The organism is Chitinophaga oryzae (genome assembly GCF_012516375.2).
Classification (GTDB): domain Bacteria; phylum Bacteroidota; class Bacteroidia; order Chitinophagales; family Chitinophagaceae; genus Chitinophaga; species Chitinophaga oryzae.
In genome coordinates this window covers 4,670,409-4,728,079 of the sequence record NZ_CP051204.2, presented here as the reverse complement: position 1 = coordinate 4,728,079, position 57,671 = coordinate 4,670,409, and the positions used below count along the sequence as shown (strand labels likewise).

The 57,671-nt window shown below is 52.4% G+C and carries 48 protein-coding genes (2 of these 48 cut by a window edge); 18 read left to right on the top strand and 30 right to left on the bottom strand.

Annotated features, from left to right (window positions below; genetic code table 11):
• Window positions 1-606: the 5' end (the start) of an AMP-dependent synthetase/ligase gene (locus HF324_RS19320; RefSeq protein ID WP_168860569.1), read on the bottom strand. Its footprint begins 1,200 nt before the window's first position; 606 of the gene's 1,806 nt are visible here — the first part of the coding sequence; the start codon lies at window positions 604-606; the stop codon falls past the left edge of the window.
• Between the two features lie 346 nt (window positions 607-952).
• On the opposite strand from HF324_RS19320, the gene nagA reads away from it, so the two are divergent.
• On the top strand, window positions 953-2,056 hold the full coding sequence (nagA, locus tag HF324_RS19315; protein ID WP_168860568.1) for an N-acetylglucosamine-6-phosphate deacetylase: 1,104 nt from the start codon (window positions 953-955) through the stop codon (window positions 2,054-2,056).
• Between the two features lie 27 nt (window positions 2,057-2,083).
• Complete coding sequence (locus tag HF324_RS19310; RefSeq protein WP_168860567.1) at window positions 2,084-4,597, top strand: bifunctional glycoside hydrolase family 9 protein/polysaccharide deacetylase; 2,514 nt, start codon at window positions 2,084-2,086, stop codon at window positions 4,595-4,597.
• 36 nt (window positions 4,598-4,633) lie between these two features.
• Here HF324_RS19310 and HF324_RS19305 read toward each other — a convergent pair whose 3' ends face one another.
• Window positions 4,634-5,299, bottom strand: coding sequence for a DNA-3-methyladenine glycosylase (locus HF324_RS19305; protein WP_168860566.1), 666 nt, complete (start codon window positions 5,297-5,299; stop codon window positions 4,634-4,636).
• Window positions 5,300-5,675: 376 nt separating this feature from the next.
• Between HF324_RS19305 and HF324_RS19300 the strand changes: the two genes are divergently transcribed.
• Window positions 5,676-6,299 (top strand): hypothetical protein, encoded by a 624-nt coding sequence (locus tag HF324_RS19300; RefSeq protein WP_168804049.1) that lies wholly within the window; start codon window positions 5,676-5,678, stop codon window positions 6,297-6,299.
• On the opposite strand, the gene HF324_RS19295 is transcribed toward HF324_RS19300, so the two are convergent.
• From HF324_RS19295 to HF324_RS19275, 5 genes are all read right to left on the bottom strand, one after another.
• Complete coding sequence (locus HF324_RS19295) at window positions 6,283-7,518, bottom strand: RNA polymerase sigma factor (protein ID WP_168804048.1); 1,236 nt, start codon at window positions 7,516-7,518, stop codon at window positions 6,283-6,285. The genes HF324_RS19300 and HF324_RS19295 overlap by 17 nt on opposite strands.
• A gap of 115 nt (window positions 7,519-7,633) precedes the next feature.
• Complete coding sequence (locus HF324_RS19290) at window positions 7,634-7,975, bottom strand: YciI family protein (protein ID WP_168804047.1); 342 nt, start codon at window positions 7,973-7,975, stop codon at window positions 7,634-7,636.
• Between the two features lie 142 nt (window positions 7,976-8,117).
• Complete coding sequence (locus HF324_RS19285; RefSeq protein ID WP_168860565.1) at window positions 8,118-8,483, bottom strand: VOC family protein; 366 nt, start codon at window positions 8,481-8,483, stop codon at window positions 8,118-8,120.
• Between the two features lie 158 nt (window positions 8,484-8,641).
• A complete protein-coding gene (locus HF324_RS19280) occupies window positions 8,642-9,988 on the bottom strand; it encodes an alpha/beta hydrolase family protein (RefSeq protein WP_168860564.1) in 1,347 nt (448 codons plus the stop codon).
• Between the two features lie 19 nt (window positions 9,989-10,007).
• Entirely contained in the window at window positions 10,008-10,517 is a 510-nt protein-coding gene (locus tag HF324_RS19275; protein WP_168860563.1) for a GNAT family N-acetyltransferase, read from the bottom strand.
• 79 nt (window positions 10,518-10,596) lie between these two features.
• Here HF324_RS19275 and HF324_RS19270 point away from each other — a divergent pair, with 79 nt between their 5' ends.
• The 3 genes from HF324_RS19270 (at window position 10,597) to HF324_RS19260 (ending at window position 13,908) form a co-directional block, all read left to right on the top strand.
• The gene (locus HF324_RS19270; RefSeq protein WP_168860562.1) at window positions 10,597-12,021 is read left to right on the top strand and encodes an aminotransferase-like domain-containing protein; all 1,425 of its coding nucleotides are present in this window, start codon (window positions 10,597-10,599) and stop codon (window positions 12,019-12,021) included.
• A 98-nt stretch (window positions 12,022-12,119) separates the two neighbouring features.
• Entirely contained in the window at window positions 12,120-13,100 is a 981-nt protein-coding gene (locus tag HF324_RS19265) for a GlxA family transcriptional regulator (RefSeq protein WP_168804042.1), read from the top strand.
• Between the two features lie 82 nt (window positions 13,101-13,182).
• The gene (locus tag HF324_RS19260) at window positions 13,183-13,908 is read left to right on the top strand and encodes a metallophosphoesterase family protein (RefSeq protein ID WP_168860561.1); all 726 of its coding nucleotides are present in this window, start codon (window positions 13,183-13,185) and stop codon (window positions 13,906-13,908) included.
• 5 nt (window positions 13,909-13,913) lie between these two features.
• Here the strand turns inward: HF324_RS19260 and msrB are convergent, their stop codons facing one another.
• Both msrB and HF324_RS19250 read right to left on the bottom strand, forming a co-directional pair.
• Window positions 13,914-14,432: a peptide-methionine (R)-S-oxide reductase MsrB gene (msrB, locus tag HF324_RS19255; protein ID WP_168860560.1), complete on the bottom strand. Its 519-nt coding sequence runs from the start codon at window positions 14,430-14,432 to the stop codon at window positions 13,914-13,916.
• A gap of 57 nt (window positions 14,433-14,489) precedes the next feature.
• Window positions 14,490-15,734 carry a Na+/H+ antiporter gene (locus HF324_RS19250; protein ID WP_168860559.1) on the bottom strand — a complete coding sequence of 415 codons (1,245 nt, stop codon included), beginning with the start codon at window positions 15,732-15,734 and terminating at the stop codon, window positions 14,490-14,492.
• Window positions 15,735-16,108: 374 nt separating this feature from the next.
• Here HF324_RS19250 and HF324_RS19245 point away from each other — a divergent pair, with 374 nt between their 5' ends.
• From HF324_RS19245 to HF324_RS19225, 5 genes are all read left to right on the top strand, one after another.
• Window positions 16,109-16,792: a response regulator transcription factor gene (locus tag HF324_RS19245; protein WP_168804038.1), complete on the top strand. Its 684-nt coding sequence runs from the start codon at window positions 16,109-16,111 to the stop codon at window positions 16,790-16,792.
• Complete coding sequence (locus HF324_RS19240) at window positions 16,789-18,099, top strand: sensor histidine kinase (RefSeq protein WP_168860558.1); 1,311 nt, start codon at window positions 16,789-16,791, stop codon at window positions 18,097-18,099. The genes HF324_RS19245 and HF324_RS19240 overlap by 4 nt, the downstream gene beginning before the upstream one ends.
• A 179-nt stretch (window positions 18,100-18,278) precedes the next feature.
• Entirely contained in the window at window positions 18,279-19,673 is a 1,395-nt protein-coding gene (locus tag HF324_RS19235) for a TolC family protein (protein WP_168804036.1), read from the top strand.
• Window positions 19,674-19,739: 66 nt separating this feature from the next.
• Window positions 19,740-23,012 carry an efflux RND transporter permease subunit gene (locus HF324_RS19230; protein ID WP_168860557.1) on the top strand — a complete coding sequence of 1,091 codons (3,273 nt, stop codon included), beginning with the start codon at window positions 19,740-19,742 and terminating at the stop codon, window positions 23,010-23,012.
• 61 nt (window positions 23,013-23,073) lie between these two features.
• Window positions 23,074-24,210, top strand: coding sequence for an efflux RND transporter periplasmic adaptor subunit (locus HF324_RS19225; protein WP_246269594.1), 1,137 nt, complete (start codon window positions 23,074-23,076; stop codon window positions 24,208-24,210).
• A 55-nt stretch (window positions 24,211-24,265) separates the two neighbouring features.
• On the opposite strand, the gene HF324_RS19220 is transcribed toward HF324_RS19225, so the two are convergent.
• The 3 genes from HF324_RS19220 to HF324_RS19210 form a co-directional block, all read right to left on the bottom strand.
• A complete protein-coding gene (locus HF324_RS19220; protein ID WP_220101200.1) occupies window positions 24,266-24,976 on the bottom strand; it encodes a hypothetical protein in 711 nt (236 codons plus the stop codon).
• A 130-nt stretch (window positions 24,977-25,106) separates the two neighbouring features.
• Window positions 25,107-25,652, bottom strand: a complete 546-nt coding sequence (locus HF324_RS19215; RefSeq protein WP_168860555.1) for a glycosyltransferase family protein — start codon at window positions 25,650-25,652, stop codon at window positions 25,107-25,109.
• Between the two features lie 14 nt (window positions 25,653-25,666).
• Entirely contained in the window at window positions 25,667-26,110 is a 444-nt protein-coding gene (locus HF324_RS19210; protein ID WP_168860554.1) for a hypothetical protein, read from the bottom strand.
• Between the two features lie 277 nt (window positions 26,111-26,387).
• Here HF324_RS19210 and HF324_RS19205 point away from each other — a divergent pair, with 277 nt between their 5' ends.
• Entirely contained in the window at window positions 26,388-28,199 is a 1,812-nt protein-coding gene (locus HF324_RS19205) for a type VI secretion system Vgr family protein (RefSeq protein ID WP_168804030.1), read from the top strand.
• Window positions 28,200-28,268: 69 nt separating this feature from the next.
• Here the strand turns inward: HF324_RS19205 and HF324_RS19200 are convergent, their stop codons facing one another.
• The 4 genes from HF324_RS19200 to HF324_RS19185 form a co-directional block, all read right to left on the bottom strand.
• Entirely contained in the window at window positions 28,269-28,760 is a 492-nt protein-coding gene (locus tag HF324_RS19200; protein WP_168804029.1) for a MarR family winged helix-turn-helix transcriptional regulator, read from the bottom strand.
• A 19-nt stretch (window positions 28,761-28,779) separates the two neighbouring features.
• Window positions 28,780-31,167 (bottom strand): outer membrane beta-barrel family protein, encoded by a 2,388-nt coding sequence (locus HF324_RS19195; protein ID WP_168804028.1) that lies wholly within the window; start codon window positions 31,165-31,167, stop codon window positions 28,780-28,782.
• Window positions 31,168-31,415: 248 nt separating this feature from the next.
• Window positions 31,416-31,892 carry a hypothetical protein gene (locus HF324_RS19190; RefSeq protein WP_168804027.1) on the bottom strand — a complete coding sequence of 159 codons (477 nt, stop codon included), beginning with the start codon at window positions 31,890-31,892 and terminating at the stop codon, window positions 31,416-31,418.
• Window positions 31,893-31,912: 20 nt separating this feature from the next.
• Window positions 31,913-32,821: a LysR family transcriptional regulator gene (locus HF324_RS19185; RefSeq protein WP_168804026.1), complete on the bottom strand. Its 909-nt coding sequence runs from the start codon at window positions 32,819-32,821 to the stop codon at window positions 31,913-31,915.
• Window positions 32,822-32,907: 86 nt separating this feature from the next.
• On the opposite strand from HF324_RS19185, the gene HF324_RS19180 reads away from it, so the two are divergent.
• Entirely contained in the window at window positions 32,908-33,498 is a 591-nt protein-coding gene (locus HF324_RS19180) for a thioredoxin family protein (RefSeq protein WP_168860553.1), read from the top strand.
• Between the two features lie 76 nt (window positions 33,499-33,574).
• Here the strand turns inward: HF324_RS19180 and HF324_RS19175 are convergent, their stop codons facing one another.
• From HF324_RS19175 to HF324_RS19145, 7 genes are all read right to left on the bottom strand, one after another.
• Entirely contained in the window at window positions 33,575-34,705 is a 1,131-nt protein-coding gene (locus HF324_RS19175) for a cytochrome-c peroxidase (RefSeq protein WP_168804024.1), read from the bottom strand.
• Window positions 34,706-34,722: 17 nt separating this feature from the next.
• Entirely contained in the window at window positions 34,723-36,282 is a 1,560-nt protein-coding gene (locus HF324_RS19170) for a DUF6850 family outer membrane beta-barrel protein (RefSeq protein ID WP_168860552.1), read from the bottom strand.
• A 20-nt stretch (window positions 36,283-36,302) separates the two neighbouring features.
• Complete coding sequence (locus HF324_RS19165; protein ID WP_168804022.1) at window positions 36,303-37,640, bottom strand: DUF4876 domain-containing protein; 1,338 nt, start codon at window positions 37,638-37,640, stop codon at window positions 36,303-36,305.
• A 10-nt stretch (window positions 37,641-37,650) separates the two neighbouring features.
• Window positions 37,651-40,653, bottom strand: coding sequence for a TonB-dependent receptor domain-containing protein (locus HF324_RS19160; protein ID WP_168860551.1), 3,003 nt, complete (start codon window positions 40,651-40,653; stop codon window positions 37,651-37,653).
• Window positions 40,654-40,657: 4 nt separating this feature from the next.
• The gene (locus HF324_RS19155) at window positions 40,658-41,647 is read right to left on the bottom strand and encodes a FecR family protein (RefSeq protein WP_168804020.1); all 990 of its coding nucleotides are present in this window, start codon (window positions 41,645-41,647) and stop codon (window positions 40,658-40,660) included.
• An 84-nt stretch (window positions 41,648-41,731) separates the two neighbouring features.
• Complete coding sequence (locus HF324_RS19150) at window positions 41,732-42,334, bottom strand: RNA polymerase sigma factor (protein ID WP_168804019.1); 603 nt, start codon at window positions 42,332-42,334, stop codon at window positions 41,732-41,734.
• A gap of 157 nt (window positions 42,335-42,491) precedes the next feature.
• On the bottom strand, window positions 42,492-43,460 hold the full coding sequence (locus tag HF324_RS19145) for a hypothetical protein (protein ID WP_168860550.1): 969 nt from the start codon (window positions 43,458-43,460) through the stop codon (window positions 42,492-42,494).
• Window positions 43,461-43,788: 328 nt separating this feature from the next.
• On the opposite strand from HF324_RS19145, the gene HF324_RS19140 reads away from it, so the two are divergent.
• Window positions 43,789-44,925 carry a cytochrome P450 gene (locus HF324_RS19140; RefSeq protein ID WP_168804017.1) on the top strand — a complete coding sequence of 379 codons (1,137 nt, stop codon included), beginning with the start codon at window positions 43,789-43,791 and terminating at the stop codon, window positions 44,923-44,925.
• On the opposite strand, the gene HF324_RS19135 is transcribed toward HF324_RS19140, so the two are convergent.
• The 7 genes from HF324_RS19135 to HF324_RS19105 all read right to left on the bottom strand — a co-directional run bounded on the left by HF324_RS19135 (window position 44,919) and on the right by HF324_RS19105 (window position 53,644).
• Window positions 44,919-45,896, bottom strand: a complete 978-nt coding sequence (locus HF324_RS19135) for a terpene synthase family protein (RefSeq protein ID WP_168804016.1) — start codon at window positions 45,894-45,896, stop codon at window positions 44,919-44,921. The two genes, HF324_RS19140 and HF324_RS19135, sit on opposite strands and share 7 nt — an antisense overlap.
• 99 nt (window positions 45,897-45,995) lie before the next feature.
• On the bottom strand, window positions 45,996-47,813 hold the full coding sequence (locus tag HF324_RS19130) for a hybrid sensor histidine kinase/response regulator (RefSeq protein ID WP_168804015.1): 1,818 nt from the start codon (window positions 47,811-47,813) through the stop codon (window positions 45,996-45,998).
• Between the two features lie 327 nt (window positions 47,814-48,140).
• Window positions 48,141-48,959, bottom strand: coding sequence for a PhzF family phenazine biosynthesis protein (locus HF324_RS19125; RefSeq protein ID WP_168860549.1), 819 nt, complete (start codon window positions 48,957-48,959; stop codon window positions 48,141-48,143).
• Between the two features lie 23 nt (window positions 48,960-48,982).
• Window positions 48,983-49,768, bottom strand: a complete 786-nt coding sequence (locus HF324_RS19120; protein WP_168860548.1) for a hypothetical protein — start codon at window positions 49,766-49,768, stop codon at window positions 48,983-48,985.
• 196 nt (window positions 49,769-49,964) lie between these two features.
• Window positions 49,965-51,860 (bottom strand): tetratricopeptide repeat-containing sensor histidine kinase, encoded by a 1,896-nt coding sequence (locus HF324_RS19115; RefSeq protein WP_168860547.1) that lies wholly within the window; start codon window positions 51,858-51,860, stop codon window positions 49,965-49,967.
• A 6-nt stretch (window positions 51,861-51,866) separates the two neighbouring features.
• Window positions 51,867-52,613, bottom strand: a complete 747-nt coding sequence (locus HF324_RS19110) for a LytR/AlgR family response regulator transcription factor (protein ID WP_168804011.1) — start codon at window positions 52,611-52,613, stop codon at window positions 51,867-51,869.
• A gap of 455 nt (window positions 52,614-53,068) precedes the next feature.
• The gene (locus tag HF324_RS19105) at window positions 53,069-53,644 is read right to left on the bottom strand and encodes a DUF1579 domain-containing protein (protein WP_168804010.1); all 576 of its coding nucleotides are present in this window, start codon (window positions 53,642-53,644) and stop codon (window positions 53,069-53,071) included.
• Window positions 53,645-53,779: 135 nt separating this feature from the next.
• Here HF324_RS19105 and HF324_RS19100 point away from each other — a divergent pair, with 135 nt between their 5' ends.
• From HF324_RS19100 to HF324_RS19085, 4 genes are all read left to right on the top strand, one after another.
• A complete protein-coding gene (locus HF324_RS19100) occupies window positions 53,780-54,268 on the top strand; it encodes a hypothetical protein (RefSeq protein WP_168804009.1) in 489 nt (162 codons plus the stop codon).
• A 155-nt stretch (window positions 54,269-54,423) separates the two neighbouring features.
• Window positions 54,424-55,317 (top strand): sugar phosphate isomerase/epimerase family protein, encoded by an 894-nt coding sequence (locus HF324_RS19095; protein ID WP_168860546.1) that lies wholly within the window; start codon window positions 54,424-54,426, stop codon window positions 55,315-55,317.
• 12 nt (window positions 55,318-55,329) lie between these two features.
• On the top strand, window positions 55,330-56,694 hold the full coding sequence (locus HF324_RS19090; RefSeq protein WP_168860545.1) for a Gfo/Idh/MocA family protein: 1,365 nt from the start codon (window positions 55,330-55,332) through the stop codon (window positions 56,692-56,694).
• Window positions 56,694-57,671 carry the 5' portion of a Gfo/Idh/MocA family protein gene (locus tag HF324_RS19085; RefSeq protein WP_168860544.1) on the top strand. The gene runs 120 nt beyond the window's last position, so the window shows 978 of its 1,098 coding nt (coding positions 1-978); it begins with the start codon at window positions 56,694-56,696; the stop codon falls past the right edge of the window. Before HF324_RS19090 ends, HF324_RS19085 begins: the two co-directional genes overlap by 1 nt.

Genomic DNA, 57,671 nt, shown 5'->3' with positions numbered 1-57,671 from the left:
ATGGGTGAGCATCACTCCTTTGGGCGTGCCGGTCGTACCGGAGGTGTAGATGATGGTAGCCAGATGTTCCGGATCAATTCCCGCTTTAACGGATTCCACTTGTTCCAGCAGCGCAGGCGTAGCCATGTCCGTAATGGCGCTCCAGTGGGTGGCACCGGGGATCTGGTCAAATGAATAGATCTCCTTCAGCGTAGGGACGGCCCCACGGAGGGCCTGGATTTTTTCCAGCATCTCTTTGCTGCTGACGAAGATATACTTCACGGCGGCATCGTTCAGGATAAATTGTATTTCAGCCGGGTTGGTGGTAGGGTAGAGGGGCACCAGCACGGCGCCGGTCTGCTGTACCGCCAGGTCGGTAAACACCCATTCCGGCCGGTTGTTACTGATAATAGCGATTTTGTCGGCGCCTTCCGGCGTAAAGTCATTGCCGCCTACACCCAGCTGTAACAAGCCGGCGCTGAAGCGGTTCACTGTTTCACTGACACTGGCGGTACTGAAAGTCTTCCAGCTGCCATTGATCTTGGCGGCCAGCATGTCCTGTTTGGGGAATTTCTCCAGCTGAAACTTTACTGCGTCGAATAGCCTGTGCCTCGGGAGCGTACTCATAAGGTAGATTTAGTGATGTAATAGGTACCAGTTCGTATTAAATATACTAAAAAATATATGTCAGTAAAGCTGAAATTAACCTTTCAGCCGCAGGCGGCGGAAAGCATTGCTTTGCTGAAAATGACATCGTTTCCATGGCACTACCATCATCGTCCATACAGGCACTAACGGGAGTCTTGGCATATGGGTCATTGGTTCTGTTCCCTACAATATAATCAATTTTCGGGCGTGACAAACACCGGGAATGTTAAAGTTATCGCTGTTGTGCATTGCTTTTATGCTGATCTTTTCCTATTTTTTCCGCTTTACCGGACCATAAACGGCCAGCCGGCCTTAAAGTATCATTATGCTTACTGCTCTTACAAACGGAACGATCTACACCGGTGCACAGGTGATCAGGAATAAGGCACTTTTAACGGAACAGGGGAAAATAGCGGCGCTGGTCAATCCTGCGGAAGTCCCTGCACACGCGGCGGTGACAGATTGCACCGGAAGTATTATCGCACCGGGACTGCTGGACCTTCAGATCTATGGCGGCGGCGGTTACCTTTTCTCTGCTAAACGATCGCCGGAAGCGCTCAACGCTATGGCGCAGGCGCTGGTTAAAAGCGGCACGACCGGTTTTCTGCTTACACTGGCGACCGACAGTATGGAGGTGTTCCACGAGTGTATCCGCATTGTGCGCGACCACCCGCATCCGGCGGTGCTGGGCATGCACCTGGAAGGGCCATACATCAATCCCGCTAAAAAAGGGGCGCACCCCGTACAGCATATCAAACGCCCGGCGCGTGACGAAGTGGAGGGCCTCCTGGCTGCTGCCGGCGGTGTAGTGAAGATGATCACCGTGGCCCCGGAAATGTGCGATCCGGCTATCCTCCGCTGGCTCGATGCGCAGGGGATCGTCCTCTCTGCCGGTCATAGCAACGCCACCTTCGCGGAAGCCATGGACGGTTTCCAGAATGGCGTACGGGCCGTGACGCACCTGTTCAACGCCATGTCGTCCCTGCATCACCGCGATACCGGCCTCCCCGGCGCCACCTTCCGCGACCGCAGCGTTTACGCCAGTATCATCGCAGATAATATTCACGTAGATGACAATGCGCTGATCATCAGTAAAAAGGTAATGGGCCACCGCCTGTTCCTGATCACCGACGCAGTGGAGGCCAACGATACCTGGCCGGCGCATCATGTGGCGCAGGAAGACCGCTTCACGCTGCCCGACGGTACTCTCTCCGGCTCACGGCTGACACTCCTGCGCGCCGTGCAGCGCTGCGTGGAGCATGCAGGCATCCCACTGGAAGAAGCACTGCGCATGGCTACCGTATATCCCGCTACGTTAATGGGCCTGAAAGACCGTGGCCGCATTGAGCCTGGCTGCCGGGCCGACCTGGTAGTGTTTGATCCCCAGTACAAAGTGCAAAAAGTATTTGTCGCAGGCACACAACAGTGAACTGCCGGAACATGTTAATACAGGAAGATGAAAAACAGCTGTCTGACTATTATAATCACCTTATGGCTGACGGCCCTCTGCGGGTCCGGCGCTATTGCGGCCACGGAATCCTGGATACGGATCAACCAGCTCGGGTATCTGCCCCAGGGCATTAAAGCGGCCGTATGGGCGGGTAAACACACGGAAGCACCCGCCAGGTTCCGGCTGGTGGATTCCGCCAGTGGTAAGACCGTCTTCACCGGTACGGCCAAATCTTTCGGGCAATACGGTCCATTCAGTTCCACCGCCCGGCTCGACTTCAGCAGCTGGAGACAAACAGGCACCTTTTACCTGGTGGCGGGAGACGCGAAGTCGCCTTGTTTTCGTATCGGCCCCAACGTTTATGCCGGCGCGGCGGACTTCGCCCTGCGGTATATGCGCCAGCAACGGTCGTTTTTTAACCCTTTTCTCAAAGACTCCTGCCATACCCGTGACGGCTATACGCTATACGGACCCATGCCCGACAGCACCCGCATCGATGTTGCCGGCGGATGGCATGATGCGAGCGACTACCTCCAGTATTCCACCACATCGGCTAACGCTACATACCACCTGCTGGCGGCCTACCGCGATTTTCCGCAGGTGTTCGGCGACCGGTACGCGGCCAACGGCCTCGAAGGCGGCAACAAAATACCGGATATCCTCGATGAAGCGCGCTGGGGACTCGACTGGCTGTCGAAAATGCATCCGCAAGACAACTGGATGTTCAACCAGATCGCCGATGACCGCGATCACAACGGGATGCGGCTGCCTAAAGAAGATCCTTTTTATGGCAGAGGTTTTGAACGACCGGTATATTTCTGCTCCGGCCAGCCACAGGTACGGGGCAAATTCATGAACCAAACCACCGGCGTGGCTTCCACGGCAGGCAAATTCGCCGGTGCTTTCGCGCTGGGATATGACCTGCTGAAAGATAAAGATGCCGCCTACGCCGGTATCCTCCGTCAAAAAGCCCTCACCGCTTACAATATGGGCCGCTGGCAACCGGGCGTCTGCCAGACCGCCTCGGTAAAATCGCCCTATATCTATGCAGAAGACAACTGGACGGATGATATGGAACTGGCTGCCGCCTCACTGTACCGGCTACACGGAAACGACGCCTACCGGCAACAGGCGCTGGACTATGCCGGGCAGGAGAAAATAACGCCCTGGCTCGGAAAAGACACCGCCCATCACTACCAATGGTATCCCTTTATTAACCTGGGACACTATGAACTGGCGCGGCAACTGAAAGGCGCCGACCGGCAAACCATCACCGGTTACTACCGGGAAGGCATCGATAAAGTATGGCAACAGGCGAAGAACAATGCGTTCTACCGTTATATTCCCTTTATCTGGTGCAGCAACAACCTCACTGCCGCCTTTGCTATCCAGTGTTACTGGTACCGGCAGCTGAGTGGCAGCGATGCCTATGCAGCGCTGGAACAGGCTAACGTCGACTGGCTCTTTGGCTGCAATCCATGGGGTACCAGTATGGTGTATGGCTTGCCCGCTACCGGCGACACACCGGAAGATCCGCACTCGGCTTTCACCCACCTGGGCCACTACCCGTTGGACGGTGCGCTGGTAGACGGTCCCGTCTATACGAACATCTACAAAAACCTGATCGGTATACAGCTGTCTAAACCGGACGCCTACGCAGCGTTCCAAAGCGATCTTGCCGTGTATCATGACGATTTCGGGGACTATAGCACCAATGAGCCTACCATGGACGGAACGGCGTCGCTGATCTACCTGCTGGCTGCCATGGACCACGAAGGCATGGGCCATCCTGCTGCTACGCCGGGTAACGGCAGCGGTTACACGTACACTGCCGGCGCCGTTATCCGCGGTGACACCAGCCGTAAAACACTAACCCTCGTTTTTACCGGCGACGAATTTGCGGACGGGGGGCAGACGATACGCCGCGTGTTGCAGCAGCAAAAAGTGCCGGCTGCTTTCTTCCTCACCGGGAAATTCTATGCCAATCCTGCTTTTCAGCCGCTGATCAAACAACTCAAAGCAGATGGTCACTACCTCGGCCCGCATTCCGACCAGCATCCGCTGTACTGCGACTGGCAAAAACGCGACAGCCTTTTGATCACACGTGAAGCTTTCAATAAAGATCTCGCTGCCAACTACCGCAGGATGAAGGCCCTTGGTATCAACAAAAGCGCAGCGCCGTATTTTCTCCCGCCCTACGAATGGTACAATGATACCATCGCCGCGTGGACAAAAGCGGCAGGCCTGCAGCTGGTGAACTTTACCCCGGGCACGCGCTCCAATGCAGACTACACCACACCGGCCATGAAAAGTTATCGTTCTTCGGAAGAAATTTACCGGTCTGTTCTGCAATATGCGGATACACAGCCAGCCGGACTGAATGGCTTTATGCTGTTGCTGCACATCGGCACAGACCCGGCCCGCACGGATAAATTCTACAACCACCTGGACCAACTGGTCACAGACCTCAAAAAGAGAGGCTACCGCTTTGTTGCCATCAACCAGCTACTGCGCAGGTAAATAAAAAATCCCCGGGCAGAAGCCCGGGGAGCTGTATTACCACAATCTGCCGCTCGCGTAGGCATCGTATTCAACAGGTGATAGGGGATCTTCCGGGTGATGTATCAGGTACCGGCGTGCTTTCTCACTCTCCTTATGCGGCAAGTAGAGGAAGCTGAGAAAGCGGTATGGACGGCCGCAAAAAATTTCTTCGGGATCTTTGGCGGTGTTCAGCGCCACACGCGGTACAGCAAACAACCGCGCTTTATCAATGCTGTTATGTGTCCTGACAGTGGAGATGTTCTCCAGTCCAAAGTACAATGGCTCCTCCCGCAATACGCTGCCAAATTGTTTAAATATCTCTCTGCACACTTTCAACGGGCCCGCTATCGTGCCTGCCCGGGAGGGCAGCTGCTGGCTGTCCGCCACTGGCGCAATGCCGCGGATCATTATACCGCCAAAGGCATGGGCGGTGGAAAGGGTAATGTCCATCCCCGTGCCGTGGAAATACCATTCTCCGTTACTGCTTTGAATATGCTCGTGCGCATGGGCGTAAGGATCGTTGTGCGTATCACTGCAATAGTAAAACTCACAGTCTACGATCCGGTAGCGGTTGTCTCCCGCCCGCAACAGATGGTCGTTCATGATAGTGTCTGCAATCTTCCGGAACGAAGCGATACAGGTGTCACTATCCCTGTCGTCTATATGAAGAAAGTCTGTCATGTTTTCTTTTTTGGTGCAAAGAAAACACAGGAAAGCATACGATGATCACCTATCAAAAATGTTGATGTGAATCGGATTGTAATGCTGACAGGGTAAGGGTTGCGTCGGATTTTGATAATATTTTTATGATAGTGGTTTTGTCGGAAGTATTAATCCTGTACATGAGATCAGGCAACGTTCTTTGCTGGTTCATATCAACTATTGCGTTCCATACACGAAGCCATCGCCAACTATTTTTGTAATTTTTTTTGGAGAGGGATGTATACCCTGAATTGTACGCCTTTGTAGTAATTATTCTCCGGCACATCCCTCCCGAAAGTGCATTAAGTGCGTGATAACTTGAGGTGCGCGCGAAATATATTTACTTTGTACAACGATGGACCACGAAGAACAAATAAAACAATTACGGGAACAGGTGCCTGTGGGCCTGCGCCATGCCGCGCTGTTACTGGAAAAAGCAGGGGGCGACGTTATGGTGGCCCGCCAGTTATTTATACAGGAAGCGGAGGCAATTGTATTCGGCAAAACTGCGGCCCCGCGCGAATTAGTACTGTCGCTGCTGGAACAGCACCACTATGATATACCGCGTACGCTGAACGCGATAGAAGCGGAATTATATACAGTAACGGAAAGGATACTACGAAAAATAAAAAACAATCCGGAGGCTGCTATCGGTAAAATAGCATTGGCGGTGGAAGCAGCCACACCATTGCACCGCAACTACTGGCTCCCCCTGGATACCATGGTACTTCCCAATGGCAGTCAGCACTCTTTTATGGTGGTGTATGAATGGCTTTCCTACGAGGACTACGAAGGATTTGACATTGCGCTGTATTTTCACCGGGAGCTCGTCAGCACTACCCTCCGGGAGAGGCTTTCATGCCCCGGAGCGGCAACCGCCATCCTGGATGGTGACGCCGCCGCTTTTAGCCTGCACCGGGAATCGGTGATACGGCAATTGTACCAGCTGGTGGTGAGCAACATCAGTCAGTTTCCGTAAGTTGTTGTATTTTTTGGTCGATGACTTTTTTGTCGGCCGCTGAATGGCTTAAGGCAAATGCTTTTTCAAGAGAACTGCGTGCGGCGCGGTTGTCAACCCCGGCATACAATTCTCCCAGCAGCAGATGATACTGGTAGTGGTCATTAAGAGATAACTTTTTTGCTTCCTGCAAAGCAGCCTCCTTACCGTTGGCCCTCGAAAGGGCGTAAGTCCTGTTAAGCGCAGCAACAGGAGAGTACTCAACGGTCAGCAGCTGGTTATACAGCTGCAGTATATTTTCCCATTTCTCGGGCGTATCTGCCTTGATGGTATGCCAATAGGCGATACCTGCTTCATAATGATATTTGGATGCAACGGTCCCTTTGGAAGCCAGGTTCAGGAAATGCTCTCCCTGCTGCACCAGGTCGTCATCCCATAGACTCGTGTCCTGGTCGTCATATAAAACGGTATCTCCGCTGGCGTTTGTACGTGCTTCAAAACGGGACGCCTGAAAGCTCATCAGTGCTATCAGGGCATTTACCGCCGGTGTATTGGTGGCTTCGTATTCGGTCAGCAGAAAAGTGAGCCGCATGGCTTCGAGGCAAAGGTCCTTACGCAGGGAATGGTCATGACTGGCAGAGAAATATCCCTCGTTGAACAGCAGGTAAAGTGTACGCAGCACTGCTTCGAGCCGGTTGGAGATTTCGGCGGCGGCCGGAAACGCAATGGCGATATTTTCTTCCCGCAGCTTTTCCTTGGCCCGTAACAGCCGTTTGTTGATCGTATCTTTACTGGTGAGGAAAGCGTCCGCTATCTCTTCTATGCCGAAGCCGCACAATACGCGGAGCGCCAGCCCTATCTGCGATTCCAGGGAGATGGCAGGGTGGCAGACGGCAAACATCATCTGCAGCTGGCTGTCCTTAATATTCCGTGCGGACAGGTCCAGCTCCGGCACTTCGCTGGTGGCAGCCTGACTTAATTGTACAGATACTTTTTGCTGAAATACTGCCCGGTGTTTCAGATGGTTTTTCGCTTTGTTCTTCGCCACGGTATACAACCACGCGGCAGGGTTCTCCGGCAGTCCTTTCAGTCCCCACAGCTCGGAGGCCGACAGAAAGGTCTCGCTGGCGATGTCTTCGGCAACATCCAGGTGTTCAAACCCCAGCAGCTTACACAATACAGCCGTGATCTTGCTGTATTCCGTTCTGAACAGGTGGGGGAGCAGTTCTTTATCTTCCATAATGTGAAATTACGAATTACGAATTACGAATTGAGGGCTCCTTTATAGAGCGGGTATTTAATAACCGTTCCAAAAGGGGGCCCTCAATTCGTAATTCGTAATTCGTAATTCGTAATTATAATACGCTGATTTCCCTGATTTCCACATTACCGCCAAAGGCCAGTATGGGACAGCCCTGCGCCAGTTCAGCCGCTTCTTCGAGAGAGCTGGCCTGTACTACGGTGTAGCCGCCGAGCGTTTCCTTAATTTCTGTGAAAGGGCCGTCGGTCACCACATTGTTGGGCCTGACTACCTTGCCGGTCTGTTCCAGGCGGTTGCCGCGATCGGCCAGTTTGTTCTGTGCAGCAATACCACCGATCCAGTCCATCCACATTTTAGTGTTGTTCTGCATTTCTTCCGGTGAACGCTTGGCTGTAGAGGAGAAATCTGATCTGAAGAGAAATAAGAAATTTTTCATGGCAATAAATTTAGTTGTTTATAGCTTAATAACAACCTGGCTGTCATGAATAAGACAGTTTTCCGCCATTTTTTTTACATTTTTTATATGATATTTAAAATCAATCTTTTGGGAGATGCTGGAGCAGGAGTGCGACGCGCTTTTAATAACTGAATTCATGGATGCTTAACCCGTTGAGATCGGGGTCCTGTAAAAAGAAAACCTTTCCGAAAGCGGATTCGCTGATGGCCGAAACATTGACTCCTTCCCGGTGTAGCCGTTCCCTCTCCCTTATGATGTTGTCCGTCTCCAGCACCAGTCCCTGTAAGGCGCCTGCCTGCATCCGGCCGTAAGGCCATTGCCGCACCAGCGAAATGGTGGTGACCTGGTTCCGGAATCCCAGCTGAATCCAGGCGTCGCCGTCGGGCAACATTACTTCCGCCAGCAGCTCAAAGCCCAGCAGCAGGTAAAATTGTTTGGACAGCTGTTGATCGGTGACCGGTACCGCAATGTTTTCAATGGCTCTCATGGAAAATGAACTCTTGCAGCAAAGGTAGCCCTGCAGCTGTAAACAGGAGAGGAGGTCTGCGACAATCGCCAAGGGGTATTCCGACAATCAATTACGAATTACGAATTGAGGGCCCCCTTTTGGAAAGGTTATTAATGAACCGCTCTATAAGATAACCCTCAATTCGTAATTCGTAATTCGTCATTCGTAATTGACTCACCGTACCGTTTGCTGACCTGGTGGCGCAGGATCCAGTCACGCAGGAGATCAAAATAGCCGGCGGAATATTGCAGCAGTACCGGACCGTCCGGACTATCCTGTACATCAATGATGCCATGGTCGGCATGGGGGAAAATCACTACGTCAACATTTTTACGGGTGGCGACCGCGTCTTTTAACACATCGATGGTGCCGCCGTTCGGGGCCTCCGTGTCTTTCCCGGCAATCACCCAGAGCATAGGGGCTTTTACGCGCCGGAACGCAGGCACGGGGTCATAATCCAGAGGAACATCTGTCGGGAAAATCTGTTTCAGGGTGTCCAGCTGCGCACGGCTGGCCTGCAGCACAGGGCCGGTATAATCTCCCTGTAAAGCCTTAAACCATGGCTCCCTGCCATACAGTGCCCTGAGAGAGTCTACCGCTTCGAGGCCGCCGTTGAAGCCGGTCCGCACCACCTGGTCGGTGGCCGCTACAACCTGCATCGCCTTTGCGATATCTGCGTCACTATAATGTCCTTCCTGCAGATCGTGTAGTGCTTCCTGGCGGTTCTCTTCCCGCGGCGGGATAAGCAGACTGTAACTGGCGATGACAAAATCAACCGGCGTCAGGGTAGCGGTCAGCGGTACGATCCACCCGCCCTGGCTTTCGCCCATCAGCCCCGTAGGAATGCCACGGACGGCCGGCTGCTTTTTCACCACCTTTACGATGGTGGCCATATCCTGGGCCAGCAGGTGAAAATTGGCGGACAGTTTCCCGGTGGACTTGCCCGTGCCTCTTTTATCATATACCAGTACGGCAATATGGTTAAGCGGCAACATGTACTGGAGAAAGTGCGTAGCCACAGCAGAGGCGCCGCCCGAGCCAAAATGCAGCACCACCAGCGCCTGCGGCTTACGGTCTGCCGGCAGGAACAGCTCTCCGTAAACAGCGGCGTCCTTTACATCAAAGCGGAGGGGGATAACGGGCAGGGGTATACGTTTACCGGTCAGCATTTTACCGTCCTGCCGGAAAAAAAGGGAATCATGGGGGCAGCCGCTAAAACGCGCGAATATGTTCGGGTTGTTGGCATTGGCCCAGCCGGGCCCCGACAGGTAACTACTGTCGGCCTGTAAGTAAAGGCGTCCGGTGCTGCCGTCCAGGCGGCGGTAACGGAGGTCGTTGTCCTGGGAAGGACTGATGATCAGCTGGCTGCCGTCGCTCATGGCATAGGCGCCGTTCCTGCAGCTGGCGGAAGCCGCCACCTGTTGGGCAGAAGCCGCGCCGGCAATAACCGTGGCCGTGAGCAGTGATAGAAGGTGTGTTTTCATATAGTCGTAAAGGTAGGTGTCAGAGTACAAGCTCAAAAGTGGCAAAGCCGCCATCCCGGTAGTGGGCAGGCAATCCCTCCGGATCGGGAATGGAGACTACGCCGAGGTAGGTAAAGCCGCAGCTGACATAGTAGTTGTTCAGCTTCTCATTACCGGCGCCGGTGTCCAGCCGCAGATACTGCCGGCCGTTTTCCCTTCCGTACTGTTTTGCCCAGTCAACAATCTGTTTCACAAATCCGCGGCCCCGGTATTCCGGATGGGTGGCGATACGGTGAAGATACAGGGAAGGCGTCTCGTCTTTCTCTCCCCATATCAACGGATCACTGAAGGTAGTGACAAATACACAAACTGTCTTGTTGTCCACCACCAGTTTCCACTGCCGCTTTTGTTCGATCTCCTGTTCTACTACAGATCGCTCAAATCCTTTCCAGTAAAGGTTTGTTCCCTGCTGTCGCTGGTATTTGGTGCCCTCGTCATAAAGGTAAAAGATATCGTCAATGTCTGTAACGGTGCTGTTGATTATTTCCATGGCTCAATTATTTCCCCCAAAATTATTTACTTTGTAGCTACTGTAACAGATACAGATTTTGAATATTTTAGTATAACAGATGAAAGACTTTCAATACATAGAGATAGCCAACCGGATAGAAGCCATGATTAACAATGGGACTTATCCGCTGGGCGAGAAACTGCCTTCGCTGCGCGCGGTGAGCGGGCATTTCGGGGTAAGCGTGGGCACTTCGCTGAAAGCCTATTCTCTATTAATAGATAAAGGATTACTGGCCTCCAGGGAGAAATCGGGCTATGTGCCCCTGCGCAAATCCACGGGGCATACAGAACAGCCGGTGGCCACCACAGCGGCCCCTGCCATCCGCGAGGTGAACGTGAGCCGCATCATCAGCAAAATGCCCGTGGATGCAGGTCCCTATCCACCCGGGTTTATCTCTTTTTTTAATGCTTCGCTGGAAACGCACATGGTGCCGTTTAATGCGGTGCGGCGCAGCTTGCAGAAAGCCTCCCGAGATCTTACCGGGGCGCATCTGCAATATGAGTCGACCCTTGGCAACGGCCTGTTACGGGAGCAGATCGCGCGGCTCTCTTTTTACTGGAACGGCAGCCTCTCGGCCAACGATGTCCTGGTCACCAACGGTACCCTCGAAGCGCTGAGCCTGTGCCTGCGGGCCGTCACCAACCCCGGCGACGCCGTGGTGGTGGTATCGCCCTGTTACTATGGCATCCTGCAATGCCTCGAACAACTGAAGCTGAAAGTGATAGAGCTGCCCTGTGACCCGGAAGAGGGCATCAGTCTGCGCCAGCTGGAAGAGACCGTAGACACCTACGACATCGCCGCCTGCCTGTTCATCTCTAATTTCAATAACCCCAACGGGGTCGTGTTGTCTGACGAAAAGAAAAAATGGATTGCCGAGATGGCCTGGAAACGCCAGCTGCCGGTCATTGAAGACGATGTCTACGGCGAACTGCATTTCGGTCCCACCCGGCCCTCCACCATTAAAACGTATGACAGGCATGGGTGGGTGATGTTATGTACTTCGTTCTCCAAAACAGTGGCCTCCGGCTTCCGCATCGGCTGGTGCGCCCCCGGACGTTTCATGGAAAAAGTAGCGCAGCTGAAAGCCACCACCAACGTGGCCACCGCTTCGGTGCTGCAGCTCTCGCTGGCCGACCTGCTGGCCAGCGGCACCTATCAGCGGCATCTGCGTAAACTGCGGCCGCTCATACATAAACAGGTGCTGCTGACTACCCAGTATATCGAACAGTATTTCCCTTCCGGCGTAAGGATCAGCCAGCCCGATGGCGGTATGGTGCTCTGGGTGGAACTGCCCAGGCAGGTGGATGCCCTGAAACTGCAGAAGCTGGCGCTGGAACATCATATCAACATCGCACCGGGACCGCTCTTTTCCAGCACCGGCGGCTATCGTAACTATATCCGCGTCAGCTGCAACAAACACTGGAACCGGCAGGTGGAGCAGGCCGTACGTAAACTGGGAAACCTCGTCAGAAGTATGTGCTGACAACCGGTTTCCGTCCATGGAACAAGGCTTTCATCATTCTGATAAATATTTTATCTTGTGATGGAATGAGAAACCTGCAAACTTTATAACGCTGTCTTATGAAGCACGTATCTATTGTGATTCCACTCGGTGCCGCTATGACCGGTATTGAAGTCGCCCGCCATGTCTTTACAGAAGTAAATGATTTCCTCGTCAGCCAGGGCAAAGCGCCTTTGTTCGAAGTGAAGCTGGTAGGCGCCTGGCGCGCGGTCCAGCTGAACAACGGGCTGTTTACCATCCAAACGGACGCAGTTGTCCAGGAACTGCATAAAACGGACCTTATTATTATCCCGGCGTTACATAAAAACGTGGAGGACAACCTGGCGAGAAACGGGGAGCTGATTACCTGGATACGTGAACAATATGAAAAAGGCGCCGAAGTGGCCAGTCTTTGTATAGGCGCTTTCCTGCTGGCGCAAACGGGACTGCTGATAGGGAAAAAATGCACTACGCATTGGAAAGCGGCGGATTTGTTCCGCGATATGTTTCCCGAAGTGAACCTCGTGAAGGAAAAAGTCATCACCGATGAAAACGGTATCTATTCCAGCGGTGGCGGTCTTTCACTGGTAAACCTGTTGGTGTACCTCGTGGAGAAATACGCCGGCCGCGACGCCGCTATTTACAGCGCCAAATTTTTCCAGGTGGACCTGGAACGCTCTGCCCAGCTGCCTTTTATCATTTTTCAGGCGCAGAAAGAACATGATGACGAACCGGTGAAACAGGCGCAGGAATTTATCGAGAACAACTTCCAGCAAAAAATCAGGGTAGACGCACTCGCGGAAATGCTGGCCATTGGCCGCAGAAGCCTGGAACGGCGCTTCAAGAAAGCCACCTCCAATACTATGAATGAATATATCCAGCGCGTGAAAATCGAGGCTGCCAAAAAACACCTGGAAGACGGCGACCGTAAAATCAATGATATCATGTACGAGGTTGGTTACTCGGATACCAAAACCTTCCGCAATTCCTTCAAACTGTTGACAGGCCTGCTGCCACATGAATACCGCAACCGGTACAATAAAAAGCTGGCTGAAGTATAATAACGTATAACCGTTGCCGTATTTTGACATTGGGGTGACCGGATTAAACGCTATATTCAGGCGGTAAAAACTTTACCTCAATATGACCCGTTCATTCGCTTTTGTCACCGATATGCATCTGGATGATGCATTTACCCGCGGCCAACAGGTGCCGGCGCGTGAAAACCTGCTATTGCTCTTACAGGAAATTGCCGGCAAAGGCATCCGGGAAGTGGTGATAGGAGGGGATATCGGGGAACCGTCTGCGCATACTTTCCTCTTTGAGGCCTTACAGCAATACACACCGGAGTACAACATCATACTGGGTAATTTCGACAAGCTGGAAGATGTACGCCTGCACTATCGGCCTCCGGGCCTGGTAGACGGGACGATGTGTTACAGTGAAGATAAAGACGGTTTCCGGTATATTTTCCTGGACACCGCCAGTGAGGTGATGACCGTTGCCCAGCTGCAATGGCTGGAAGCGGAACTCAAAACGGCCGGTAAGGTGTTGTTGTTCCTGCATCATCCGGTAGTGGAAATACCGATATTCCTGGATGGCCTGCAGCCATTGCAGGGAAGGGAAAAAGTGAAGGCTTTGTTGCTGGACCATCCGCACCCCGTATATGTTTTCTGCGGCCATCTTCACATCACCGATCAGCGGGTGGAGAAAAACATTCACCAGACGGTGACGCCTGCCACCGGTGCACAATTCGTGAAGGAAGCGACGGAGGTGCAGGTAGATCTATCTTATTTTGGATACAGTATCGTTACCATCACCGGTGACGAGGTGAAGACAGCCGTGATACGCCATGAACGTGACCGCTGACAGAATTACTGCAGCGGTTCAAAATCGAGCGATACGGAGTTCATGCAGAAGCGCTTATGTGTAGGCGGCGGGCCGTCGTCGAAGATGTGGCCGAGATGTGAGTCACATCTGCCGCACAATACTTCTGTCCGGTGCATGCCATAGGAATTGTCTTCCTTATAGATAACGCTGGCTGTCCGGATAGGCTCGAAGAAGCTGGGCCACCCGCAACTGCTGGCAAACTTGGCGTCGGAACGGAACAGGGCGTTGCCACATACGGCGCAATAGTAAGAGCCTTTGGTGTCGGCATCCCAGTATTTCCCGGTGAAAGGCCTTTCTGTTGCAGCCTCGCGCGCCACCGCATACAGTTCCGGCGGCAGCACCTTTTTCCATTCGGCATTGGTTACATGCAGTTTCTCGGTGTCTGTCCGTGAATAATACGGATTGGCGGGCGCGTTGCTTGTCATAGGCTGCTGTTTTTTCTGCTGGCTCTGACAGGCAGAACCGGTGATCAATATTGCCAATAAAAAAGTCAGTGCTTTCATATCAGTGCTTTCGTAGCTGTAAGTTACGAATAACCGGCGACATCGCCGGACATCCTGTTATTTGCTGAATTTCCGGACCACCCAGGGCAGCGACAGCCCCTGGCCCAGCAGTGAAAACAATACCACGGCTATGGAAAGAAAAATGATCTCGTTGCGCATCGGAAAAGGTTCCCCGCTTTGCAGCACTATCGGTAAACCCAGCGCGATGGCCAGCGAAACGATTCCCCGCATACCCGACCAGGTAATGATAAAACTTGTCTTCGAATCGAACAGCGCATGTTGACTGACACGGCGCTTACCCTTGCCCAGGAAAGCCTTTTGCAGGTTGAACTGCTGCAGGTACACCCGCACCAGCCGGATACCCAGGGCCGCCACGGCGATAATAGCGGCGTAACCGATATAGGGCCATACTTCCGCCTCATGCATCTTTTTTAGTACCAGCGGGAACTGCAGGCCTATCAGCAAAAAGATCAGGCCATTCAGCAGAAAAATGATCACGTCCCAGAAGTGTTTGGACTGATGGCGGAGCGCTTCCGGCAGCTTCATCCTGCTCAGCCTCGACATGCCCAAACCCAGCGTCACCACCGCGATCACACCGGATACCGCGAAGTGTTCCGCCACTACGTAAGTCACAAACGGCATCAGCAGCATCAGGCAGATGACCACCATATCGTTGGTACGGAAGAAACGTAACACTAACCCCAGCATTTTCGCCAGCACCACGCCGATCACAAAACCGCCGCCCAGCACCAGCACAAACTGAAGCAGCGCTTTCCAGGTAACGAAAGCCACGCCTGTCACCGCCGCTACGGCAAACCGGTAGGCCACCAGCGCAGAAGCGTCGTTCACCAGGCTTTCTCCTTCCAGGATGGTGACGGTGTTATGCGGCAACCCCAGCCCCTTGGTGATGCCAATGGCGGCCACCGCATCGGTGGCGGAAAGGATAGCGCCAAGCACAAAAGCCAGCGGCCATGTCATACCCGGTATCAGGTAATAGGCCACAACGGCAATACCGCCGGTGGTGATGAAAACCAACCCGATGGCCAGCGTACCGATGGTATTGATGTTGAGCCGGAATTCCCGGAAGGAAATGTTAAACGCCGCATCATACAGCAACGGCGGCAGGAACAGCAGCATGATGATTTCCGGGTTCAGTTCAATGCCCGGCATGCTAGGCAGAAAACCAATCGCGATACCTGTTGCCAGCAGTAACACGGGAATGGGCAACTTTATCTTTTCCGCAATACCGGATACGCCGATCATGATCGCCATGATCACCAACAGGAGGGTATAATTTTCCATCAGTAAATAATTAAGTATTAGATATTATGCCATCAGCCCTGATGGAAACAAACACATCGACTAAATAAAAATATAGGATCTCATCCTAAATAACAATTCCGCTTCATGCTTCCACCTAACCCCGCAGCTCGCTATCCAACGTAAATTTGCGTTAATTTTGCCCTCTGGCCCCGCTTCTTGCAAGCTTATTTGTCATATTGTAAAAGTGATAGTTTACAAATTTAACAATATGTTTCAAATTGAAAAGAAGTGAATTATAAGGTAAATGCAGAAAGGGGTATGGGTTGATCTCCGCAAATCAGGGCAATCAGCGATCATCCCGCCCGGCAGCGGTTCAAGATTGCTTCAAAATTCGCCTATACATTAGCTTTTATATGAAAGTGTTAGTAGTAGAAGATAGTAAAGAAATTGCCAGCAGCATCCACGATTTTCTCGTCAGAGAAGGATATATCTGCGAGCTGGCTTATAGTTTTGATGAAGCGCAGGAGAAGTTATTGCTGTATTCATATGACTGTGTATTGCTCGATATTATGTTGCCCGATGGTAATGGGCTGGAGCTGTTGAAATTTATGAAGGAACAGGGCATCCAGAGCGGCGTACTGATCATCTCCGCCAAAGATGCCATGGACGATAAAATAAGGGGCCTGGAGGGCGGGGGAGACGACTACATCACCAAACCATTCCACCTGCCCGAATTACATGCGCGGCTCAGGGCCATTTACCGGCGTAAAAAACTGTCGGGCAGCAACATCATCACCTTTAATGAGATCACCCTTAACACCGATACGCTGGAAGCCTCCATCAACGGGCTATTGCTGGACATCACCCGCAAGGAGTTTGACCTCCTGCTATACCTGGTGGTCAACAAAAACAGGGTGCTCTCCCGACAGTCGATAGCCACCCACCTGTGGGGCGACTATACCGATAATTTAGCTAATTTTGATTTCGTATATCAGCATATCAAAAATCTTCGTAAGAAAATCAGCGCGGCAAACGGAGCGGATTATATAGATACGGTGTATGGCCTGGGTTATAAATTTAATGCTTCCAAAGTATGAAACTGGTTGATAAATTTACATTGTGGTTTATTGGCGTGATTGTGGTCACCACACCCATCACTTCCTATATCTGTCTGAACAATATAGAGAGAAAGATAGACGATGTGGAGATAGCCCGCCTGAAAACGGTCAATATGAAAGCGGCAGCCCGCATGACCGATGGCTCGTCGGTCAACATACCACGGGATGCTTCCTTCACCACCTTTACCCTGCTGCCAACGCTGCCGGCCGACAGCTTCCGTATCCGGAAAGATCCCGACCCCGACGGCAACCACAAAAGCCTGGAGAGCCGCCTCACCGTCAGCACCTTCATGAACATCAACGGTAAGGCCTATGAAGTGACCACCTCCAGCTATATCCCGGCATCCCGTCAGATCCTCAACGCCATCCTGGATACCGTGGCCTGGAAACTGCTGCTGATCATCCTCTGTGTGGCCGTGTCCGCGCGCTTCCTGTCCCAACACATCCTGCACACCCTGCGGCTCACCATGAAAAAAATCCACAACTTCGACCTGAAGAAAAAGATCACTTTCCCGCAGACCAATACGGCGGAATTCAAAGAGCTGAATACCTTCCTGAAAAAAATGACGGATCGGGCGGTGGAAGAATATACGGCGGTAAAACAGTTCAGCGAAAACGCCTCCCACGAGCTGCAAACCCCGCTGGCAGTGATCCGCGGCAAACTGGAACTGCTCAGCGAAACCAATATCGACGAATGCCAGGCCACCCTGTTGGCCGATATGCACCACGCGATCGAAAAGCTGTCGAAGATCAACCGCTCGCTGATCCTCCTGTCTAAAATGGAGAACAACGAATTTGCGGTGACGGAACATATTAAGTTCTGCCGCGTGGCCAAAGACGTGCTGGCTGCGTATGAAGACAGGCTGGAGATGAAAAATATTGAAGTCAAAAGAGAACTGGACAAAAACATCCAGCTCAGGATACATCCGGTACTGGCAGATATGCTGATGAACAACCTGCTGGGCAACGCTATCCGTCACAACGTGCAGGACGGCATGATCCACATCATTCTGAAACAACAGAAGCTGGTGATCAAAAATACGGGCCTGCCTCCGGAAACCCCGCCGGAAGAACTGTTTGAGCGCTTCCGCAAAAGCAACCAGTGCAGCGAAAGCGTAGGTCTCGGTCTGGCTATCGTAAAACAGATTTGCGAAGTGTGTGACTTTAAGGTGTCTTACCGGTACAAAGCCCCGTTGCATATTTTACAAGTAGACTTTTGTCCGGAAAGTGTCATTAACGAGGCGGAACAAGATAAATTTGAAACAGCGGCGGTTGTGACCGCATAAGACAAGTATCCTTTCGATAAGCTGAAACCTTTTAGGGGCAAGACTTCTGGTCTTGCCCTTTTTTATTTTCCCTTCGGGAGAAAAAAAACGATTACTTCAAAATTGCTTCAAAATGATGAAGTCTTTTTGTATCCGGATTAACAACTTTAGTTCATACCATGCTGCAAAATTCTCCCTACATGATTGGAAATAAATACTGGCTGATCCTTCTTTTTCTGATTGGTGTTCATTCAACTTCCGTGAAAGCCCAGCAGGTACTTACATTGAAAGATGCTATTCAAACAGCGATTAATAATTACGGTACCATTAAGGCTAAATCCAACTATGCTGCGGCTTCCAAAACGAGCATAGATCAGGCAAAGAGAGATTATCTGCCTAACCTTAACGTCTCCGTGCAACAGGATTATGGTACCATCAACGGTCAGAATGGTCCGCTGTACGGCTTCGGCGGCCTTGCCGCCGCTTCCTCCGGCGCTCCGCTGCAGGACCAGAACTGGAACGCCGCCTTCGGTGGTCTGTACCTCACCAATATTAACTGGGACTTCTTCGCATTTGGCCGCGCCAAAGAAAAAATAAAAACAGCACAAGCAGTTGCCGCCCGCGATAATAAAGACTGGCAACAAGAGATTTTTCAGCACGAAGTAAAGGTGGCAGCTGCTTATTTAAACCTCGTGGCCGCGCAGAAACTGACGCTGTCCTATCAGAAAAACCTGAACAGGGCCGACACTTTCCGGCAGGTGGTGGTGACCCGCGTTAAAAACGGCCTGAGCGCCGGTGTGGACTCCTCACAGGCCAACGCCGAGGTGTCCGGCGCAAAGATCGCCCTCACCAAGGCCATCGACTTTGAACAGACACAGTCCAACCTGCTGGCCCAGCTGATGGGCGTTCCTGCAGGTCACTTTGCACTGGATACCTTCCTCGTGTCCCGGGTGCCGGCCATGCTGAATGATACTGCCAGCATCGAAAGCCATCCGCTGCTGCAGTGGTACAAGAGCCGTATCGCCCTGAGCGACGAGCAGTCTAAATACTACCGCACGCTGATGTACCCTGCCTTTTCACTGGTAGGCGTACTGCAAACCAGGGGATCCGGTTTTGACGCCGGTTACGGCGCACAAAACCTCAACGCCTATACGCACGCCTACTGGGACGGAGTAAAGCCTACCCGCACCAACTACCTGATCGGCGTGGGCGTTACGTGGAACCTTACGCAGCCGCTGCGCATCTCCCGGCAGGTGAGGGCACAACAACAGATCAGCACAGGCCTGCAGGCCGAATATGATCTGGCAGACCAACAGCTGCGCGCCCAGCTGCAACTGTCGGACACCAAAATCGCCAACGCGCTGGACAACTACCATGAGGTGCCGGCACAGGTGAAAGCCGCTTCTGACGCCTATCTTCAGAAGTCGGTCCTGTACCGCAACGGCCTCACCAACCTGGTAGACGTGACACAGGCGCTGTATGCGCTCATCAGGGCAGAAACAGACCGCGACATCGCCTATAGCAACGTATGGCAGGCGCTGTTGCTCAAAGCCTCCGCTTCCGGCGACTTTAACATGTTTGCAAAAGAACTCTAACGGATGGATATAGGTGGCTGACCGGTAACGGACAGCCACTCAGAACAATGACATTAAACAGATAGTATGAACCTGATTCGTTTCGCACTTCGTAAACCAATCACCATCATGGTGCTGGTTGCCGGCTTATTCTTCTTCGGTATCAAAGCGGTCACCACGATCAAAATTGATATCTTCCCGAAGCTGGACATGCCGGTGATCTATCTTTCACACCCATTTGGCGGATACACCTCCACCCAGATGGAATCCTTTTTCGGTAAACAATATATCAATATCCTCCTGTTCGTGAACGGGGTGAAAAGTGTGGAAACAAAGAACATTCAGGGGTTGACACTGATCAAAATCAACTTCTATCCCGGTACCAATATGGCGCAGGCGGCCGCGGAAGTGAGCGCCTTCTCCAACCGTATCCAGGCCATCTTTCCACCCGGGTCCAACCCGCCTTTTATTATCCGTTTCGACGCCTCCACGCTACCGGTAGGGCAACTTGTCCTCAGCAGCGATAAACGAGGCAACAACGAACTGCTCGACCTGGCCAACGTATACGTGCGTTCTTCCTTTACCTCTATCCCCGGCCTGGTAGGTTCCACCCCCTTCGGTGGTAACATGCGTACCGTGGTGATCAAAGCAGATCCTGAGCTGCTGCGCTCTCACAATATGACACCGGACCAGCTGGTGGAGGCCCTCCGGCTCAACAACCAGACGGCGCCCTCCGGCAACGTGCGTATCGGTGATAAAAACTATCTCACACCTGCCAATACCACTATCAAAACCATCAGGGATTTTGAAGATATCCCGCTGTTCAAAAGCGGTGTGCAGAACCTCTATCTCCGTGATGTGGCCACCGTGGAAGACGGTGCGGATGTGAGCACCAGCTACGCGCTGATCAACGGCAAGCGCTCCGTATACGTGAGTATTGCCAAAGCGGCCGACGCCTCCACCTGGGAAGTGGTGCAGAACCTGAAAAAAGCCCTGCCAAAGATTCAGGCCCAGCTGCCGGAAGATGTGAAGCTGAGTTATGAATTTGACCAGTCCACCTATGTGATCAATTCCGTTAAAAGCCTGTTGTCTGAAGGAGCGATCGGCGCCATCCTTACCGGTCTGATGGTATTGCTGTTCCTCGGTGATGCCCGCGGGGCGCTGATCGTGATCCTGACCATCCCTGCCTCCATCATCTCCGGCATCCTGTTTCTGAGCCTGTTCGGGCAGACCATCAACATCATGACGCTGAGCGGGCTGGCACTGGCCATCGGTATCCTGGTGGACGAAAGTACGGTGACCATCGAGAACATCCACCAGCACCTCGACCTGGGCAAGCCCAAGTCGCTCGCCATCTGGGACGCCTGTAAGGAAATCGCTTTCCCCAAACTGCTCATCCTGTTTTGTATCCTCGCCGTGTTTGCCCCCGCATTTACCATGGGCGGCATCCCCGGCTCACTGTTCCTCCCGCTGGCGCTGGCCATCGGCTTCAGTATGGTCGTGTCTTATTTCCTGGCGCAGACGTTTGTGCCGGTGATGGCCAACTGGATCATGAAATCCAAACATCACCATAAAAAAGATGGTGCTGTGATGACCGATGCAGAGGAGTTCGCCGCAGCCGGCCTCAGTTCCCATGATGAAGGCAATACCTGGGAGCAGAAAAAAGCCCTCGTGGAAAGGGAAGACAGCAACCGTGACGGAAAGGTCAGCCGTTTCGAAAAGATCCGTCAGCGCTACCTCCGCTTCATCGACCGGATGATGCCTTACCGCAAAGTGATCGTAACGGCCTATCTCGTCATCAGCGCGCTCATCGTGGCCTTCCAGATGAACATCATCGGCCGAGACGTACTGCCGAAGGTGAACAGCGGCCAGTTCCAGGTAAGGCTCCGCCAGCCGGACGGTACCCGCATCGAACAAACGGAAAAGAAAACCATCGCGGTGATCAACGCCGTGAATGATATCGTCGGAAAAGAGAATGTGTCCATCACGTCCGCTTTCGTCGGCACGCACCCGCAACTGTTCTCCACCGCGCCTATCTTCCTCTGGATGGCCGGTCCGCAGGAGTCGGTATTGCAGGTGGCGCTGAAAGAGGACTATCATGTAAACCTCGATGAGCTGAAAGATAAAATCCGCGACCGCGTAAAACAGATCGACCCGGTGATGAAATTATCTTTCGAGCCGATTGAGCTGACCGATAAGATCCTCAGCCAGGGCTCACCCACACCGATAGAAGTGCGTTTCTCCGGCAGAAATAAAAAGCTGAACCTGGAATACGCCATGAAGATGATTGATAAGCTCAAACAGATCCCTTACCTGCGGGATGTACAACTGGGCCAGTCCGTTAACTATCCGGCGCTGAATATCAATATCGACAGGGTGAGAGCGGCGCAGCTGGGGGTAGACGTGGGAGACATCTCCCGGTCGCTGATCGCCAGTACCTCTTCTTCCCGTCTGACAGAAAAAAATATATGGGTGGATGAAAAAGCGGGTATCAGCTACAACGTACAGGTACAGATACCTGAAAGCAAACTCGCTTCCCAGAATGACATCGGTGAAATACCTTTGCTGAAAAATTCATCCAGGCCTATCCTGAGCGACGTGGCCACTATTACCCCCGAAAGCACCTACGGAGAGAATGACAACCTCGGGGCAATGCCCATGTTAACGGTAACGGCTAACCTGAATAACACCGACCTGGGCACTGCCTCCAAAGATGTGCAGAAAGCCATAGACTCCTTCGGCGAGCTGCCGCGCGGACTGAACGTGGACCTGATTGGTCTCAGCAGCACCCTCATTGATACCCTGGGCAGCCTGCAAAGCGGTCTGCTGGTAGCGGTAGTGGTGATCTTCCTGATGCTGGCGGCCAATTTCCAGTCATTCAAAGTGTCTGCCATCGTATTGGCCACCGTACCGGCCGTACTGTTGGGATCGCTGTCGCTGCTGATGATGACCGGCTCCACGCTGAACCTGCAATCCTATATGGGAATGATCATGTCAGTGGGCGTGTCTATCTCGAACGCGGTACTGCTGATCACCAATGCGGAGCAGATCCGGAAGACCAACGGCAACGCGCTGGTATCCGCCAAAGAAGCTGCCGCGCTGCGTATGCGCCCTATCGCCATGACAGCCCTCGCGATGGTGGTGGGTATGATACCGATGGCCAGCGGGCTGGGCGAAGCCGGCGATCAGTCGTCGCCACTGGGCCGTGCCGTTATCGGCGGACTGGTAGCTTCCACTTTCGCCGCCCTGTTCATTTTACCGCTGGTATTTGCATGGGGACAAGGAAAAGCAACTACACAGAGTGTTTCGCTCGATCCGGAAGATGAAGAAAGTAAGCATTATATTCCCATGAAAGGATAAACCGGAAAAAGCAGTCAGCATAAATATTACCATGAGAATCACAGGAAATAAATATCATTTTATGAAACCAGCATCAAAATTTGCCCTCATATTTTTATCCGTTGGTGTGTCTGCCATGGCCCTGCAGAGCTGTAGCTCCACAGAAGCGAAGGACGACAAGGAGCACAAGGACAGTGCGGCGGCCGCACCGGCTTTGGAAGCTTTTACCTTGCAACAGGGACAACTGTCCACTTCCATAAAAATTCCCGGTGAATTGGTGGCTTTTCAACGGGTAGACCTGTACGCGAAGGTGAGCAGCTTTGTAAAAAAGCTGTACGTGGACGTGGGCAGCGAAGTGAAAGCCGGCCAGCTGCTGGTGACCATGGAAGCACCGGAACTGAACTCCCAGTTGTCCGGCGCTGAGTCACGCCTCAAGTCACAGGAGGCCATCTATCTCTCCAGCAAAGCTACCTACGACCGCCTGCTGGAAACCAGCAAAACGCCCGGTACCGTGTCCCAGAACGACCTGGACATCGCTTATGCCAAGCAGAAGTCAGACCTCGCACAGCTGGAGGCTGCCAAAGCTTCCTACCGCGAAGTGGGAGATACCCGTAACTACCTCGAGATACGGGCGCCTTTCAGCGGTGTTATCAGCCGGAGGAACGTGAGCGCCGGCGCTTATGTAGGTCCGGCGGGCAAAGGCTCCGATCTGCCTATTTTTACCCTGCAGGAACAAAAGAAACTGCGTCTGGTGGTGAGTATCCCGGAAGCGTACAACAGTTATCTGAACAATAACAGCGAAGTGAAATTCACTACCAAGTCCATGCTCAACCAGACGTTTACCGCCAAAGTAAGCAGGTTGTCCGGCGCGCTCGACGAAAGGCTGCGTTCCCAGAGCATCGAAATGGACGTGATCAATGATAACAAACAGCTGCTGCCCGGCATGGTGGCTGAAGTGGCCATTCCGCTCTCGGGAAATCATGCCAGCGCTTTTGTGGTGCCCTCCAAAGCGGTGCTCAATTCCACCCAGGGCGTGTACGTTATTAAGGTAGTCAACGGCAAGGCTTTATGGGTACCCGTAAAGACCGGCCGCAAAACAGATGAGCAGACAGAAATCTTCGGCGATCTCGCGCTGAATGATACCCTTATCAAAGTAGCCAGTGAGGAAATAAGAGACAGCTCGGCGATCAAACACGTAAACGTGACAGGCGCTAAGTAACAGCACGGCATTTCACTGGAACATTGTGGCCCTCATGCTTTGCATGGGGGCTTTTTTATGAGTGGGTGGGAGGGAGGTGGTAGCGGCGGCGGGTAAATAAATCTCGAAAAAGCATTCCTTGTAGTTCCTCCGTGGTAAATGGTGTCAACAGTAGTTCATCAAAGGAAAATTCAAGAAGCCGGTAGCGGTCAATAAAATGAGGCCATGCAGCGGAAGAACAGGTAACATAAATAAGACATCGGGGGTGTAATCTGCGTATAGTGTGGGTTGCTGCCATCACAATATCACTATCTCCCTTCCTGTTGTGGCAATGTAACAGTACAAAGTCGGGAAGTTCATGCAGGAATTGTTTTTCGAAGTTTACTGATACTTCGGTAAGAGTTACGTGAATACTGAGTTTTGAAAGTGATAGCTTGATCAGTTCCCCTGCAGCGTAACCTACTGCCACAACCCCCTTGATTGGCCTGGTCTTTCGATGTTGGATGGCAGCCTCTATAAGCTCAAACTGTTGTTGCCAACGAAGGAACAGTTTCTGAACTAACACTGAAAATGCGGTTGGTTGAATAGATTTGCTAAAAGTAAAATTATTGGATATAGGCATAATCATCCTGAGTAAGTCTGAAATAAGACATAAAGAACTTCGGTAAAGAAGAATAAAACATATTGGTGAAGATTGCCGAAGCAGAGAAGAAATACGGCGTATTTTCATTGTTTCTAGCCATGAGCGGCTATTCCATGGTAATAATACGATTTCGTATTGTCCCATTGCTATTGTTTGCTTTAGCAGATGGTAGTTATCCACTACGACGGTTGTAAATGGATAGGTTTTAAGACTTTTAACATAGCTACTGTAAGGTATCGACGTCTTGTCGGGATGAAAACAAAGTAAACGCATATCAGGAATGAGCTTGTTGAAGATTTTGTTGCAGCTGAGAAACGGTCCGGTATATACCCCGGGTAAGATGTTCCTGGTCGGCTGAGATAAGGTTAATGGCTTCCAACAGGTCTTCCGGGTTATAAGGTTGTAGTGATTCGAGTTTGAGAATAACGTTGAGCAATCCGTGTTTAACGATATGGGCATGGCCACCGTAGGGAGTACTATCAAACAGGGTGCGGTAGTCCGCATAGTGGTCCAGCAACTTTTCGCGCAGCTGGTGGAGTGCGGCCAGCTGTTTACTTCTGCTCATATTGTGTGATGTATAGATGTGTACCCGTAGCTGGTCTTTAGTCCGCTGCACAATCGTGATATATTTTCGCAGGACCTCTTCAAGTTGTGTAATGTTGGAGGTGTGCAGGTTGAAGATAAAATTGCTGACCTGTTGTTGCTGTTCACTTTTAATCCTGCGTGTGAACGACCTCCGTTTGCTGATTGCGTTATATACGGTCCGGAAAATGGAGGTGATGCCTTCAATGGTGGCAGTACATATTTTGATTAATTCCATAGTATTATTATAGTTTAGCGACCACGCTGCGGGTGACTAAGATAGACGTGCATTCGGTCTATCTCAGCATGAATAATCGGCAGGTGCGCTAATATTTCCAGTTGCATGCGATGAAAGGAAGCGATAATATCGCTAGCCTCCGGGGAAAAGGCAGATTCATCATCCGGTAACGAAAGGAAGACCGCCCGGAATATCCGGTGTTCCAGCTTACGTAATTCCTCGGAAAGCGCTTTGTTTCTGAGGTTAAAAAAGGCCGACTTTAGCCGGTGAATATTCCTCACAGCTTCCATCCAGTCGGCTAATTCCATACAGGTTTGGGTGGTTTTAATGAGGTCAGATACCACACTATAATCTTTCTCAAAGATGGCTAAAATGTTTTTGATGTTGTCTCCTGACATCCTTCGCAGGAACTCCCCATCAAAATGCTCACTAAACTCGAATACAGGATCATGATTCATTTAATATCAAATTGATACCAGCAATTTCCTTTTTAGCGGGCATCTTTCTGTTTAACAGATCTAAAAAGAGAAGGATTAACAAAACGAATTCAATATTTGTATAATGTGATGGTCGTTTCCCGAAAAACCTTATCTTAGGATTCCAAAGCAATACCTGTTTTTGTTAAACCATTCCTTTATGACAAAATATTTGCCTTAACCCTGCAGATTGTTTGTTGACAGCTGGCACACAAATAAGCTGCTTTGAATCATATCAACTTTTAAAAAACCGCGGCACATGTCTTTATATACCCGAACCACTTTCACCATTGGCGACAGTCGCTTCTCTTCTTTCCATTCCCTGAAGCTGTCCCAGACCATCGACGGTCACCATACTTTTGAAATACTGATCAGTTACGACTGGCTGTCACAGCTGGGCAAAGGCCTGTTTACCGCCGGAAGGGAATTCCTGGGGAAGGAGATCAGTATCACCATCACCGGCGTAGAGGCGGCGGCAGCCCAGAAACCCCTGCAGTTCAACGGAGTGGTCACCGGCATTAACGCCGGCAAAGAGAGCGACGGCACCCACGGCTTCTGCGTGATAAAAGGCTTCAGCCCTACCATCCTGCTGGAAGACGATCCCCATATCGCTACCTTCGAAATGCAGTCCCTCCGGGAAATCGTATCGCAGGCCATGAAAGGAGTAAGCCCTTACGGCAGCGCACCGGCCGTTCAGCCGGCCAATACCGACCCGCTGAAATATATCGTGCAGTACAAGGAAAGTACCCACCACTTTATCAGCCGCCTCGCGGCCCGCTACGGCGAATGGTACTTCTACGACGGCCAGAAGATCGTCTTCGGCAACTATTCCCCGAAGGAAATATCCCTGACGCACCAGGTAGACCTGATCGACTTCGACCTGGGCCTCGAGGTACATCCTAATAATACCCGTTTCACAGGATACGAATATCGCCGGAACCAGGTAGTGGAGAATGAAACTTCCGCTCAGGCAGCGGGACAAATGAACAACTACACCGCCCATATGCAGGATGTCAGCGATAAACTTTACCGCAAACCCTCCCTGCATAAACTGAACCACGGCTTCAGCAGCGCTGCCAAGGAAACGGTGGACGACTTCACCCTGCTGCAGAAAAAAGGCCGGCAGGCGCAGATGGTGCTCCTGAAAGGTACCAGCCAGCATACGGCCCTGCGCGTCGGAGATATCATCTCCATCAATGAAAGCGTGTTCGGACAGGCCAATCATGGAAGGTTTACGATCACCCGCCTCGAACACCTCTGCACAGAAAACGGACTTTATAAAAATACCTTCGAAGCCATCCCGGCAGATACGGCCATGCCCCGCGTGGACTTCGAGCCACAGACCGGCTGCGAGCCGCAAAGCGCTATCGTAACGGACAACAACGACCCGAAAGGACTGGGCCGCATACGCGCCCGCTTCCGCTGGCAGCAACAGGGATCTACGCCATGGATACGCATAATAGCCCCCCACGGCGGCAGTGGCAAAGGGTTTTACTTCGTGCCCGAACTGGGAGAAGAGGTATGGGTAGGTTTCGAAAATGGTAACCCGGAAGCCCCCTACGTAATGGGAACGGCCTATAACGGCGACGCCAAAACGGATTACGGCGACCCGCAGAATAATATCAAAGCCATCCGCACCCGCAGCGGCCATACCATCCGCCTCGATGACACGGAAGGCGCCGAAAGCATCACTATCACGGATAAAAGCGGTAATACCATCCAGCTGGACACGGCCGGTAAAAATATCCATATCACGGCCATGGAAACCATCGACCTGACGGCGAAAAATATCAACCTGAAAGCGTCTGAAAGTGTAACCGTGGACGCGGGAGAAAACGTGGAAACCACCGCCGGCACAGACGTTAAGGTCAAAGCTGGCAACGCCTATACGTTGGAAGCAATCAACATCACGGAAGAAGCATCGGAAGATATCATGCAGAAAGCCCAGGATGCCATGAAGCTACGCTCCGGCACCATGAGCCTGTATACCACCCTCGGGGACATCAAAATTATCGGCAGCGGTACCACCGTATTACAAGGCAATAAAATGGTGAAGATTTCCAAAGGCTGACACATTCCTCTTTCATACAGATGCCCGGTCACCGTTAGTGATCGGGCATCGTCTTTTTTATCATCGCTACTATTGGTCAGATTGCTCCAGCAGGCTGATTTTTACCCGCTTGTACATACTCTTTTCATCCAGCGATTTTTCCAGTTCCCCGAGTACAGTCAACAGGTTGGCGCTGGCCTGCTCCAGCCATTTACGGTTTTCTTCCCGGATGACTTCCAGCATGGGACTGATTTTACGGTGCATCTGTTTGCCGGCGGCCGACAGGGAAATCAACCGGCGACGTTTGTCCCGGTTGTCAGGCGTTGTTTTAATCAACCCCTGGGCCAGCAGCTGGTCGGTAAACTGCACCACGGCAGGGTGGGTGAGCTGCAATGATTCGGATATTTCGGTTACGCTCAACTGCTTTTGCCGCACCAGCAGCTCCAATACCAGGAACCACCGCGCTTCAAACTCCAGCCCGGATTCTTTATATATTTTGCTTATGTCCTGAGACAGGCGCTCACTGAGCCTTTTGAGCCGCGTAGCCAGTGCCAGTTCCTCCAGTTCGTTCACCAGGTTCATGCAGCCAATTTACCAAAAATTATCCGGCCCGGCGTTTTTCTTCTTCGGCGCCGCCAGCCTTCCTGTTGCCACTGCCGGAACCATTGCCGCCGAATTTGTAATTGAAGGTAACCGTCAGCACCCGGCTATCCCTGCGCTGGAAAAAGGTTTCGCCGTAGCCGGTCAACCGGGTGACGGCGTTGGTATAGTTGGTAAAGAACACATCGGAGAGGTTCAGCTTCAGGGAAGCTTTCTTTTTCCATAACTGCCGCTGAGCGCCGATGCCCATAAACCATACGCCTTTTACGTCCAGGAAACCATAGTAGGTACGGCTGCTGTAGGTGGCCGTTACTTCCATGCTGGTATTGGGATCGAGGGTGATGCTGTTGATACTGTTAAGGTTAAACGAAACCCTGCTGGCATTCAGACGGGTATTGGCCAGGTCTCCCTTGTATTCTCCATAGTAGGCCAGCGCTTCGTTATTGCTGTTCAGCCATTTTCCTACGGAGAAGGGTACACTGAAACTGAGGTTGTAATAATTATACCGCGCAAGGTTGTGACCTGTCTGAATGACACTGTTGGGGTCCTTGTCCGGCGATAACACCGTCAGGATATTATCGGTGGTCGTGCTGAAGCCAATCTTGGTGATGTATTTCTCTTTAAAGGTATGCGTCAGCTCAAAAGCGTTGGTGATCTCCGGTTTCAGATAGGGGTTACCGGTAGAATAAGTCAGCGGATCGAGAAATACCTTGAAGGGGTTCAGGTCGCGGTAGGAGGGCCGGTTGATACGGCGGCTCAGAGACACGCCCAGGTCATGGTTCTTGTTAAACATATAACCCACATACCCGCTGGGAAAGAACTGGGTGTAGTTGCGGTCAAAACTTTCTTTATTGGTGACCTGTAATCCTTTGGCAATGGTGTTTTCTACCCGCAGGCCCAGCTGTACGCTCAGGTGCGCCCATTTTTTTGAGGCGTTGAGATAAGCGGCATTGATGTTTTCATCATATTTAAAACGGTTGCTTTTGCCGGTATCCAGGATGTCCGTTCCGCTGCTCCGGTCATAAAACTGTACATCGTTGTCCGCTTTTACCCAACTGCTTTTAATGCCGGCATCCAGCTGCGCGCCGATACTTTTCAGGGGCTGGGAGTAATCGGCTTTTACGGATTTGATGCTCAGGTCGCCCGAGAGGTTGCCAAACAGCCGGTAGTCCGGTTTGGTGGGCTTCTGCTGCAGATCGAAATAGGACGTCCGGTAGTTCTGCAGCTCGTCGTTGCCGAAACGGGCATAGTCCAGGTCTACCGACAGCTCTTTCCCGCTGGTGTCCAGTTTGTGTTTATAATTCAGGTTGATGCTTCCGTTGTTGCGTTGCGGATGGTTGTCTCCTTTGGTGATAAAGGAACCGGTTGGCTGCTGTTGAATGTTGAAAGACTCTGCCACACTGGTAGAGCGGATATCTCCCCTGTTAAAGATACCATTGGCCACTATGCCGATGGTTATATCCGGGGAGACGTTATAGTCAGCGCCGAGCCGGGCGTTATGGTTGTTGAAACCAAACTTGAAAAAGTTATCGTAGTTAATGCCTCCGGAATACTTGTCCGCTGCATTGTAGAACTGCCGTTCAATGTCGAGGTCATTCATGAACTCCCGGTAGTTATAACTGTAAGAACCGAAGAAGTTCACCTTCTTGCCTTTGCTGTTGAAATTAACGGAGGGATTTATTTTAGGATAGATCCCCTGTCCGTAGCTGAGTGATACGTTGCCGCTGGTGCCGCTCTGATGGCCTTTGCGGAGCCGGATGTCGATAATGCCGGCGTTGCCGGCGGCGTCATACCGTGCGGACGGGTTGGTGATCAGGTCGATCTTTTCTATCTGGCTGGCCGAGAGGTTGCGTAACAAATTGGCCAGCTCCTGTCCGGACATGGGGACCAGTTTTCCGTCCATCATCACCTGTACGCCTTGTCTGCCGCGCATAGCGATGTTATCGTTCTGGTCAATGGTGATGCCCGGCGCTTTTTCGAGCACCTCCAGCGCGGTGCTGCCTGCGGCCGATATCGACCCAGCCACGTTGAGCGTGGTTTTATCATATTGTTGCTGAACGAATGGTTTGGTGGCGGTGACAGTGGCTTCCTTCAGGGTGGTGGTAGTGGGTTGCAGCCGGAGCGTGCCCAGCTGCAGGTGTTTGTTGAGCGTAAGGGCCGCCGACAGCCACGGCGTATATGCCATGCTCTGTGTTGCCAGCAGGTATTGCCCTGCGGGCAGATGGTCGAAGGAGAAGTTACCCTGCGCATCGGTGTATTCCAGTTTGACCAGCTTCTTATCGGCTGCCTGTAACAGTTGTACCACTACGTCCCTGGCCGGGGTGTTGTCTGTTGTAGCGAATGTTCCTTTAATGCTGTAAAACACGTTGCCAGTCTGGCTGAATGCCATATTTGCGTAAGTGGTAACGTAAATTAACAGGACAAAGGTAAATAAACATGACCTTTTCATTTGGGGATTTTAGGGCAAAAATAGAATTATTGCTAACCTGTGCCTATAGATAATGGTAACTACTTACCTAAATTTTTATTGCCGGCTGCCGGCCTTGATGAGTGGAAGTACAGGAAGCCGTTGCGGAACGTTCAGAAAGGATGGGAGGCCGGTGGAGGTCTACCGGGGCTCACGAAGGCGCAATCGGTTTATTGGGCCGGAGCAGCGGCGCCGTCCTCCACGCACTTGTCTTTACGGCGGGTATCAATGATGTACTGGATTTTCCATTCTTTTCCCTGCTTCACCAGCTGAAAGGAATTGACGCCGCAATGGTGGAACTTTCCCTGATGGTAGAACCGGTAGGGCGTCCAGACGGAGGCGAGGCGGTCGTCTATTTGGACCGGGCCATAGGTAATACGTTCTTCCAGGTCCCCTTTAGGCGTACCGGCAATGACAGAGGAAAAACGTTCGACGGAAACATTTTTGACGGAGGTGCCCCCTTTGTGCTCGTCGATGGTCTGGAACACGGCATTGGAGGAAAAGCACTCCCGGAGCGAAACGCTGTCGCTGTTATGCATGGCGGTAAACATTTTGTCGATCGTCTGTTTCACGCCGGCAGTGTCGGACTGGGCTTGCAGGGCGTTCGCCGCGAAAAGGCCCGGCAGGAGGAGATACAGATAGCGCATCTTTTTATATCTAAAATACATTATTTGGACTGTTTCTGAAGGGAGGGTTTAAAATGTTGCCGGATATGCTCCACAAAATGCCGTATCAGCGGATTTTGCCGGTCGAGGCACGCCGCTTTCCAGGTCCGCTTCCGCAACGGCGTTTGCAGCGGCAGGGTAACGAGGTCCCTGCTTTTAAGGTACGGCGCAATAGCCCAGGTGGCAAATACACCAACGCCCATACCGGCATGTATCATTTCAACGATCGCTTCGGTAAGTTGCAGCCGGGTGATGTCTTTGGGAGGCGATGCCCGGAAAAATTCCCGCATCATGTTCTGCGCGCCGGCTTCCTCGGCCATATCGTAAGTGAGCAGGTGCTCCGTGGCAAAATCCTCCGCTGCCAGCGATTTCTTTTGCCCGACAAAAGGATGGCGACGCGGCAGCACAGCCACCACTTCGTCGTTAAAAAGGGTATGCGTATGCACGCCGGCTGGCGGACGGCTGTCGCTGATGATGGCCACGTCCAGTTCGCCGTTCATCAGCCAGGTCAACGGCTTCTGGGTGGCCGCAGCCACAATGCTGATCTCCACCTGCTGGTGCAGCGCTTTCAGCTCACTCACCACCTGCGGCAACCAGTGATAACAGGTATAACATTCCGTGCTGATACGCAGGGTATACAATTTGCCTTTACGGCACGCCTGTATATCTTCCTGCAGCCGTGCCAGCTGCGGCAGTATCTTGTTGGCGCTCTCCATCACCCTCCGGCCGGCCGGCGTCAGTAGCAGCTTTTTGTTGACCCGCTCAAAGATGGGCAGGCCCGCTCTTTTCTCCAGGTCCTTCAACTGATGGCTCAGCGCCGACTGCGTCAGGTACATCTTGTCTGCCGCCCGTGTAAGCGAACCTTCCGTTACAATGTGTGCGACCAGCTGCAGATCGTTCGTGGTAATCATGAGTTGTTTTCATCAAAAATAAGAAAACTATTCATTTTTCTCATGTTAGATCGGTGGCTACCTTTGAGAAATAAAATTCAAGACATATGCAAACAGCAATTAAACATTTTACCGGGCAACAGGTGGAAGAAGCATTTGCGCTGGCAAAAGCGGAGCAGCGTCCTTTGCTGATCGACTTCTGGGCAGACGACTGTAAAGGCTGTCAGCGCATGGATGCGGTGACCTATGAAGATGAACAGGTGCGTGACTACCTGGAGGAACACTATGTGCTGGTGATGTTCAACCTGAAGGAAGTGACGAAAGCATTCGCCACCAAATACCTGACACGTGCGCTGATATGGGCGCCCACCTTTTTGGTGTATACACCGGACGGCAGTGTCCTCCGGGAAGCGACGGGCTACCTGCCGCCGCATCAGTTCCTGGCAGAACTGACCATTGGCAGGGCACTGCTGGCCATGCGCCGGGGCAAAGCGGCAGACGGACTTTCGTTGTTGAACGGACTGATCACCGACGCACCGCATCCGGCGCTGCACCAGGAAGTATTATACTGGCTGGGCGTAGCGGCTTTCTTCGCCGAAGGCAAATCATTTGATGCACTGGTGCCCTACTGGCGTGAACTGCGGCAAACCTACCCGGACAGCCTGTGGGCGGAGCGGGCAGACACCTTCCCCGGCTGACGAACATGCTGCTGACAGCGTACAGCCCTTCCCGTTAATGACGGAAAGGGCTGTACGGCGTATTATAGATAGTGTTTTATTGCGGCAGCACCGGCCGTCTCATTTTGTAGGGCACACCGGTAACGGAGTGAAGGAAAGCGATCAGCGCTTTCTTGTCGGCCGGCGTCAACTGCAGCGGCTGCATCAACGGGTCTGTTTTGGGGAACATCGGATCGTTCTCCCGGCCAGGCCGTGGCTTCATCATATGCATACCGCTGTTGTAGATGTTCAGAATGCCCTCCATATTATCAAACAGGCCGTTGTGCATCCACGGCCGGGTGAGCATCACATCGCGCAGGGAAGGGGTACGGAACTTTCCAACATCGGCGGTGTCTTTGGTAAAGTTATAACGGCCAAGGTCTTCGTACTTCCGGCCGTAGTAGGTGAGGCCTATATTGTGAAATTGCCCGTCTGTCAGGTATTGCCCGTTGTGGCAGTTCATGCAGCGTGCTTTAGTGCGGAACAGATGCATGCCCTGTATCTCTTCGTCCGTCATTCGCTGGTAGTTGCCGTTGAGAAATTGGTCAAACCGCGATGTGCGGCTGTGGATCGTTTTCTCAAACGCGGCAATCGCTTTCACGATCTGGTCAAAGTCAATACGCTCAGTGCCGTAAGCTTGCCGGAACAGCGCCTTGTAACCTTCGATCTTATTCAGCTTGGCGGCCAGCAAAGGCGGCTCCATGTTCATTTCATGATGTGTGGCAATGGGATTGATAGCCTGGTCTTCCAGGGAAGAGGAACGGCCATCCCAGAAAAAAGCCTCATGTATCCCCACATTCAGCAACGATGGCGTATTGCGGGTGCCCTGAAGGTGGTCGTGCCCCAGCGAAACGGTGCGACCGTCGCCCCAGGCGAGGTCCGGGTCATGGCAACTGCTGCAGGATATCTGGTTGGAGCCGGACAAACGGGGATCAAAAAAAAGCGTTTTACCAAGGTTCACCTCCGGATCTTCCAGCAACCTGGGAAGGGCCGTGTCCAATGGTATAGCGGCAAATTCTTTCCATACCACACCGCTATCGATCGTGGGACGCGGCCATTCGCTGACCGGGCGGGCATATAACCGCCGCAGGCTGTCGCCTGTCAGCGGCACTTCCTGCGTGCCCCGGCGCAAAGCCGTTGTCAGCATCAGTAATAACAAAGAAGATAATATAACGGCAATTCGTTTCATGAAAAAGACACAGTGATTTATAAATATAGGTTAAAGGCCAGTGACGACCAGAGATAGCTGTTGCCCGGCGCTGTCGCCAGCGGTTCGGACGGTTGTATGTTCCCCGGCGCCTGCGTATATTTTACCCGCAGCGTTATCCCCGCAGGCAACGTATGCAGAACTCTCCGGGTAATATAAGTGGCCTGCCAGTCCAGCGAAACTGCTGTGGCGCCATAATAGTAATAATCACGATACACGACCTCCCGCGAAAAAGCGGTCATTTGCGTGGGCAACACATGCACACCGGCAGATAACGGCAATTGCACACCACCGGCGAGCCGGGTATGAAAACGATCGCCATGCCGGTCCCGGTGCAGTTCCCCGAAGAGGACGGGCGTCAGCCTGCTGTAGCTCAACTGATGCGCGGTGATGAAGTCCTGTTTCTCTTCCTGCTGCCACTGCAATGATCCGCCCCATCCGGGTACCCAACCGTTTTCCCGGGCGCTGAGGCGACTGTATTCAGCCGCCACCTGTCGGTATCGGTAGCGATAGTTGCTGGCATTCAGCGCCTGTACCAGCGGTGGCACGGCGTAGCTGTTGAAATCTTCGCCGTTGCGGAGCACCGCGTGGAGTTGTATACTGTGCCGTAAGCCCTGTTGCGCAAGCATATGCAGCTGATAACAGTTAAGGGTATACGTGCCCCACTGTGTTTCTTTCAGTGAACTTTCGGAAGGAGGGGAGAACACCGCCTTTTCCCGGTCCCAGCCCGCCTGTGTGTTGAAATCCCATCCCGCATAATGATATTGGTGAAAGAGGGTAAGCCCGTTCTTCCGGATGCGGATGTTCATTTGTTCCCCCTGACCACTCCGCGGTTGCATATACCCCATGCCCATCATCAGCCAGGTGCGGCGTTCGGGATAACTGTCATAGTTATGCTGGTACTGGGTGTTCTTGTATTGCACGGAAGTATTTTCGTAACCGTAGCCTATCATCGGTTGTATGCCCAGCCAGTGACGGCCATTTTTCCAGGTAATTTCGGGCTGCACAGCGAGCGAAAACTGCCGTACGGACGGCCGTGGATCTACGGAGCGGAAGGCCGTCTGGTAGCGGTAGGAAACACCCGCGCCGGCGTACCATTTGTCAGGGCGCAGGGTGTAGGCTGCCAGTCCCTTCATCTGGTACGACTGCCGGTCATACTTACCGGCTTTGCCGGCGGCAAAATAGTAAGGGCGGTTGTCCGCAGCTATGCCGGAGAGCATCCAGGCAAGGCTGTCATCCCAGGTACGGCTATACGTAAACTGACCGTATAATTTAAACCGGCCGGCTTCCTTTATACCTTCACTACCAAACGAAGCCACCCTGTGCTGCTGCGGTTCCTGCGCCAGCCGGTAACCGCCACTGGCGGCTGTACCCTGCAGGGAAACGATGCCCACATTGCCGGAGGCATAGTGCTGTAACAGGGTCACACCCTGTGCGGCCTGCCGGAATTGCAGGGCAGTGGCGCGGTAGGTCAGCAGGCTATCCGAAGCGCCATCGCTTTGCGCGATGACGCCTGCGGATAATAGTTGGCAAGTGATAAGCAGATAAAATTTTTTCATATCAGATCAGTGGTGATACCTCAATTGGAAAATGCTTTCCTGGAAGGATCTGCCTTGATGGTAATGAAGTCCACAGAGGAATTATTGGTGTCTTGCAGGATAACGCGGCCGGCACTACGCTGTTTCGTTTTGCGTAACAGGGCCTGTGAACTGTAGGAGCCGTTGCTTACAAAATTGAAACCGGCGTCGAGGTCCAGCGAAAAGCGCTTGGGGCCACGTTTGTTGAGCGGCGTCTGTTTCATTTCCACGGCATCCAGTACCTGGATGTCCTTTTTAGGCAGCTGCATTTTCAGTTTGCCGGCCGCCACATTATTGGGTGTCTTATATGACTTCCAGGTAGCCGTGGCCGCCTGGCTGCGGAAGATCATAATGCCTTCGCGACCGTTGTTGTCCAGTACCATGTCACGGTTGAAATTATGGACTACGGCCAGATGCGGTTTGTTGGTATTCAGATCAGACGCCAGGGGGGTGATGCCTGGCTGATCGCCCATGTATACGTCGAAGTCGGCGCCCTGTAAATCGACCGTCAGCTCCGGGTTGCGCACAGAGATAGTTTTGCCGTTGGCGTCCTGGTAGGGTGCTTTGTGGTTAATGGCGGTGGCAGCAATAATGATGCTGGCGCCGGGTTGTACCGGGTACGTTTTACCGTCGCCGGGGATGCGGAATAAAGAAGCGGCGTAAATGTAGTCGGTGTTGGGGTTGGTGGCGGCCATACCGGTGGCAACGGCCCAGTTCCACTGTCCGCTGGGCAATACCCAGGGTTTGGTGAAATCTATTTGTTCCAGCGGAGTCTCAATACCTTCCACCTGGCAGAGGTACAGGCTGTCGGCATACAATACCTGGTCGGAGTTGTTGTACAGCTCTACAAACTGATCACGGAAAAGTGCGCCGTCTTTGGTATCTGAGCCGGCGTAATAGATCTGTTTGATCAGCCAGGTGGTATTGCTGCTGCCGGTCCTCAGTTCAACGGTGAAATTATTCTGAGGCGCCACGGCTGCTTGTGCGTCGGCGGCGCCGGAGAAGAACACGTTGCCGTCTGCTTTGATACCTGTGGCCGCTTCGTACGCCTGGGCCGATACGTCGAGGGTAACGGCAATGTTGTAACTACCCGGGACTACGCTGTTGAATGTCACCTGCCCGGCGTCGGTCTCCACTACGCCTGTGTACTTTTGGCCTGTCACCACATTGGAGATGGTGACTTTGGCAGATTTAAAGGAGATGTCGAGTTTGCCCATTTCTTCGGCTACTTTCAGCCCTACGCTGATGGATACCGGTTGCAAGCCAGTATCGTTGTCTTTCTTACAGGCCGCCAGGAGCATAATAAAGGCAATGGCTATACGAAACAGATTTTTCTGCATGATGTATATTTTAGAATTTTAATGATATCTCACCGGATAAACTCACCGGTGTGGTTAATTTCCGAATGCTGTTGTTTTGTTCTAGGTAATCGTTGTAGAGAATGTTAAACACATTATAGGCGCGCACGGAGAACCGTATTTTCTGCCGGATCTCCTTGGCTACCTGGAGATGTATGTTGAAATAAAACGGTTCGCTGCTTTCTGCTTCCGCGGTGCTGTAAGGACCAAAGGCCTGGTGAATGGGATTGTTTATATCCGGCTTGGCCACCGGCGTATAACGGCCGTCGAGGTCTGTGTAACCGGTCAGTTCACCGGAGTTGGCCAGGTTCACCCGCCGTTTCTGCCAGACGAAATCCGTGGCGATATTGATAAAAAAGCCCAGCCGGGGAATGTGTGTCGTGGTGGTCAGCTTGCTGGTCAGCGTCCAGTTTTTATATTGGTCAGGAGGGTAGGTGCCATACCAGAGATGATAAAGCGTCGCCATATCGTCGCTCGCCAGCTTTATCCGCTGCCGCGAATCGGAAAACCGGCTGAAGCTAAACGACGATACCAGTGAGAAGCTGGTTTGTATAGCTTTTATCCTGCCGGTGTTCACAAACCACTCCACGCCCATGTCTTTACTGTTCGTGCTGTTGGCCACGGTGCTGTAGCCCAGCCCGGAGCGGGTGATAGTACTGTCTGTCGGCCAGTAAGTGATACGGTCGTCCACGATTTTATGGTTATATACCGGTACGGTAAACAGCCGGTATTCCTGCGAAGTGGAGAAGCCGTCGCGGTTATGTTTGTAGTAGGCAAACAGGGAGCTGCTGATCAGGGGACTGTTGTATTTGATGCCCCATTCAAACTGGGTGGCTTTCATGGGCTTCAGGTGACTGTTGTCCTGCAGGATTTTTTCGGTATACACCAGGTACACCCGTTTACCGGGAGCGGGGTCGTATACCTGCAGCAGGGGAATATCGAAATAAGTAGGCGCGGGGTAGCGATAGGCCATAGAAGGCGATTTGGTGGCGATGCCGTAGCCGAAGGTCAGTTCCCAGCGCTCGTTGAACCGGTAGGAACTGTTGATGCGGGGCTGTAATGTTCCCCAGCCGTTTTGCAGGTCCAGCCGTAAACCGGCATTCACGGCCAGGGTGCGGGCGCCTATACGGATATTGAGATTATCCTGTACATAATAGCCGGTGTTCACGATGGCGGGTAACAGGTTGAAGCTGTAAGGGCGCTGATTTTGGTAGCTAAGGTTGGTATACCGCGGCGCCAGCGGGTCTACAATCACTCCCTGGCCATTGTTGGCAGACACGTAGAGGTTGCCGCCGGCGCTGAGCCGGTGCAGCAGTTTCCCGGTTGTGACAGCACCGCTGAAGCTCAGGTTGGCATTGAAGTTGGCGGGCCGGCCTGTGATGTGGTCCACAGCGGTGAAAATACCGGGGATATAATATCCTTCGTAAATGCCGGTGGTATCTTTATCGCCCACGCCTTTAGGGTTGCCGTTCATGGCAAACTGGGTGTACGATTCCTGTTTCCCCGTGCTGTATCCCATACTCAGACTGATGTTGTTCAACATTTTGTTGTGCAGGTTGATGGACGTGCGGTTACTGACAGAGAGCGTATAGTTTTTGACGTAAGTCATTTTAGCGGTATTGTCTTCCGGGTCCATTTTGATATCATCGTTCCGGAATCCCAGGTTCACAGACAGGGTATTCTTTACATCCCGCGCCAGGTAGTCGGTCCACATCAGCCCTACCGAAGACCGTGCATATTGCTGGATGCGGTTGCGCGGGTCTTCATTGCTTTTCAGGTAGTTGAGTGAAACGTTCATAGCGCCTCTTTTACCGCCGAGGTCAAATCCTTTGGCCAGGGAATATTGGGTAGAGTAGCCGCTGATGCCGAGGTTGAACTGGTAAGGCGTTTTGCCGGCCTGCCGGTCGATGATAACGGCGCCATTGGTGATATCGCCGTATTTGGCGGCGGCGATGCCTGAAATCACTTCGATGCGTTCTATGTTGTTTACAGGGATGTCCCGGAGGTCCAGGCCGGAGAAGGGCACGTCGAAGCTGCCACGGCCGGCCTGTGAAATGGTGCTTTTGCCGTACATGCCAATGCTTTTGTTTTGCATATTGGCATTGTTGGACTGAAGTATATCGTCGATGATAATAGCGGTACCGAGTGAGTTGTTCTGGGCGGAAGCATTTTCTGCCGCCGTCCGCAGGGTCAGTGTTTGTATGCGGTGCAGGTCGGGCGCTTTGATCTCCTTGCCCGGCAGGTTGTTTAAGATATCGGCCATGCTGAAAGCCTGTGATTGTTCGATAGCTTCACGGTCGAACAGGATGGACGAGTTGGACTGACTGCCTTTTTGGGTGGCGGTGATCTGTACGCCTTCAAGCGAGAGGCTGAGTTCGCGCAGGGTGAATGTTTTACCGCGGGAGAAAGCGGCGCTGTCTATTGTCTCGCGGATCCCTTGTTTTCCTACATAGGAAATGCCCAGCTGCAACCGGGTAACGCCGTCGGGTATACGAATGCTGAAGCGGCCATTTTCGTCGGTAGCCAGTTGCTGGCCTGTTTCTGTCACCTGTACGCTGGCGAATTCAAGCGGTTTGTATCGTTCGTCTGTGACGGTACCGGTAAACGTGAGTGGGGGAGAGGGCGGGACCGGCATCGGATGCGGCGCTTCACTGGTTTTGGCGGGTTGCGGAAAGATCACCACCTGTGTTCCTTCCTGGCGGAACCCGAGCCCTGTGCCCTGCAGCAGTTGGGTCAGTATATGCGTTGCCGTTTGCCTGCGAAAACCGGCGCCCTTTGTCTTCACCTGCCTGGCAGCTGCCGGGTTGTAGGTGAAGCGCAGGGTGCTTGCCCTGCTCAGTGCCTGCAGCGCTTCGTCCAGTGTGCCCGCCGGAATGGTGACGCTGATGGGAGCGGGGGTGTTCTGCCATGCCTGTGCGGGACAGGCGATAACCAGCAACAGCAGCATACACCACGTACTGCGCACATGTTTGTTGTATAAGTAAAAGATGTCCATTTTTTTAGTTGGCACAACCCGTCCCGGACAGGTGTACTGTATTTCCTTTTATCGTATAGGTGATACCGTATATGAGCCTGAGCGCATCCAGTATCTGGTGAATATTGTCTGACCGCCGGAAGGAGGTCGTGATCCTGCAGGCGGCTACCGCCGGGGTGTCAGGGATGATGGTCAGGCCGTAGGTTTGTTCCAGCACCAGCTGCAGTTCCCCGAAACTGGCATCCTGGAGGGATATATTTCCTTGTGCCCAGTCGGCAGTGGTAGACCGGTACGGAATACTTTTCCATTCGCCGCTTCGTTTGGCGGCAACAATACCTTCGCCGGCATGTAAGACGCTGAAGGTGTCTGCCTGTACGGAACCTTCGGCCACGCCTATACGTTCTTCCGGCAGGCTGCCATAGCTTTGTACGCTGAAGGCGGTGCCCAGGTCGGTGACGCGTCTGCCGGAAGGCAGCTGCACACTGAATGGATGCAGGCTGTCATGCACTACCCGGAAGCATGCTTCCCCTTCGAGCAACTGTATGCTGCGTACGGCAAAAGGCTGCTGATAGCGGATACTGCTGCCGCTGTATAGCCAGGCGGTGGAACCATCCGGCAACGTTACGTGACGCAACTGGCCGGCAGGACTGCTGAGCACCACCCAGGCGGCGGGCTTGGGCCTGGTAAACAGGTAGATGCCGGTCAGGATAAGCAACGCCAGGCTGGCCGCAGCGGCTATACGGATGCTTGTTTTTCGCACGTTGGCCGGCGTTATGGCCGGTGGTGGCTGTATCATCATTTTCAGCCTTTCTTCCTGTTCGCACAGGTCCTGTTCCATTCCAAACCGGTACAACGACAGTACCAGCAGTTCGGCGCTGTCGAAGACGGCCTGGTGCTCCGGATGTTCTTTTCGCCGTTGCTGCCAGTATCGGATGGCTTGTGCATCCTTTTGCAGGCAACAGGCAATAAAAGAGTCTGAATGAACAAGATGTTCAATAGTGATAGGCTCGTGCATCGAAGGGTGCTTTATATTATATGAGAGAAAGCCGGAAATGTTTTTACCCTTCTGAAGCGGAAATTTTTTTATTTTTTTCGGAGGCTAACGCAGCAACAGTTGTACGGAAGACAGGATCTCCTGCGGGAAGCCCGCTTTGGCCAGCTCCCGGCGGAGGTTTTTAATGGATTCATGTATCTTGTTGTAGATAGTACGTTCTGCTACGCCGGTCCTGGCGGAGATGTCTGCGTAACTCAATCCTTCATAGTACCGGAGGCGGATAAACAGTTGTTTCCTTGCCGACAGGCGCGCGATCGCGGCTGCAATAGCCTGCTGCAGCTCCTGTGTGCTGTTGAGATGGATGAGAAAATCTTCATGGGAAGGAATGGCCTGCTCCGCAACCGCTGCCAGGGAATCGCCGGGGAAAGACAGTCCGTCGGTCTGCTGCCTGGCAACAGATAACAGTTGCCTCCTGAAAGAGGTATAGATATATCCTTCATGCTGGAGAACATGGTCCAGCTGGTCCCTCTTCTCCCAGAAATATAAAAAAGTCTGATGGATAGCATCCTTTACCAGGCCCTGATCGGGCTGTATCTTCATGCCATAGGCCTGCAGCGCCGGATATAACAGTCTGAATAAACGGAGGAACAGTGTTTCATCTCCCTGCACCATACCTTCCCACAACTGCCTGATATCCGGTTTAGTCATCGCATGCCATTTATTAACGTTGTTGTTCTCCCGCCTTAGGAAAAGGCGGGACAAGGTGCGAAACTACGTATATGCGTGGCAATTTATTTTCGAGATCCGGAATTTTTGAAAGGCTGTTTTTTCCTTTTTCGATTGCGCGGGAATTATCGGCCGCTAATCAGTCCTGCGTTACTCCCAGGCAGGAGTGCAAAAAATCAAGATAGGGCTGCGCTTCGTTTTCAAAAAGTTTTTCTCCTCCGAGCGTATACGCGCGCAGCAGGCATTCCCGGGCGTCTGCATGTTCTTCCAGTTCCAGCAGCACTTCTCCGAGGCGTAGCAATACAAAGGCGTTGGCCTGCCCGTTTTCCGCGATGTTGGCTTTGGCTGCTTCGAGATAGGGCAAGGCCTGCTGATAGTCCCGCAACAGAAAAAACGCATCGCCGATGGCGGCGTTCAGTGTGAGGCTCTGACCGAATTCGGATTTGGGTTCCGGTATCTGTTTCAGGGCCCGTATCCAGGAGCGGGCGGCCTTTTCATAATTGCCCGCTGCAAAGGCGCTGTGGCCCAGCTGTATCATGGGCGCCATATAGTCTACAATGAACGGATGGAGCTCCACGGCTTCGGTTTCCGGCAGCTGGCGCTGCGGCTGCAGTATTTCCTGCTGAAAACGTTTCATGAGCACGGCATCTTCCATTTGTGTGTTGAGAAACAGGTCCCAGTAAAGGGCCGGTAGTCCTTTAAAATCCGATTTGCGGGCGCCGTAGCTGCGGGTCATGCGGATGATGGTTTTGGCGGCTGAGGGTTTGCTGAGATAGAGGAGGGAGGCGGCAAAGAGCACATACGGCCTTAGTTCGTTTACCGGTGCAGCGCTGGATTCGATGTCTGCCACCCAGAGCCCAGCAATGTTGCTGGCTTCCTGTATGCGGCCTGCATCCAGCAAGCGCAGCAGGTGGTCATTGAGCACCATCAGCGTGCAGCTGGTGTTGAACTTCGGTTCCGGCACGAGGGCCCAGGCAGCCGCGGTTTTGTCGGCCGACAACTGGATGTCTGTTTCCTGTAACGAGGCGGCTTCCTGCAATATTTCATCCAGCAGGCGTTCAAGTGCAACGGGTACCGGTACGGTCATTCTGGTTTTTCTGTTTACCATAGATCATGAGTAGGAGTAAAACAATAACTGAAGTTAACACATTATGGATGTGACAGTTGTCAATTACGACCAGCGGTAAATCGGCATAACATGCGCTTAACAGGGCTTACTCGTAAAAGTGCTGTGATTAACGCTCGGTTAACACTGCGACTATTGTGCGTTACATAGCAATACAATCCGTATTTTGTTTATTGTAACGATATACTGTTTATCACCGTTTTTTTTGTTTTATCACCGTTATTTATGTACCAGCGGTTACTGCATGTGGTGGCCGCACAAATGATTGTCACTTATGATTTCTCCTAATTCAATTCCCTGGTTTGCAAAAATGAGAGCCGAAAACCCGGTAGTGTATGATCCGGAATTTGTTTTCTATTACGGCGTAAAAGGAGCATGGCAGATCTTCTCACACAAGGAAGCCAAGCAGGTCCTGGGCGACTACCATTCCTTCTCCAATCTTTTTATCCCTAACCTGGGACAGAATATCATGGGCAGGAACCTGAACCAGAGCGATCCGCCGGACCATAAGAAACTGCGCTCGCTGGTGGCGAAGGTATTTGTGCCGTCGGTGATTTCCAGGCATGCGGAATGGATCAGGCAACAATGTGAGGAGATTATTGAACCGTTGCTGGAAAAAGGGGAGATGGATTTTATCCATGATTTTGCCATTGCATTGCCAAACCGGGTGATTGCTCAACTGCTGGGCATCCCGGCGGAAGATCATGCGCAGGTGCACAGCTGGGTCACTACCATCGTCACGAATGTAAAAACGATGGAAGAGATGCAGGCGTCTTTTGCAGCACAGCAGCAAATTGCGAACTATCTTGATAAAATGATTGAAATGCGGAGGGAAGAACCCAAAGACGACCTGATCTCGCATCTGCTGGCGTCGGAGGTGAACGGTGAAAGGCTGAACAATGAAGATCTGCTGGGCACTGTGGTAGGCATGTTCCTCGCCGGTTTTGAAACAACGTCCTCCTTGCTGGGGAATATCGCCTATACTTTCTGTCATCACCCGGAGGTGCTGGACCACTACCTGGAGCATCCGGAGGATTTTGACAACATCATCAACGAAGTGCTGCGGGTATTGCCTTCTGCCAAATCCATGACGCGGGTGGCCAAACATGATCTGGAGCTGCGGGGACAGCAGATTAAAAAAGGAGACTACCTCAATATCTGGCTGATTTCGGCCAACCATGATCCGGAGGTATTCCCGGAGCCGGACAAATTTGATTTCCGCCGTCCGAACCATTCAGACAGCCTGAGCTTCGGGCATGGCATACATTATTGTTTTGGAGTGCCGCTGGCGAAGATGGAGACAGAGATAGCGTTAAAGGTGGTGTTTTCCCGTATCAGGAAGCTCCGGATCAAAGAGGGGGCCCGGATTGAGATGACGCCGAGTACAATTATCACAGGCTTTACGAGGTTACCGGTCACGTTTTCAGCCGTGGGCGTATATCAGTAAGGGTTATAGCGGGGAGTGTCCGTAATGCTCCAGTAGAAGAAGCCGGCAACCATTGTTTCCAGTCCATCCAGATAGATCTGTATCCTTTTGTTCAGTTCTTCCCCGAAGTCAGGAAATGCCGCCCTGCAGGATACAAATTCTCCGATTTCATTATCATGAATAGATGCCGCCATCAACACTGCCTCTTCAAGGGTAGTGTTGTGGTGGTATTTGAGCATCATCACCAGATTGTGCTCATCGCCGTGTTCCAGTTCCTTACGGAGAGAGAACAGGTCGTTGGCCCAGCATACCACTCTTCTGGCCAGTGTGGTCAGATGCACCATGTCCGGATGTTGTAATACATACATGGGCAGCCATACGCCCGTGGCCAGCTCGTTGATATCTGTGCCGATGTTGGCGGCGGAAAAGAACAGCCGCATATACATGTACTGCGCCACCGTGGGATGTTTCTCCCTGTTTTTATTGTTTTTCGCTTCCCATATCGCGGCTTCGAAAGTTGCCTGTACGCTGATGAGGAACTGCGACTGCCAGCTGGGCCTGCTCAGCGCGTCGAGGCGTACGCAGATGTCGGCCAGCGCGTGGAAGAATTTGTTGTCCACCGGTGACACCTTGTGTTTGAGCACATAGGAAAAGCCATCTATCAGCTGCTGGAGGTAATTCTCTTCGCGGATGTAGGCGGTAGAGGGCTTTACGTGGTCCAGCTGCTCATCCAGCACAAACAGCCAGCTGTACAGGTTGTCGATACAGCACAGCAGTTCAAAATTTGCCTTCGGCATGGTCCGGCAGGTCATCCAGGCCATTTTGTAGCGGGCGAAGTAACGCTCGTCTTCCGGGCTGTCCAGCAGCTGGTATTTGTGCAGGAAGTCAAAGGTGTTGGAGGCTACCAGCTCCACATAAGGACTGACACTGGTAGGGAACGGGCAATACAGCCTGGGAATGACAATCTTCGCAGTAGTTTCGGTTTGATTCATAAAACATAGTGACAATCGGTGATAAACAAAAAGGTACCTGTCGCGCCGGTAAAGCGCGATAAAAAAAGAAACGGAAAACGGTTGATATCTGCTTAAATACTAATTTTTAACGATTGCCCCCGTGAGTAGGTTTTTGACCAGTACATCAATCAAGATATGGAAATCGATTGGTTTGATCATATAGGCGCTGGCCCCCTCCAGCATTATTTCATCAATGTTGGTTTCATCGGTATCGGCAGATGCGGCGATCACCGGGATGTGTCTTAAAGCAGGATTGGCTTTTAGTTCTTTCAGTACATCTTTGCCTGATTTGCCCGGCAGGCTCATGTCCAGAATGATGGCATCCGGATGATTGTGTGCTTTGAGCAACGCTTCCTGGCCATTATCGGCATGCATAATGGAGAAGCCGCGTTTGCTCAGCAGCAGCGACAGATAACGCTGGGTCATGATGTCGTCTTCCACCACAAGTATTTTTTTACCTTCAAAAGAGATCAGGTTGTTTTCTTTGATGTCGATGGTCGCGGACTTTATTTCGCCGGTAAAAGGTACTAACGGCAGGGATACAACGAATTCTGTTCCCTCGTCTATTTCACTGTGTACTTTGATGGTACCGCCCAGAATGCGAACGAGGTGATGGGTGATGTTGAGGCCCAGCCCGCTGCCTTCCGCAAAATTGATGGTGGTCCGGGTAAACTCTTTGAACAAGGTGGCCATTCTGTCCGGCGAAATGCCGGCTCCCTGGTCTCTTACAGCTATGTACCAGTGAGTGTCGTCCCGGTAGATGCGCAGGAAGATAACAGTATTGCTACGGGTGAATTTGATGGCGTTTACAAGGATATTGTTAACGATTTTAGTCAGTTTGATACTGTCTTCCACAATGGCGTCCGGAAAAGACTCCTGCACTTCCAGTTCAATTTTTACCCGTTTTTCATTGGCGAAATACTGGTAAATATTTACGATGTTGGTGATCCAGCTGTAGAGGAGAACATGCTCTTTTTTGACTTCGTCGAAGTTCCCCGTGTCCAGCTTGCATTTGTCCTGCGTGTTGTTGATCAGCGTCTGCAGGTTACGGCAGGCAATGAACAGGTCTTCGTCCACTTTTTTCTCGCTTCTGCTTTTTTCCTTGCCGGAGAGCAGTTTCAGTTGCGCAATACTGTAGATCGCATTCAGCGGCGTTCTCAGCTCATGGGTGAGCTCGCGGACATAAATATTTTTGGCGGTGACAGCTTTTTCCAGGTTGGCCGTCCGTTCTTTTACCTGTTGCTCCAGTCTTGTGTTGCTGGCATGCAGTTCCTGGTTCAGGTCGGTCAGCTGCTGGTTGCGCACCGTGATGGTATGAAACAGCTTGGCGTTGTAATGCACCAGGGTGACCAATGAAATAGAGGTCAGCGTCATCACTGTAAAAGCCGTACAATAATAGATGAGGCTCAGCATCTCCGGACTGAAGTCCATCGGCGGCAGAATATGGATAGCGCGGTTCACCTCCAGGAATAACAGGGTAGCTGCCGAAAATGCCAGGCAGTACGTCTGCGCCCTGCCCACTTTAATAAAGGAAAGGCAGGAGATCAGCAGAAAAAGCGTCAGCCAGATAGGGTCTACCGCAACGGACAGAATGCTGCCGAAATAAAGCGTCGATAAGTTGATCGTCACCTGGAGCGCCACACCGGCCGCCACATGTTTCTTCTTTTTATTACCATATAGCACCAGTCCAAACAAAACATTGCCCAACATGGTAGCAATCAGGATACTCAGGTATCCGGAGGAGAGCCAATATGTGACACCGAAGACTGAACCTAATACGATCAGTAAAAGCGCGACAATATTGATCTTGGTGATCCGGTAATTCAGCTCTTTTTCGTAGAAGTTGCTTCTGCCTAAGTGAGTGAGCGATCGGATAAAGACATTGAATGCTTTCATCTGGATTGTAAATTTTTCATGTGAGGTTACGCTCGAGATACGTCTTTTTAGTAATGGTTACTCTGGGTGGCTTTGGAGTGGAGCCGATGATTAACTTCCATCCTGCATTTAGCTAAATTTAACAAAAACCTGTTAAATAAATGATAAATATTTCGACATATTTAAAGATTAACAAATGGCTTTCGCAAACATAACATCCAACCCGAATAATCTGACGTAAAAATACAATATGTTATTGTAATAAACTGAAAACCAAAATTTTATTTTTATATCGGGAGATAAAAAAGGCTGCCTCGCGAGCAGCTTTGCTATGATGGAGGGGAGTCTTTACGCACTGTGGAGGGAAGATTGCGACGAAACAGGCACCTCGCAGGCGCCGGTGAAATAGGTCCGGGCATGCCCGGCCATCTTCACAATAGCACCCTCATCCGTGCAGTACAATGTGCCTCCGCGGTCCGACAGCTGCCGGGCCAGCAGCCCGGTTTTCTGAAGGCGTTCCCGCCAGTACGGAATGAGCGAACAGTGGGCCGAACCGGTAACGGGATCTTCGAATATAGAGGACTGCGGCGTAAAATAGCGGGATACGAAATCACAGTCCTTCCCCGGAGCGGTAATCACCACGCCGCCGGGATCAAGATTAATGCGGTCCAGCAGCTGACGGTCGATGCGTATTTCCCGTATGTCCGTTTCCGTGTCATACACCAGCACGTAGTCACGCGCCTTTAGTACCGCCACGGGCATACGGTCCAGCGCCTCCGCAATTTCCACGGGCAATGCCGCAGGCTCCGGTTTGCGGGACGGAAAGGAGAGGACGTACCGCTCTCCCTCGAACGTGACCTTCAGCAGGCCGCTGCGGGAATGAAAATGCAGCGTATCGCCGGCATACGCATGGAGGGTACGGATGGCATGAGCGGTAGCCAGCGTGGCGTGCCCGCAGAGGTCCATTTCAATTTCAGGAGTAAACCAGCGTAAGGCAAATCCATCTCCCTGCGGCATAAAAAAGGCTGTCTCGGCCACGGCGTTCTCCCGGGCTATCTGCAACAGCAACCCGTCCGGCAGCCATTCCTGCAAGGGCATCACACAGGCGGGGTTTCCGCCAAAAAGACGGTCGGTGAAGGCATCTATCTGGTAAAGCGGTAATTGCATGGTTTCTTCTTCAGTATTTACGTCTATTTTGTCTTGGTTCCCTTATTTATCAGCCAGACCAGTCCGCCGATGGCCAGCAGCAACAGGGGCGTCAGGATAAGCAGCGCCATCAGGGCCCTCAGCCAAACGGAACGGAAGTAGCCGACGCTGTAAAGGCCGGCGCCCAGCATCGCCAGACAGAAAACCAGCCAGCATCCGATCAGTATCTTGTAGCCGGCCGACAGCGGTTTGACGGGCTGGCTTCGCTCCTGATAGTCCACGATCTCCGGCGTGTTCCGGTAATGGCCCGAGTAGGCATAAAACTGCTTCCTGCCGATGGCCTCCCAGCCGGTGGTATCGGAGATGGCCGGTTTAAAATACGCTTTGTTGGCGGATACATGCTCATAAAAGTCCAGCAGCTCTTCCATGAACAGGTTCACGTTGGCATAAAAACCACTGAACTCCTCCAGGTCGATGTACAATACCTGGTCATGGGAGGGGACGGTAGCGAGGTACGACCGCCAGTCGTCATAAAGCGGCAGCAGCGAAGGATACACCTGTTCTATGTAGGGCCGGTGCGCGGCGGCGTTGCTCAGCGCTTCGGCCAGCGGTATCCGGATATCGGTGTCCACATAGGTGTCTTCCGGTCCTTCCTCCGTTTCTTCAGTCTCGCCGGCAGCGTATAAGGCAAGGAAAGCAGGCCGTACCTGTTCTATATCTTTCCTTTTCAGTAACAGTAACCAGAAGTAAGCGAGGCTGTTATTGCCTTCGAATAATACCTCCTGTTGTTCAGGAGCGGTCCTGATGGTTAGATAGGTCCTGTTGCCCATGTATTTGCGTTTGTCCTGGGTTTTAAATGATCAGCGTACAAAAATCATCCGTCCGGGTTGTAATCCGGGCTCACCATACCAGGTTGTAAGGATACTACACTTTTCTATGATAAACAATGTTTTTTGGGGCGGCCTTCCGGCTATCTGCTGCATGCATTTTCCCCATAATCGTGTCGCGGCAGCAGGCAGCTGTTACTTAACATCGCTGGGTGGGGATGATCAGGGTAACGCGAACGCCCGTACGCCCTTCGCCGGCTTTGTCGGTAATGCTGAGAGAGGCCTGCTTGCCTGTTTGTATGCTCAGTATTTTCAGCCGTTCCTGTGTGATGATACTTGACAGGGAATTTTTGTCCTTGTTTTTGGGGGGCTGCAGTCCCTGGCCGTTGTCTTCAATAACGCAATGCAGCTGGTCGCCCTGCAGCTGCAGGGTAATAGAGATATGGCCGCGGTGTGCGATATTACGCATACCGTGCTGGATGGCGTTTTCCACGAAAGGCTGCAGCAGCATAGGCGGGATACAGATGCCGCTGCTTTCTTCAGCCGGGATGTCATGGATCGTATAGCCAAAGAGGTTATCAAAGCGTACGGCCTGCAGACTGAGGTAGTTTTCCAGCGCTTCGGTTTCCTGTTGCAGCCGGACGAGGTTGTGCCGCGAGTTTTCCAGGTTAAGGCGCAGCAACCGTGCAAATTTATTGAGATACTTGACAGACTTTTCTTTTTCATCGCGGCGGATGAAACTTTGCAATACTGACAGGGTATTGAAGATGAAATGGGGTTCCATCTGGCTGCGCAGGAGCCGTTGCTCCAGTTCAATGCTCATTTTCTGGGTCACCAGCTTCCGCTGCCGTATCAGCAGGAAGGTGATCAGCAGGCCGAGCGCCAGCAGGATGGTGATGATCAGCAGGATGACCTGTTGCTGGCGTACAATGATGGCCTGGTTGTTATACTGCCGGCTCAGGTCTGTTGTTTTCTGCTGCTGTACTTTCAGGTCGTTGAGCGCCTGTATCTCCACAATTTTTCGCAGCTGCCGGTCTTCCTGTTCCTCCAGGGCCATATTGGCTGCGGAGTCGAGGTAGCTGATGGCGGTTTTGTAATCGCCTTTGTCATAATATACCTGTCGGATAGCGTCATAGGCGTCGCTCAGGTTACCGGCGTTGTTGTCCTTCCTGGCTTTCTCCAGTGCCTTACCGAAGTAGTGAAGCGCTGCGGAATAGTCTTTTTTCTCCTGGTGCAGCTGGCCGTAGTTGAGATATTCCCGGAAGCTGACTTTATTGATTTTCTCTTTGATGTTAAATGCTTTTTCCATCAGGGCGTGCCCCCTCGGTTTGTCGCCGTTCTTTTCATACAATACGCCCAGCGCGCCGTATACGGTGGCGAGGCGGATGGTATCGGGCTGCTGCAGCGCGTATTGCAGGGCGCTGTCCTGGTACTGGAGCGCCTGCCGGTATTGATGGCGGCGTTCGTAGATGCGTGACCGTTCTTCCATAAAAAGCGACAGGCGGAAGTAATCGTCCGTCACGGGATAGCTGTCCCGCGCCATGGCGGCATATGTTTCGGCTTTATCATAGTCGCCGAAGCGGAAATATATTTCTGCTGCCAGATCATACACCCGCCAGCTGCCGGCATACTGGTGCTGTTCAGCCAGCGAGATCAGGTGGAACAGCCGGGAAAAAGTACTGTCGTCTATTTTGCTGGTCAGCCGCACCTGTAGCCATCCCAGTTGCTGCAATATTACAAGGTCTGCCGGTTGACCGGTATCTGGACGCCCGGCGGGCAACATCTGGTTGAAGCTGTTGATAGCTGCCTGGTTGCTGTCGGCATACCAGTAATGGATACCTTCAAGAAAGTAGTAGTAACCGCTGGCGACGGGGCCGGCCCGCAAAGCGCTGTCTTTGAGCGCCGCGAGGCGACGGGCGGCCTGTGGCCCGTCCCATCGTGCGCCGGAATCAATGAGGTGCTGCAGCTCCCTGATTACCGGCGGGGTGGTGACGCCCTGCCCGGCAGGCGGCGGAGCAGCGGGTTGGGGCTGACATCCGCAGACGGCGCAGCAAAGGGATATAATCAGTAAAATGGATAGTCTGCGGATATACATGTACAATCAATTATGGTCGCCCATCAGGAACTGCCGGACATACTCGCGCTTACGGGCGGAAACAGGAATTTCTGTGCCGTCTTTCAGGATCAGGATGCCTTCTTTCAGAAAACGGTCTATAAAATGGTGATTGACGATGTAGGACTGATGGATGCGGATAAACCAGCTTTCCGGCAGCAGTTCCTCATACTCCTTGATAGGCCGGGAAACCATTACCTTTCTTTTGTCAGACAGGTGGAAGGTGGTATAACTGCCGTCGCTCTGGCAATAGAGGATTTCCTCGAAAGGCACTACCTGCAGGTATTGAGAGGAGCGGAGCACGATGCGGTTCTGCAGGGCCGGTTTTTTAGGCTGCAGATGCCCGCTGGTGATATCCATCTGGGTGCGGGTGTTGACGGCACTTTCGGACAACAGCCGTTTGAGGGTGGCCATCAGCTCCTCCTCATCCACTGGTTTCAGCAGATAGTCAAACGCCCCGAATTTGATGGCTTTGATCGCATGTTCATTATAAGCGGTGATGAAAATGATCCGGAAATTTCTGTCGGGAAATTCCTGTAAGAGGTCAAATCCGGTGCCGTCAGCGAGTTCAATGTCCAGTAGCAACAGCTCCGGTTCTGTGTTGGGGATGATGATCCGTGCCTCGGCGATGCTGCCGCAGCTCCCCAGTACAATGAAATCCGGGTAGCGTTTCATGAGCCATTCCAGATCTTTCCGGATGGCCGGTTCATCGTCAATAATCAGCGTACGGATCATGGTCTCGGATATGGGTTATTGCTCATTTTATTAAAAATAACAAAAAAATCAGGTATTACCGGATGGTAATACCTGCAAGGTTATCAACAAAGAATAAAAGGCCGACCTAACAGCTTACACATAATAGGGCTCTCCGGAGAACAAACTATATGACTGAACAATGCAGAAGCCGGTGCAGCTACGGTGTTCACCAGAATATTTTTATTTTATGCTGAATACATTCAAACATTTCCCTAAGGGAAGAACTGGATAGCGCCGGCCGCCAACGGCGGCAGGCAAAACAGGCGGATAAACAGCGGACGATCAAAGATAAGGCCACCGATTGCAGGAAGGCCCCTGAATTAATATCCGTACCGGTTTTGTTTATATTCGTTTTGGTTGTAATGTGTCGGCGTGAAAGAAGGCGGCCTGTGCTGTGGGGCATGGCCGCCGGCATATGTTATGGGTTGCAGCAGCTATTTCCGTTTGAAGGTGATTTCCATTTCCTTGAATTCTTTGCCATCGGCCATGCGGTACATTTCCATTGTATAGCTATCGGCGTCCCTGATTTTGATGACCTGGCGCAGCTCGACGGTTTTCTGGCTGGGGGGGTCAAACGACTTTCCGGTATAGACGATACCATTGAGGGCGGGGTCCCATTTGCCCTCCATCATCATCATGCCGGTGCCCATATTGTCGATCCAGCTGTTGAGGTACATTTTACGGGCGTTGTCGTAAGCGGTGGTACCGAGACCTTCGAAGGGCATGCCCATCATGTCTGCCGTATAGCGGCTTTCCTGATACCGTCCGCCGAGGATCATTTTGTTGGAACAGCTGCCGGTGGCTTTTTCCGGAGGAGCGCCGGGGCCTTTCCAGAAAGTCATGTCGGTGGTCCAGTCACCGTCGGTTTTGGCCAGCAGCTGATGTTCGGGGCCGGGCGTCATGTAGGCCATCCATGCTTTGTGGGCGGCGGTGGAATCCATTTGGGCATGCGCCATGTTAACTGAGAACAGGCAACCGATAACGGCGGCCAACACGTACTGTGCTTTCATAATCTGTGGCTGTTTAGAAGTGAGTAAATGGGGTTATTGAAGAATTGCAAGTTAACTAATTATGACATGTGCGCAGGCTTAGGTGTTGCACCATACTATTTATTAATTGTATTTTCGGGCCGCAATAAAATCAAGATGAAAACAGCGTCCATCAACGAGTTGAAGAAAGAGCTGGCAGCCGTGCCACCGGCGCAGCTGGCGGCCTTGTGCCTGCGCCTGGCCAAATATAAAAAGGAGAACAAGGAACTGCTGACTTATCTGTTGTTCGATGCGGACGATGAACAGGGATACATCAATGCGGTGAAGACCGAAATGGACCAGGGGTTTGAGGAAATGGCCGGCAGCAACCTGCACAATGCCAAAAAACGGTTGCGCAAGATATTGCGGCTGGTCAACAAGCATATTCGTTACATGGGCTCCAAGCCGGCAGAGGCAGAGCTGCTGATTTATTTCTGTGAGCAGCTGCTGGACTCCGGGCTGTTACGACACCAGAGCACGGTGCTGCATAATCTGTACGCAGCCCAACTGAAAAAAATAGTGAAGGTGATCGTGGGATTGCATGAGGACCTGCAATATGATTTCAGGCGCCAGGTAGAACCGCTGCTGGAAGCTTTGAAAACTTGACCATTTGAAAATTTGGTTATTGGTGATTGTATTATATCTGGCCCCTACGATAAAATACCCCCGGTCATTTCAATAATAAAATAACTAAATAATAAAATAACCAAATAAATTGGTTATTTTTTCCAGCAGCCTTTCTTTTCCGGGCTTTCCACTTTATGAAAAACACGCTGACCGGTCTATTCTTCCTTTGTTTCGCTACTTTATTGCAATCGAATGCAGGTGCACAGTCGCCTGCCGGGAAAAAGGGCATGCCTGTCCTGGGCATTGCCGCCTCCATGGATAACGACAGTCTGGCCGGTGCGGCCGGTTTCTCCTGCCTTGAAGAGACGGTTAAAAGGATGCTGGCGCCTTCCGTCAGTGAGGCGACCTTTACGGCCAATATACAACGGATCAACAAAGCCCGTTGCCGGGTACAGACCTGTAATGTTTTTATACCGGGCTACCTCAAATTAACGGGGCCGGCTGTCAATGAAGCATGGGTACTGGGGTACGTGGACACGGTAATGCAACGGGCGGAAAAGGCGGGTATCCGGTTGATCGTACTGGGCAGCGGCGAGGCGCGTAAGATTCCGGAGGGGTTTAACCGGGACACGGCGAAGGGACAGTTTATCCGGCTGGCCCGGAAAATGGCAGATATTGCAGCAAAACATAACTGCCTGATTGCCATGGAAAATTTAAATGCTACCGAAACCAACTTTGTAAACACAATAGCCGAAGGTTGCCAGGTGGTGACCGCCATCGGGCATCCGCATTTCAGGTTGACGGCCGACATTTATCACATGTTGCGGGAGAACGAACCGGCAGATAACCTGCTGAAGGCAAAAGGCATCCTGGTGCATTGTCATATTGCGGAGCGGGAGAAACGTTCCGCCCCGGGAGTGGAGCAACAGGATTTCCGTCCTTACCTGGCAGCGCTGCGCAGCATCGGCTATAGCGGGCGGATCATGATGGAGTGCCGTTGGACCGATCCTGCAAAGGAATATGCGCCGGCGGTGGCTTACCTGGAAGGGCAACTCAATGAAGTATATCATATCTCCGGAAAAAAATAAAATACTTGTACAATGACAACCACAAAAAAGACAAGACGGGAATTTCTGCAACAGTCCCTGATGGCAGGGGCGGGGTTAACGATCACGGCTATGGGAATGCCGGCCAGCAGTTATGCCCGTATACTGGGTGCGAACGACAGGGTGAATGTGGGGCTGGTAGGATTTTCCGACCGTGCCCGGCAGGCGTTGCTGCCTTCTTTCTTCAGCCATAACAAGGAGCTGAACTTCGACCTGATCGCGGTGTCTGACATATGGAACCGCCGCCGCGAAGAGGGCAAGGCTTTCCTGGAAGAGAAGACGGGGCATAAGGTGCAGGCCTGTGTCAACAACGATGAGCTGTACCGGGTGAAAGACCTGGACGCAGTGTTTATCGCATCGGCTGATTTTCAGCACGCCTATCATACCATCGAAGCAGTAAAAAACAAATGTGACGTATACAGTGAGAAGCCGTTTGCCGAAACGATGGACGACGCCCGCAAGGCGCTGAAGGCCGTAAAAGAGTCCGGCAGGATCATGCAGGTGGGCACACAGCGGCGCAGCGGTACGAGTTACCATGCAGCGGCCAATTTTATTAAGCAGGGAAAGTTCGGCGATATCACCATGGTGGAGATGACCTGGAATGTAAACCAGCCGGGACGCTGGCGCCGGCCGGACCTGGTAAAGAGCATCCGGGAATCTGACACGGACTGGAAGCGTTTCCTGGCCGGGCGTCCGAACGACAGCTGGGACCCGCGCAAATACCTGGAGTACCGTTTGTTCTGGCCTTATTCCTCCGGCATCTTCGGGCAGTGGATGACGCACCAGATTGACACCGTGCATTGGTTCAGCGGCCTGAAACACCCGCGCAGCGCCGTGGCCAATGGCGGCATCTATATGTGGCATGACGGCCGCAAGAACCCGGACACGCTGACCGCCGTATTTGATTATGGTCCGGCCGACAACCCGGAAAAAGGTTTCCAGGTAATGTACAGCAGCCGTTTTCATAACTCTGCCGGGGGTACGAAAGAGATCTATTATTCCAACGGCGGCACCATTGATATGTCTACCAGTAAAATTACCAGCACCGGCGGATTAACAGAAAAGGAGGCAGCGGAGATGGGAATGCACGCCAACCTGTTGACACCGATGACGCTGAGTACACAGGAAAAAGCGGAGACCAGCGCCAACACCGGCGGCGACCCGCTGACCAGCGCGCATGTGCGCAACTGGATGACCAGTGTGCGGGACCGCAAGCAGCCTCACGCGCCGATAGAAGCGGCCTATTCGCACTCTATTGCGCTGATCATGGGCAACGCCGCTTACCGTACGGGAATGAAAGCTACTTTTGATGAAGCTACCCAGGAAGTGATGGTGGGTGGTAAAGTATTTACGATGTAATGAAACGATATTATATTTTTCTGTTGTTGATGCTCGCACAGGTCTGCGCTTCAGCGCAGGCCCTGCGGGTGGCCGTTGCCGGCGTATCGCATGGCCACTCCGGTTGGATACTGGGCCGTGCCAATCGCAATGATATACAACTGGCAGGCATATACGAAAAAGATACCGCCCTGGCCGGCAAGGTAGCGCGGCAGTATCATATACCGCCGCAGCAGGTGTACCATGACCTGGGCCGGATGCTGGATGCCGTGAAGCCGCAGGCCGTACTGGCCTTTGGATCGGTGTACAGTCACCGGGAAGTAGTGGAAGCCTGTGCACCGAGAGGCATCCATGTGATGGTAGAAAAGCCGCTGGCCGCCAATCTGCCCGATGCGCTGGCGATGGACTCGCTGGCGCGGCAGTATGGAATCCATCTGCTGACCAACTACGAAACCAGCTGGTACCCTACGGTGGCTAAAACCTTCCAGCTGCTGGAAGACAGCAGTTTTGCAGGCCGTGTACGGAAGGTGGTGATCCATGACGGGCACCAGGGGCCGCAGGAGATAGGATGCAGCCCCGCTTTCCTGTCGTGGCTGACCGACCCGGTGCTGAACGGTGGTGGCGCGCTGATGGACTTTGGCTGCTACGGCGCCAACCTGATGACACGGCTCATGAAAAACCGTATGCCCGTTGCCGTTACAGCCGTCACCCGCCAGTATAAGCCTGACCGTTATCCGAAGGTAGATGACGATGCCACAATTATTGTAGATTACCCTGACGCTCAGTGCATTATACAAGCTTCCTGGAACTGGACCTTTAGCCGCAAAGATATGGAGGTGTACGGAGACAAAGGGTATATCATAGCGGCAGACAAAAATACGCTGGTGCTTCGTAACCGTGAGCCAGCGCCGGCAGTAATCCGGCAAGTCACGGCAACGGATATACCGGTTTACGAAGATCCGTTCCTCTACCTGGCTGCCGTGGTGAAGGGGAAAGAA

Bases quoted from the DNA above. Each gene is read 5' to 3' on its own strand.
- nagA (WP_168860568.1), top strand. From the start codon at position 953: ATGCTTACTGCTCTTACAAACGGAACGATCTACACCGGTGCACAGGTG.
- HF324_RS19310 (WP_168860567.1), top strand. From the start codon at position 2,084: ATGAAAAACAGCTGTCTGACTATTATAATCACCTTATGGCTGACGGCC.
- HF324_RS19305 (WP_168860566.1), bottom strand. From the start codon at position 5,299: ATGACAGACTTTCTTCATATAGACGACAGGGATAGTGACACCTGTATC.
- HF324_RS19300 (WP_168804049.1), top strand. From the start codon at position 5,676: ATGGACCACGAAGAACAAATAAAACAATTACGGGAACAGGTGCCTGTG.
- HF324_RS19295 (WP_168804048.1), bottom strand. From the start codon at position 7,518: ATGGAAGATAAAGAACTGCTCCCCCACCTGTTCAGAACGGAATACAGC.
- HF324_RS19290 (WP_168804047.1), bottom strand. From the start codon at position 7,975: ATGAAAAATTTCTTATTTCTCTTCAGATCAGATTTCTCCTCTACAGCC.
- HF324_RS19285 (WP_168860565.1), bottom strand. From the start codon at position 8,483: ATGAGAGCCATTGAAAACATTGCGGTACCGGTCACCGATCAACAGCTG.
- HF324_RS19280 (WP_168860564.1), bottom strand. From the start codon at position 9,988: ATGAAAACACACCTTCTATCACTGCTCACGGCCACGGTTATTGCCGGC.
- HF324_RS19275 (WP_168860563.1), bottom strand. From the start codon at position 10,517: ATGGAAATAATCAACAGCACCGTTACAGACATTGACGATATCTTTTAC.
- HF324_RS19270 (WP_168860562.1), top strand. From the start codon at position 10,597: ATGAAAGACTTTCAATACATAGAGATAGCCAACCGGATAGAAGCCATG.
- HF324_RS19265 (WP_168804042.1), top strand. From the start codon at position 12,120: ATGAAGCACGTATCTATTGTGATTCCACTCGGTGCCGCTATGACCGGT.
- HF324_RS19260 (WP_168860561.1), top strand. From the start codon at position 13,183: ATGACCCGTTCATTCGCTTTTGTCACCGATATGCATCTGGATGATGCA.
- msrB (WP_168860560.1), bottom strand. From the start codon at position 14,432: ATGAAAGCACTGACTTTTTTATTGGCAATATTGATCACCGGTTCTGCC.
- HF324_RS19250 (WP_168860559.1), bottom strand. From the start codon at position 15,734: ATGGAAAATTATACCCTCCTGTTGGTGATCATGGCGATCATGATCGGC.
- HF324_RS19245 (WP_168804038.1), top strand. From the start codon at position 16,109: ATGAAAGTGTTAGTAGTAGAAGATAGTAAAGAAATTGCCAGCAGCATC.
- HF324_RS19240 (WP_168860558.1), top strand. From the start codon at position 16,789: ATGAAACTGGTTGATAAATTTACATTGTGGTTTATTGGCGTGATTGTG.
- HF324_RS19235 (WP_168804036.1), top strand. From the start codon at position 18,279: ATGATTGGAAATAAATACTGGCTGATCCTTCTTTTTCTGATTGGTGTT.
- HF324_RS19230 (WP_168860557.1), top strand. From the start codon at position 19,740: ATGAACCTGATTCGTTTCGCACTTCGTAAACCAATCACCATCATGGTG.
- HF324_RS19225 (WP_246269594.1), top strand. From the start codon at position 23,074: ATGAAACCAGCATCAAAATTTGCCCTCATATTTTTATCCGTTGGTGTG.
- HF324_RS19220 (WP_220101200.1), bottom strand. From the start codon at position 24,976: ATGGGACAATACGAAATCGTATTATTACCATGGAATAGCCGCTCATGG.
- HF324_RS19215 (WP_168860555.1), bottom strand. From the start codon at position 25,652: ATGGAATTAATCAAAATATGTACTGCCACCATTGAAGGCATCACCTCC.
- HF324_RS19210 (WP_168860554.1), bottom strand. From the start codon at position 26,110: ATGAATCATGATCCTGTATTCGAGTTTAGTGAGCATTTTGATGGGGAG.
- HF324_RS19205 (WP_168804030.1), top strand. From the start codon at position 26,388: ATGTCTTTATATACCCGAACCACTTTCACCATTGGCGACAGTCGCTTC.
- HF324_RS19200 (WP_168804029.1), bottom strand. From the start codon at position 28,760: ATGAACCTGGTGAACGAACTGGAGGAACTGGCACTGGCTACGCGGCTC.
- HF324_RS19195 (WP_168804028.1), bottom strand. From the start codon at position 31,167: ATGGCATTCAGCCAGACTGGCAACGTGTTTTACAGCATTAAAGGAACA.
- HF324_RS19190 (WP_168804027.1), bottom strand. From the start codon at position 31,892: ATGCGCTATCTGTATCTCCTCCTGCCGGGCCTTTTCGCGGCGAACGCC.
- HF324_RS19185 (WP_168804026.1), bottom strand. From the start codon at position 32,821: ATGATTACCACGAACGATCTGCAGCTGGTCGCACACATTGTAACGGAA.
- HF324_RS19180 (WP_168860553.1), top strand. From the start codon at position 32,908: ATGCAAACAGCAATTAAACATTTTACCGGGCAACAGGTGGAAGAAGCA.
- HF324_RS19175 (WP_168804024.1), bottom strand. From the start codon at position 34,705: ATGAAACGAATTGCCGTTATATTATCTTCTTTGTTATTACTGATGCTG.
- HF324_RS19170 (WP_168860552.1), bottom strand. From the start codon at position 36,282: ATGAAAAAATTTTATCTGCTTATCACTTGCCAACTATTATCCGCAGGC.
- HF324_RS19165 (WP_168804022.1), bottom strand. From the start codon at position 37,640: ATGCAGAAAAATCTGTTTCGTATAGCCATTGCCTTTATTATGCTCCTG.
- HF324_RS19160 (WP_168860551.1), bottom strand. From the start codon at position 40,653: ATGGACATCTTTTACTTATACAACAAACATGTGCGCAGTACGTGGTGT.
- HF324_RS19155 (WP_168804020.1), bottom strand. From the start codon at position 41,647: ATGCACGAGCCTATCACTATTGAACATCTTGTTCATTCAGACTCTTTT.
- HF324_RS19150 (WP_168804019.1), bottom strand. From the start codon at position 42,334: ATGACTAAACCGGATATCAGGCAGTTGTGGGAAGGTATGGTGCAGGGA.
- HF324_RS19145 (WP_168860550.1), bottom strand. From the start codon at position 43,460: ATGGTAAACAGAAAAACCAGAATGACCGTACCGGTACCCGTTGCACTT.
- HF324_RS19140 (WP_168804017.1), top strand. From the start codon at position 43,789: ATGAGAGCCGAAAACCCGGTAGTGTATGATCCGGAATTTGTTTTCTAT.
- HF324_RS19135 (WP_168804016.1), bottom strand. From the start codon at position 45,896: ATGAATCAAACCGAAACTACTGCGAAGATTGTCATTCCCAGGCTGTAT.
- HF324_RS19130 (WP_168804015.1), bottom strand. From the start codon at position 47,813: ATGAAAGCATTCAATGTCTTTATCCGATCGCTCACTCACTTAGGCAGA.
- HF324_RS19125 (WP_168860549.1), bottom strand. From the start codon at position 48,959: ATGCAATTACCGCTTTACCAGATAGATGCCTTCACCGACCGTCTTTTT.
- HF324_RS19120 (WP_168860548.1), bottom strand. From the start codon at position 49,768: ATGGGCAACAGGACCTATCTAACCATCAGGACCGCTCCTGAACAACAG.
- HF324_RS19115 (WP_168860547.1), bottom strand. From the start codon at position 51,860: ATGTATATCCGCAGACTATCCATTTTACTGATTATATCCCTTTGCTGC.
- HF324_RS19110 (WP_168804011.1), bottom strand. From the start codon at position 52,613: ATGATCCGTACGCTGATTATTGACGATGAACCGGCCATCCGGAAAGAT.
- HF324_RS19105 (WP_168804010.1), bottom strand. From the start codon at position 53,644: ATGAAAGCACAGTACGTGTTGGCCGCCGTTATCGGTTGCCTGTTCTCA.
- HF324_RS19100 (WP_168804009.1), top strand. From the start codon at position 53,780: ATGAAAACAGCGTCCATCAACGAGTTGAAGAAAGAGCTGGCAGCCGTG.
- HF324_RS19095 (WP_168860546.1), top strand. From the start codon at position 54,424: ATGAAAAACACGCTGACCGGTCTATTCTTCCTTTGTTTCGCTACTTTA.
- HF324_RS19090 (WP_168860545.1), top strand. From the start codon at position 55,330: ATGACAACCACAAAAAAGACAAGACGGGAATTTCTGCAACAGTCCCTG.